General features: G+C 70.3%; 56 protein-coding genes and 2 tRNA genes (2 of these 58 cut by a window edge). 23 read left to right on the plus strand and 35 right to left on the minus strand.

Translation table 11 applies throughout. From position 1 onward, the window contains the following. The 10 genes from Q8791_RS21050 to Q8791_RS21095 form a co-directional block, all read right to left on the minus strand. On the minus strand, window positions 1–11 hold the 5' portion of the coding sequence (locus Q8791_RS21050; protein WP_330093479.1) for a glycoside hydrolase family 9 protein. The gene continues 2248 nt to the left of window position 1, outside the view; 11 of the gene's 2259 nt are visible here — the first part of the coding sequence; its start codon is at window positions 9–11; its stop codon lies beyond the left edge, outside the window. 202 nt (window positions 12–213) lie between these two features. Next, the gene (locus Q8791_RS21055) at window positions 214–1194 is read right to left on the minus strand and encodes a protein kinase family protein (protein WP_330093480.1); all 981 of its coding nucleotides are present in this window, start codon (window positions 1192–1194) and stop codon (window positions 214–216) included. Window positions 1195–1341: 147 nt separating this feature from the next. After that, the gene (locus tag Q8791_RS21060) at window positions 1342–2094 is read right to left on the minus strand and encodes a hypothetical protein (protein ID WP_330093481.1); all 753 of its coding nucleotides are present in this window, start codon (window positions 2092–2094) and stop codon (window positions 1342–1344) included. A 315-nt stretch (window positions 2095–2409) separates the two neighbouring features. Then, a complete protein-coding gene (locus tag Q8791_RS21065; RefSeq protein ID WP_330093482.1) occupies window positions 2410–3147 on the minus strand; it encodes an SDR family NAD(P)-dependent oxidoreductase in 738 nt (245 codons plus the stop codon). A 236-nt stretch (window positions 3148–3383) separates the two neighbouring features. After that, window positions 3384–5087 carry a dihydroxyacetone kinase family protein gene (locus tag Q8791_RS21070; RefSeq protein ID WP_330093483.1) on the minus strand — a complete coding sequence of 568 codons (1704 nt, stop codon included), beginning with the start codon at window positions 5085–5087 and terminating at the stop codon, window positions 3384–3386. Between the two features lie 112 nt (window positions 5088–5199). Then, a complete protein-coding gene (locus Q8791_RS21075) occupies window positions 5200–6069 on the minus strand; it encodes a dihydrodipicolinate synthase family protein (protein WP_330093484.1) in 870 nt (289 codons plus the stop codon). 49 nt (window positions 6070–6118) lie between these two features. After that, the gene (locus tag Q8791_RS21080) at window positions 6119–7630 is read right to left on the minus strand and encodes a tripartite tricarboxylate transporter permease (RefSeq protein WP_330093485.1); all 1512 of its coding nucleotides are present in this window, start codon (window positions 7628–7630) and stop codon (window positions 6119–6121) included. Further along, window positions 7627–8130, minus strand: coding sequence for a tripartite tricarboxylate transporter TctB family protein (locus Q8791_RS21085; RefSeq protein WP_330093486.1), 504 nt, complete (start codon window positions 8128–8130; stop codon window positions 7627–7629). Before Q8791_RS21085 ends, Q8791_RS21080 begins: the two co-directional genes overlap by 4 nt. Before the next feature lie 5 nt (window positions 8131–8135). Next, entirely contained in the window at window positions 8136–9107 is a 972-nt protein-coding gene (locus Q8791_RS21090) for a tripartite tricarboxylate transporter substrate binding protein (protein WP_330093487.1), read from the minus strand. 92 nt (window positions 9108–9199) lie between these two features. Further along, window positions 9200–9868: a GntR family transcriptional regulator gene (locus Q8791_RS21095; protein ID WP_330093488.1), complete on the minus strand. Its 669-nt coding sequence runs from the start codon at window positions 9866–9868 to the stop codon at window positions 9200–9202. A gap of 418 nt (window positions 9869–10286) precedes the next feature. On the opposite strand from Q8791_RS21095, the gene Q8791_RS21100 reads away from it, so the two are divergent. Then, a complete protein-coding gene (locus Q8791_RS21100) occupies window positions 10287–10922 on the plus strand; it encodes a DNA-3-methyladenine glycosylase I (RefSeq protein ID WP_330093489.1) in 636 nt (211 codons plus the stop codon). 13 nt (window positions 10923–10935) lie between these two features. On the opposite strand, the gene Q8791_RS21105 is transcribed toward Q8791_RS21100, so the two are convergent. The 6 genes from Q8791_RS21105 to Q8791_RS21130 all read right to left on the minus strand — a co-directional run bounded on the left by Q8791_RS21105 (window position 10936) and on the right by Q8791_RS21130 (window position 16449). Then, window positions 10936–11541: a TetR/AcrR family transcriptional regulator gene (locus tag Q8791_RS21105; RefSeq protein ID WP_330093490.1), complete on the minus strand. Its 606-nt coding sequence runs from the start codon at window positions 11539–11541 to the stop codon at window positions 10936–10938. A gap of 99 nt (window positions 11542–11640) precedes the next feature. Further along, window positions 11641–12339, minus strand: coding sequence for a hypothetical protein (locus tag Q8791_RS21110; protein ID WP_330093491.1), 699 nt, complete (start codon window positions 12337–12339; stop codon window positions 11641–11643). After that, complete coding sequence (locus Q8791_RS21115; RefSeq protein WP_330093492.1) at window positions 12336–13007, minus strand: hypothetical protein; 672 nt, start codon at window positions 13005–13007, stop codon at window positions 12336–12338. Before Q8791_RS21115 ends, Q8791_RS21110 begins: the two co-directional genes overlap by 4 nt. Window positions 13008–13397: 390 nt before the next feature. Further along, on the minus strand, window positions 13398–15989 hold the full coding sequence (gene lanL / locus Q8791_RS21120) for a class IV lanthionine synthetase LanL (RefSeq protein WP_330093493.1): 2592 nt from the start codon (window positions 15987–15989) through the stop codon (window positions 13398–13400). 66 nt (window positions 15990–16055) lie between these two features. Continuing rightward, a complete protein-coding gene (locus Q8791_RS21125; protein ID WP_330093494.1) occupies window positions 16056–16220 on the minus strand; it encodes a hypothetical protein in 165 nt (54 codons plus the stop codon). 67 nt (window positions 16221–16287) lie between these two features. Continuing rightward, window positions 16288–16449, minus strand: coding sequence for a cinnamycin family lantibiotic (locus tag Q8791_RS21130; RefSeq protein WP_330093495.1), 162 nt, complete (start codon window positions 16447–16449; stop codon window positions 16288–16290). Between the two features lie 159 nt (window positions 16450–16608). Here Q8791_RS21130 and Q8791_RS21135 point away from each other — a divergent pair, with 159 nt between their 5' ends. Further along, on the plus strand, window positions 16609–17631 hold the full coding sequence (locus Q8791_RS21135; RefSeq protein WP_330093496.1) for an ABC transporter ATP-binding protein: 1023 nt from the start codon (window positions 16609–16611) through the stop codon (window positions 17629–17631). After that, window positions 17628–18470 carry an ABC transporter permease gene (locus tag Q8791_RS21140; RefSeq protein WP_330093497.1) on the plus strand — a complete coding sequence of 281 codons (843 nt, stop codon included), beginning with the start codon at window positions 17628–17630 and terminating at the stop codon, window positions 18468–18470. The genes Q8791_RS21135 and Q8791_RS21140 overlap by 4 nt, the downstream gene beginning before the upstream one ends. 457 nt (window positions 18471–18927) lie before the next feature. On the opposite strand, the gene Q8791_RS21145 is transcribed toward Q8791_RS21140, so the two are convergent. Next, window positions 18928–19134, minus strand: coding sequence for a hypothetical protein (locus Q8791_RS21145; RefSeq protein ID WP_330093498.1), 207 nt, complete (start codon window positions 19132–19134; stop codon window positions 18928–18930). 449 nt (window positions 19135–19583) lie between these two features. On the opposite strand from Q8791_RS21145, the gene Q8791_RS21150 reads away from it, so the two are divergent. Both Q8791_RS21150 and Q8791_RS21155 read left to right on the plus strand, forming a co-directional pair. After that, window positions 19584–20807 carry a hypothetical protein gene (locus Q8791_RS21150; RefSeq protein ID WP_330093499.1) on the plus strand — a complete coding sequence of 408 codons (1224 nt, stop codon included), beginning with the start codon at window positions 19584–19586 and terminating at the stop codon, window positions 20805–20807. Next, window positions 20807–22573, plus strand: a complete 1767-nt coding sequence (locus tag Q8791_RS21155; protein ID WP_330093500.1) for an ATP-binding protein — start codon at window positions 20807–20809, stop codon at window positions 22571–22573. Before Q8791_RS21150 ends, Q8791_RS21155 begins: the two co-directional genes overlap by 1 nt. A 164-nt stretch (window positions 22574–22737) precedes the next feature. On the opposite strand, the gene Q8791_RS21160 is transcribed toward Q8791_RS21155, so the two are convergent. The 3 genes from Q8791_RS21160 to Q8791_RS21170 are packed head-to-tail and all read right to left on the minus strand — an operon-like array spanning window position 22738 to window position 25190. Next, complete coding sequence (locus tag Q8791_RS21160; RefSeq protein WP_330093501.1) at window positions 22738–23193, minus strand: NUDIX hydrolase; 456 nt, start codon at window positions 23191–23193, stop codon at window positions 22738–22740. Window positions 23194–23236: 43 nt separating this feature from the next. After that, window positions 23237–23773, minus strand: a complete 537-nt coding sequence (locus tag Q8791_RS21165) for a flavoprotein (RefSeq protein ID WP_330093502.1) — start codon at window positions 23771–23773, stop codon at window positions 23237–23239. A 4-nt stretch (window positions 23774–23777) separates the two neighbouring features. After that, on the minus strand, window positions 23778–25190 hold the full coding sequence (locus Q8791_RS21170; RefSeq protein ID WP_330093503.1) for a helix-turn-helix domain-containing protein: 1413 nt from the start codon (window positions 25188–25190) through the stop codon (window positions 23778–23780). Between the two features lie 378 nt (window positions 25191–25568). Here Q8791_RS21170 and Q8791_RS21175 point away from each other — a divergent pair, with 378 nt between their 5' ends. Both Q8791_RS21175 and Q8791_RS21180 read left to right on the plus strand, forming a co-directional pair. Beyond that, window positions 25569–25925, plus strand: coding sequence for a hypothetical protein (locus Q8791_RS21175; protein ID WP_330093504.1), 357 nt, complete (start codon window positions 25569–25571; stop codon window positions 25923–25925). Then, entirely contained in the window at window positions 25922–26353 is a 432-nt protein-coding gene (locus Q8791_RS21180; protein WP_330093505.1) for a hypothetical protein, read from the plus strand. The genes Q8791_RS21175 and Q8791_RS21180 overlap by 4 nt, the downstream gene beginning before the upstream one ends. A gap of 209 nt (window positions 26354–26562) precedes the next feature. Here Q8791_RS21180 and Q8791_RS21185 read toward each other — a convergent pair. Next, a tRNA-Ser gene (locus Q8791_RS21185) sits at window positions 26563–26651 on the minus strand. A gap of 150 nt (window positions 26652–26801) precedes the next feature. Here Q8791_RS21185 and Q8791_RS21190 point away from each other — a divergent pair. Both Q8791_RS21190 and dnaN read left to right on the plus strand, forming a co-directional pair. Then, window positions 26802–27260, plus strand: coding sequence for a DUF4442 domain-containing protein (locus tag Q8791_RS21190; RefSeq protein ID WP_330093546.1), 459 nt, complete (start codon window positions 26802–26804; stop codon window positions 27258–27260). A gap of 253 nt (window positions 27261–27513) precedes the next feature. After that, window positions 27514–28650, plus strand: a complete 1137-nt coding sequence (gene dnaN / locus Q8791_RS21195; RefSeq protein WP_330093547.1) for a DNA polymerase III subunit beta — start codon at window positions 27514–27516, stop codon at window positions 28648–28650. Between the two features lie 211 nt (window positions 28651–28861). Here dnaN and Q8791_RS21200 read toward each other — a convergent pair whose 3' ends face one another. From Q8791_RS21200 to Q8791_RS21210, 3 genes are all read right to left on the minus strand, one after another. Beyond that, a complete protein-coding gene (locus Q8791_RS21200; protein WP_330093548.1) occupies window positions 28862–29677 on the minus strand; it encodes a DUF2786 domain-containing protein in 816 nt (271 codons plus the stop codon). 87 nt (window positions 29678–29764) lie between these two features. Beyond that, window positions 29765–30199: a hypothetical protein gene (locus tag Q8791_RS21205; RefSeq protein WP_330093506.1), complete on the minus strand. Its 435-nt coding sequence runs from the start codon at window positions 30197–30199 to the stop codon at window positions 29765–29767. Between the two features lie 185 nt (window positions 30200–30384). After that, window positions 30385–30897: an NUDIX hydrolase gene (locus Q8791_RS21210; RefSeq protein ID WP_330093549.1), complete on the minus strand. Its 513-nt coding sequence runs from the start codon at window positions 30895–30897 to the stop codon at window positions 30385–30387. Window positions 30898–31773: 876 nt separating this feature from the next. Between Q8791_RS21210 and Q8791_RS21215 the strand changes: the two genes are divergently transcribed. Beyond that, window positions 31774–31944 carry a hypothetical protein gene (locus Q8791_RS21215; protein ID WP_330093507.1) on the plus strand — a complete coding sequence of 57 codons (171 nt, stop codon included), beginning with the start codon at window positions 31774–31776 and terminating at the stop codon, window positions 31942–31944. A 117-nt stretch (window positions 31945–32061) separates the two neighbouring features. After that, window positions 32062–35061, plus strand: a complete 3000-nt coding sequence (locus Q8791_RS21220; RefSeq protein ID WP_330093550.1) for an AfsR/SARP family transcriptional regulator — start codon at window positions 32062–32064, stop codon at window positions 35059–35061. Here the strand turns inward: Q8791_RS21220 and Q8791_RS21225 are convergent. Together Q8791_RS21225 and Q8791_RS21230 are read right to left on the minus strand one after the other, a co-directional pair. Continuing rightward, window positions 35054–35869 carry an oxygenase MpaB family protein gene (locus tag Q8791_RS21225; RefSeq protein WP_330093508.1) on the minus strand — a complete coding sequence of 272 codons (816 nt, stop codon included), beginning with the start codon at window positions 35867–35869 and terminating at the stop codon, window positions 35054–35056. The genes Q8791_RS21220 and Q8791_RS21225 overlap by 8 nt on opposite strands. A gap of 128 nt (window positions 35870–35997) precedes the next feature. Then, entirely contained in the window at window positions 35998–37053 is a 1056-nt protein-coding gene (locus Q8791_RS21230) for a DUF4037 domain-containing protein (RefSeq protein ID WP_330093509.1), read from the minus strand. A gap of 552 nt (window positions 37054–37605) precedes the next feature. Here Q8791_RS21230 and Q8791_RS21235 point away from each other — a divergent pair. Continuing rightward, the gene (locus tag Q8791_RS21235) at window positions 37606–38127 is read left to right on the plus strand and encodes a lytic polysaccharide monooxygenase auxiliary activity family 9 protein (RefSeq protein WP_330093510.1); all 522 of its coding nucleotides are present in this window, start codon (window positions 37606–37608) and stop codon (window positions 38125–38127) included. 127 nt (window positions 38128–38254) lie between these two features. On the opposite strand, the gene Q8791_RS21240 is transcribed toward Q8791_RS21235, so the two are convergent. Continuing rightward, on the minus strand, window positions 38255–38947 hold the full coding sequence (locus Q8791_RS21240; protein WP_330093551.1) for a haloacid dehalogenase type II: 693 nt from the start codon (window positions 38945–38947) through the stop codon (window positions 38255–38257). An 82-nt stretch (window positions 38948–39029) separates the two neighbouring features. On the opposite strand from Q8791_RS21240, the gene Q8791_RS21245 reads away from it, so the two are divergent. Further along, window positions 39030–39602, plus strand: coding sequence for a CGNR zinc finger domain-containing protein (locus Q8791_RS21245; protein WP_330093511.1), 573 nt, complete (start codon window positions 39030–39032; stop codon window positions 39600–39602). Between the two features lie 166 nt (window positions 39603–39768). On the opposite strand, the gene Q8791_RS21250 is transcribed toward Q8791_RS21245, so the two are convergent. Further along, window positions 39769–39845 (minus strand) — tRNA-Pro (locus Q8791_RS21250). An 82-nt stretch (window positions 39846–39927) separates the two neighbouring features. Next, complete coding sequence (locus tag Q8791_RS21255; protein WP_330093512.1) at window positions 39928–40848, minus strand: metallophosphoesterase; 921 nt, start codon at window positions 40846–40848, stop codon at window positions 39928–39930. A gap of 98 nt (window positions 40849–40946) precedes the next feature. Between Q8791_RS21255 and Q8791_RS21260 the strand changes: the two genes are divergently transcribed. Continuing rightward, entirely contained in the window at window positions 40947–41402 is a 456-nt protein-coding gene (locus Q8791_RS21260) for a GatB/YqeY domain-containing protein (protein ID WP_330093513.1), read from the plus strand. 141 nt (window positions 41403–41543) lie between these two features. Here Q8791_RS21260 and Q8791_RS21265 read toward each other — a convergent pair whose 3' ends face one another. Beyond that, window positions 41544–43934 (minus strand): penicillin-binding protein, encoded by a 2391-nt coding sequence (locus Q8791_RS21265; RefSeq protein WP_330093552.1) that lies wholly within the window; start codon window positions 43932–43934, stop codon window positions 41544–41546. 449 nt (window positions 43935–44383) lie between these two features. On the opposite strand from Q8791_RS21265, the gene Q8791_RS21270 reads away from it, so the two are divergent. Continuing rightward, complete coding sequence (locus tag Q8791_RS21270; RefSeq protein WP_330093514.1) at window positions 44384–44713, plus strand: WhiB family transcriptional regulator; 330 nt, start codon at window positions 44384–44386, stop codon at window positions 44711–44713. Between the two features lie 166 nt (window positions 44714–44879). Here Q8791_RS21270 and Q8791_RS21275 read toward each other — a convergent pair whose 3' ends face one another. Both Q8791_RS21275 and Q8791_RS21280 read right to left on the minus strand, forming a co-directional pair. After that, complete coding sequence (locus tag Q8791_RS21275; RefSeq protein ID WP_330093515.1) at window positions 44880–46073, minus strand: ArsA family ATPase; 1194 nt, start codon at window positions 46071–46073, stop codon at window positions 44880–44882. Further along, on the minus strand, window positions 46070–47116 hold the full coding sequence (locus Q8791_RS21280; RefSeq protein ID WP_330093516.1) for an ArsA-related P-loop ATPase: 1047 nt from the start codon (window positions 47114–47116) through the stop codon (window positions 46070–46072). Before Q8791_RS21280 ends, Q8791_RS21275 begins: the two co-directional genes overlap by 4 nt. 146 nt (window positions 47117–47262) lie before the next feature. Between Q8791_RS21280 and Q8791_RS21285 the strand changes: the two genes are divergently transcribed. The 4 genes from Q8791_RS21285 (at window position 47263) to Q8791_RS21300 (ending at window position 49750) form a co-directional block, all read left to right on the plus strand. Next, window positions 47263–47436, plus strand: a complete 174-nt coding sequence (locus tag Q8791_RS21285) for a DUF4177 domain-containing protein (RefSeq protein ID WP_267947456.1) — start codon at window positions 47263–47265, stop codon at window positions 47434–47436. Further along, complete coding sequence (locus tag Q8791_RS21290; protein WP_330093517.1) at window positions 47436–47897, plus strand: RidA family protein; 462 nt, start codon at window positions 47436–47438, stop codon at window positions 47895–47897. Before Q8791_RS21285 ends, Q8791_RS21290 begins: the two co-directional genes overlap by 1 nt. Window positions 47898–47974: 77 nt before the next feature. Next, on the plus strand, window positions 47975–48835 hold the full coding sequence (locus tag Q8791_RS21295) for an NUDIX hydrolase (RefSeq protein ID WP_330093518.1): 861 nt from the start codon (window positions 47975–47977) through the stop codon (window positions 48833–48835). Between the two features lie 108 nt (window positions 48836–48943). Then, window positions 48944–49750: an MBL fold metallo-hydrolase gene (locus tag Q8791_RS21300; RefSeq protein WP_330093519.1), complete on the plus strand. Its 807-nt coding sequence runs from the start codon at window positions 48944–48946 to the stop codon at window positions 49748–49750. Between the two features lie 161 nt (window positions 49751–49911). Here Q8791_RS21300 and Q8791_RS21305 read toward each other — a convergent pair whose 3' ends face one another. After that, a complete protein-coding gene (locus tag Q8791_RS21305) occupies window positions 49912–50598 on the minus strand; it encodes a Crp/Fnr family transcriptional regulator (RefSeq protein WP_267947460.1) in 687 nt (228 codons plus the stop codon). Between the two features lie 291 nt (window positions 50599–50889). Here Q8791_RS21305 and nth point away from each other — a divergent pair, with 291 nt between their 5' ends. From nth to Q8791_RS21320, 3 genes are all read left to right on the plus strand, one after another. After that, a complete protein-coding gene (gene nth, locus Q8791_RS21310) occupies window positions 50890–51642 on the plus strand; it encodes an endonuclease III (protein WP_330093520.1) in 753 nt (250 codons plus the stop codon). 438 nt (window positions 51643–52080) lie between these two features. Next, the gene (locus Q8791_RS21315; RefSeq protein ID WP_330093521.1) at window positions 52081–52734 is read left to right on the plus strand and encodes an NUDIX hydrolase; all 654 of its coding nucleotides are present in this window, start codon (window positions 52081–52083) and stop codon (window positions 52732–52734) included. Window positions 52735–52755: 21 nt separating this feature from the next. Beyond that, window positions 52756–53934: a MarP family serine protease gene (locus tag Q8791_RS21320; protein ID WP_330093554.1), complete on the plus strand. Its 1179-nt coding sequence runs from the start codon at window positions 52756–52758 to the stop codon at window positions 53932–53934. Window positions 53935–54695: 761 nt separating this feature from the next. Here Q8791_RS21320 and Q8791_RS21325 read toward each other — a convergent pair. Both Q8791_RS21325 and Q8791_RS21330 read right to left on the minus strand, forming a co-directional pair. Continuing rightward, window positions 54696–55244 (minus strand): ATP-binding protein, encoded by a 549-nt coding sequence (locus Q8791_RS21325; RefSeq protein WP_330093522.1) that lies wholly within the window; start codon window positions 55242–55244, stop codon window positions 54696–54698. A gap of 13 nt (window positions 55245–55257) precedes the next feature. Continuing rightward, window positions 55258–55605: an STAS domain-containing protein gene (locus Q8791_RS21330; RefSeq protein WP_159944311.1), complete on the minus strand. Its 348-nt coding sequence runs from the start codon at window positions 55603–55605 to the stop codon at window positions 55258–55260. 234 nt (window positions 55606–55839) lie between these two features. On the opposite strand from Q8791_RS21330, the gene Q8791_RS21335 reads away from it, so the two are divergent. Continuing rightward, window positions 55840–56135, plus strand: the 5' portion of a protein-coding gene (locus Q8791_RS21335; protein ID WP_330093523.1) for a DEAD/DEAH box helicase. The gene runs 2029 nt beyond the window's last position; 296 of the gene's 2325 nt are visible here — the first part of the coding sequence; its start codon is at window positions 55840–55842; its stop codon lies beyond the right edge, outside the window.

The following is a 56135-nucleotide window of genomic DNA, read 5'->3' on the forward strand; positions in this document are numbered from 1 at the left end:
ACCGTTCTCACTTGGGGGTCCTTCCGCTGGGGGGTGAGCGGTCGAAGGGATTGGGAGCGCTCCCAATCGTGCGATCATTGTTGTGTCGAGGATCACTCCTGTCAATGGGGGCAAGGGGTTCCGGAAGGCGGCGGCCGACGACGGGGCCCCGCGGGTTCGCCGGAGCGTCCGAAGCGTCCGAAGCGTCCGATCCCCGCGGCGGCGCCGCCCGGGTCAGGCCCCGGCCGTGGGCTCCTCCGGCCCCTCCAGTTCCGCGCCGACGGCGGAGCCGCCGGTCTCCGGGGGCCCGCCGTCACGGCCGACGGCCCACAGGGTCAGGGCCGCGCCGAGCAGCACCGCCAGCACCGCGGCCCCGAGGGCGACGAGCAGTCCCGTCGAGGGCCGCTTCGGAGCGGGAGGCGGCGGAGGTGTGACAGAACCGGACAGGGCGCGGGCCAGCCCCGCCGCGTCCGGGCGGTCGTCGGCCAGCGGCGCCAGTGCCGCCGCGACCGGCCCGGCCAGGTCCCGGGGCACCCCGAACAGGTCCGGGCGGCCGTTCTCGTGCCGGTGCGCCACCGTGTCGGGGTCGTCGGTGCCGAACGGCGCCCTGCCGGTCGCGGCGAAGGCCACCACCGACCCCCAGGAGAACATGTCGATCCTGGAGGACAGGCGGCCGACGAAGCACTCCGGGTCGACCCAGCCCACCGAGTCGGCGGCGGCCACGTGCGCCTCGAAACCCGCCAGCACGGGGCCGTCCGGGCCCAGGACCACCCCGGCCGGGGTCAGGTTCGGGTAGACCGCCCCGGCCGCGTGGACGTCGGCCAGCGTCGACGCGATCCGGGCGGCGAGGTCGCGGACCTGGCCGCCCGGCATCGGCCCGTGCGTGGCGACCATGTCGCGCACGGTCGGCCCGGGGACGTACGCGGTCGCGAACCAGGGGAGCGGGGCGGACTGGTCGGCGGCGATCAGCGGCGCCAGGCCGGGCGAGCGCACCTTCCGGACTAGGCCCACGTGGTGGGCGAACCGGGACCGGAAGCCGGGGACGGCGACGTGCTCCCGGCGGACCACGGTGAGCGCGACCCAGCCGCCGTGCCCGTCCGGGGCGGCGTAGGTGACGCCGGAGCCCCCGGTGTTCATGCGGCCGTGCAGAAGGTACGGGCCGACCTGCGGGGGGTCGCCGGCCACGAGCGGGGTCGTCGGGGGAGTCTCGTTCACGGGTCCTCCGGCGGGGTCCCCGGGCTCAGGGCCGTCCGGGTCCGCCTGTCGTCCGGATGTGTCCCGGGACAGTATGGCGCGAACGGGACGAAGGCCGTGACCGGGCCTCCCCGGGCCGACGACCGGTCCCGGGGAGGAGGGCGGGCGTCACTCCTCGGAGGGGAGCAGGCCCCGCGCGAAGACGGCGCCGGTCAGGGCGCGCCGGATCTCCTCGGCGTCCCCGGTGTGGCCCCTGTGCCCGGTGGCGGCGAGCACCTGGTCGCGGATCGCCGCGACCACGGCGTCCCCGCGCAGGACCTCGGCCAGCGGCGCAGCCTCGACGGCTTCCTTCCACTGGCGCAGTGCGTCGAGCCGACCGTGGTCGACGGACTCACGGGTGATGTGGAACAGGGCGTCGACGTTGTGGTGGTAGGCGTCCGTGTCCAGCAGGTCGATGTCGATGACCTCGACCGGCTGGTTGCCGCCCTCACCGTCGGGGCGCAGGTGGTAGACCCGCCAGAGGCGTCCGTTGGTGAGGATGATCCACTCGGCGCCCTCCTCCACGGCCAGGCGCCGCGACATCTGGATGTTGCGCTGGTCGAGCTCCTGGCCGATCCGCCGCACCTCGACGGGGGCGAACAGCTTGCCTTCCAGCATGATCGCGTAGTCGATCGAGTCGCCGCTCGTGCGGTACTCGGTCGTCATGTCCTGGTACTTGCTGAAGTTCAGGCCGACACTGAAGAAGTCGGCGACGAGCAGGCGGGTGTCGCCGTCGTTGGCGTCGCGCTCCAGCAGGTCGGCCAGGGGGCCGGAGAGGCGGTCCACCGCCGCGGCCACGCGACCGCGGACAGGGGTCTCCCAGCTCACCGTGGTGGTGAACTCGCCGGTCCTCGTCATGACCTGGGTGTCGTCAGCGTCCATGAACGTCCGTTTCCGTCTGTGGTGAAAGCCCTGTCACACGGCTTTCTCCGCAACCGGGGGAGCACGCGGACGAGGGGGAGAATCCGGCCACGATGCTACAGCTCACGGGGGTGTCCGCGAGCGCCGGGTTCGCCTTGCTGGCGCCGGAAGCCGCCCCCGGCCCACGGTTCGCCCGGCAGCGGTTCGCCGGGACCTCGCTGCGGGCCGTCGCCACGGAGGCGGGGGTCTCCCACGCCCCGGTGCGCCACCGCTTCGGCCCGTTCCGGGGCCCTTTCCGCCCTTTCCGATTCCGGTCCTGGCGGCCCCGGCAGGGGTTCAGAGACCCCCGGAGACGCGCAGCACCGTTCCCGTCGCGTAGGACGCGTCGGGGGACAGGAGCCAGGCGACCGCGCCGGCGATCTCGACGTCCTTCCCGGCTCTGCCCAGCGGGATGCGCGACGCGGCCTTGGCCGGGCGGTCGGGGTCGCCCATCGCCGCGTGCATGTCGGTCTCGATCAGACCGGGGGCCACGGCGTTGACACGGACCCCGTCCGGGCCGAGCTCCTTCGACAGTCCCACGGTGAGGGCGTCCACGGCGGCCTTGGTCGCGGCGTAGTGCACGTACTCGTGCGGGCTGCCGAGGGTCGCGGCGGCCGAGGACACGTTGACGATGGAGCCCGAGCCCTGCGCGGCCATGTCGCGGGCGGCCCGCCGGCAGCACAGCAGGTAGCCGAGCAGGTTCACGTCGACCACCCTCCGCAGGACGTCGGTCCGCGCGTCCGCGAGCCTGCCCAGCGGGCCGGTCACCCCGGCGTTGTTCACCAGACCCGTCACAGGTCCCAGCGGGGCGGCCGCGTCGAACAGCCGCTCGACGTCCTCCTCCGAGGAGGTGTCCGCGCGCACGGTGACGCAGCGCGCCCCGGCCGCCCGCACGGCGGCGGCGGTCCGCTCGGCCGCGCCCTCGTCGCTCACGTAGCCGAGCACCAGGTCGTGGCCGTCGGCGGCCAGCCTGACGCAGGTCGCGGCGCCGATGCCCCGGCTTCCTCCGGTGACGACGGTGAGCGGACGAGACACGGTGTACCCCCTGTGAACTGCTTCCACGGACGTCCAGGTTCTATCGTGGCGCCCCCGGGGGCACCGCCGCCGCCCCCGGCGGGGACGGGTACACGTCCGGACGACCGCGGCCGGGAGCCGGAACCCCCGGCCCCCGGTCACGCGATACCGCGGCGCTCGGGCCGCGCCGGACCCGGCGTCCCCGTCCGCGGGCGTCCCCGTGGTGCGACCCCCACAGAGGCACCACGGGGACGCGCTCAGGAGAGGACGTCGCGCAACTCCTCCAGGAACCGCAGGAGGGCGACCGACCCGGGGTCCCGCTCTCCGGCCCCGCGCTCGCCCACCCAGGCCGCGCGGCCCTTCGCCGACGTCAGCCCGCTGGTCTCCTCGACGGCGCGTCCGGCCGCGGACGCGGCGGCCCGTGCGGCTGCCGCGGGGTCGTCCGCCCCTGCCAGGGCCTCCTCCACCAGAAGGAGCCCGTCCACGAACGTCTTGTCGCCGGGCTCGGCCCCGCCCCGCTCCCGCACCTTGCGGGAGACCGCGGCGGTGAGGCGCGCGGCGTCGCGGACCGAGACGGACGGGAGCTCCTCCGACTCGGCGGCGGCGGCGAGCACGCCCGCGCCTGTCAGCGCGGCGAACGTCGAGGGGTTGGCCGACGCGAACGCCGTCGCCGCGGCGCGCAGGACGTCGGCGTGGTGGGCGTCCTCGGGCAGTGCGAGAAGCGCGTCGCGGACGGCCGCGGCCCCGGAGGAGACCGTGATCCCCAGGTCGCCGTCACCGAGCCGCGAGTCCAGCAGCCGCAGCTCCTCCGCGTGCGACGGCATGCGCTCCATGGCCTCGACCAGCGTGCCGCGCAGCGCGCCGGCGGTACCGGTGCGGCGGACGGCGGGGGCCGAACCGTGACCGGGGCCGGTGTCGGAGGCCCCGTCCACGCGCGCCCCCGGCGCCTCCGTGTTCCCCTGGCCGAAGAACGGGGACGCGGCAGGGGCGTCGAGCAGCGCGGCCAGATCGTCGTCGAGCAGCAGCACGGAGACCGAGGCCCCCGCCATCTCCAGGCTCGTCGCGAACTCGCCGACGTAACGCCGGTGGATGGCCACGCCGCGCTCCTCCAGCACCTGGTGGACCCGGCGGTACACCAGGTACAGCTCCTCCAGGGGGGTGGCGCCCAGGCCGTTCACCAGTACCGCGACGCGGTCCCCGGGTGCGGGCTCCAGCTCCCCGAGGATCTCGGCGAGGAAGCGGTCGGTGATCTCGTCGGCCGTCTCCAGCGCGCCCCGGTGGCTCCCCGGTTCGCCGTGGATGCCGATGCCGACCTCCATCTCCCCCTCGTCGAGAGTGAACGTGGGCTCGCCGGCGGCGGGGAGGATGGTGGGGGACAGCCCGACACCCATCGTGCGCGTGGCGTCCGACGTGCGCTGGGCCACCGACCGCACCGTCTCCAGGTCGTCGCCGCGCTCGGCGGAGGCCCCGGCCGTCTTGTAGGCGAAGAACAGCCCCGCCACGCCGCGCCGTGTGTGCTCCCTGCCCCGGGGGGCGGACATCACGTCGTCGGTGCCCAGCACCGTCGCCGTCCGGATGCCCTCCGCCGCCACGACGTCCGCGGCCAGGTCGAAGTTGTAGACGTCCCCGCCGTAGTTGCCGTACAGGTACAGGACGCCGGCGCCCCCGTGGCTGGCGCGCGTCGCCGCGGCGATCTGCTCGGCGGAGGGGGAGGAGAACACGTTCCCCACGGCCACCCCCGTGGCCAGGCCCTGCCCCACGTAGCCGAGGAACAGCGGCAGGTGGCCGGAGCCGCCCCCGGTCACGATGCCGACGCGGCCCTCGACGGGCGCGTCGGCGCGCACCAGCGCCCTGCGGTCGCCGGTCGCGGCGCGCAACCGGTCGGGGTGCGCCATGAGCAGCGACTCGGTGACCTCGTCGACGAAGTCCTCCGGCCGGTTGATGATCTTCTTCAGCGCCATCCGCGCTCACTCACCTCTCGGTCCGTCGCCCCTGGGGCGGGTTCTGCGGACGCCGCGGGGGCGTCCGGTGGCCGTGTGCGCACCCGGGGAGGGAGCCCCCGGGCCGCCGGAATCAGGCCAGTGCCTCCGCCGTCTCCCTGAGCACGTCCAGGTCGGCCTCGGAGACCGCGTCGCCGCAGACCCTCGCGGGCCCCGCGGCGATCCCCTGGACCTCCAGCCCCGCCTTGAGGTGCGGGATGCTGCCGCTGCGCACCGCCGCCACCGCGCGTGCCACGAGTGGCTGCGCGGCACGCACCCCGTCGGTGTCACCGCTGTTCAGGGCGTCGCGCAGTGCCACGAACGGCCGGGGGAAGACGGAGGACACACCCGAGACCACGCCGAGGCCGCCCGCGCGCACGAACTCCTCGAAGGCGATGTCGTTACCGGACAGGACGTCGAACCCGGAGGGGGCCTCCGCCAGGTAGGCCGACACCGAGGCGTCGCTCTCACCGCTGATCTTCACCCCGCGGACGCCGGCGTCGCGGAGGCGGCGGAGCACCGAGGGCGCGGCCGGGGTGGTGGAACGCGCCTGGAACAGGTAGGCGTGCACCTCGGCGCCGTCGGCCGCCGCCACCAGGCGCTCGTAGTAGCGCACCAGCGCGTCCTCGGGCGCGGGCAGGAAGTAGGGCGTGACGGCGGCGAGACGGGTCGCCCCGGCGCCGACGGCGGCGCGGACCAGGGACTCGGCCTGGCGGGGCGCGGACGCACCCACGTGGGCGTAGACCCGCTCCGGGCCGAAGACGTCCAGGGCCAGACCGATGACCCTGGTCCGCTCGTCGTCGTCGAGGGCGGTGAACTCGCCGGTGGTCCCGGCGACGAACACGCCGTCGACGCCCTGTTCGCGGACCGCCGTGAACAGCGCGGTGGCGCCGTCGGGGTCGAGGGACTCGTCCCGGGTGAACGGGGTCGGGAGGGCGGTGATCACCTTCGCGTGGGCGGACATGCGTGGTTCTCCTCGGGTGGGGACGGGGCGGCTGCCGGGCTGGCCCGGGTCAGGACGCCGGGGTGGTGGTGCTCTCGGCCGCGCGGGCGCGGCGTGCGCGCCACGCGGTGCGCAGCGGCGGCACGACGAGAGCGAGTGTGCTCACCGCCAGCAGGCCGAGTGCGATGGGGCTGGTCAGGATGTTCTCCGGGCCGCCGATCTCCAGGGCGCGGCGGAGGTTGCCCTCGGCCAGGGTGCCCAGGATCAGGCCGAGGACGACGGGGCCGGGCGGGATGCCGAAGCGCTTCAGGAACAGGCCGACGAGGCCGAACACGATCATCACGGCGACGTCGAAGACGCTGTTGTTCACGGCGTAGGTGCCGACCATGCAGAACACGAGGATGACCGCCCACAGGAAGTGCTGCGGGAGTTCCAGGAGCTTGGCGACGCCGCGCATGCGCAGGACGCTGATCACGAGGGCGACCACCGTCGCGATCAGCATGATCCCGGCGATGCTGTAGACCAGTTCGGGCTGGTTGGCGAACAGGGACGGGCCCGGCTGGATGCCCCAGACGACCATGGAGCCGATCATCACGGCCATCACGGAGTCGCCGGGCAGGCCCAGGGCCAGCGTCGTCGTCACGGATCCGCCGAGGGTGGCGTTGGACGAGGTGTCCGCGGCGGTGATCCCCTCCAGCGAGCCCTTGCCGAACTCCTCGGGCCGCTTGGAGGCCCTGCGGGCCTGGTCCCAGCCGAGGATGCCGGCGATGTCCCCGCCGGTGGCGGGCACGACGCCGACCACGGCGCCGACTCCGCTGCCGACGGCCATCGGCTTGAGCATGGTGCGCCAGTCCGAGCGCCTGGGGAACCAGCGGCCGAAGTCCTTGATCGGTTCCACGCCGCGGCCCCGGCGGTGCACGAGGATCTGGTTCATCACCTCGGCGATGCCGAAGAGGCCGATGATCGCGGCGATGAACGGGATGCCGTCGGACAGCTCGGGCACGCCGAACGTGAACCGCGGTGTGCCCGTGATGGGGTCGCGGCCGACGGCTCCCAGGAGCAGGCCGAGCCCACCCGCCATGAGCCCCTTGACGATCCGGCCGCCGGACACCCCGATCATCATCGTCAGGCCGAACACGACCAGCGCGAACATCTCGGCGGGACCGAAGTTCAGGGCCAGCCGGGACAGCGGGATCGCGGCGACCATGAGCAGGACGACGCCGACGAGCGTCCCCCACGCCGAGGCGAAGGCCGACGAGGTCAGGGCCAGCCCCGCCTTGCCCTGGCGGGCCATGGCGTAGCCGTCGAAGGTCGTGGCGATGGACGCGGGCGTCCCCGGGGTGTTGATGAGGATCGCCGGGACGCGGTCGCCGAAGTTCGCCGCGACGTAGATCGTGAGCAGGACCGCCAGACCGGGAAGCGGTTCGAGCGAGAGCGTGAAACCGCTGGCCAGAGCGACGGCCATGGTGGCGGTCACGCCGGGGAAGGCGCCGACGAGCATGCCCAGCAGGGCGCCCGCGGCGATGCACAGCAGGACCGTGGGGTCCAGGAGGGCGCTGAAGCCCTCGACGATCGGACTCATAGTGGCACTCTCAGGAGGACGCCGAACAGAAGGTAGAGGATCGCGGTCACGCCGATCGGGAAGAGGATGAGCGCCTTCCACCCGCGGCCGCCGCCCAGCCAGGTCAGGGCCACGAACAGGATCGCCGTGGAGACCCGGAAGTCGACGAAGTACCAGAGGACCCCGTAGCCCGCGATCGACGCGAGCATCGCGGCGAGCCGCCACGCCCCCTGGCGGGTCGCGGCCTCGGGCTCGTCCTCCTCCACCGTCACGGACGGCCGGCGGAGGGTTCCCGCGGCCAGGCAGACGCTCAGCAGCAGGAGGAGGACGGCCAGGAGCTCCGGCCACCACCTCGGGCTGAACTGGGTGAGGCGGGCCCCTTCGGGGATCTGCGTGGCCAGGGCGAAGGCGGCCGCGGCGAGCGCGGCTCCCGCGGCGGCGGGGACCAGGTCCCTCAGTCTGCGTCCCGGACGCGCCCCGCCCGAGGCGGGCGCGTCCGGGGTCGTGGTCGTGTCGGCCACGGTGCTCAGTCCTGGCCCTCGAGCAGGGTGCCGAAGCGGGTGTACTCCTGGTCGACGAACTCGGCGAACTCGTCGGAGGGCACGTTGACCGGGACGTTCCCCGAGTCGGCGATGATCGTCCTGAACTCGTCGGAGTCGGCCGCCTCGGAGAAGGCCTCCTCCAGCTTCGTGCGGACCTCGTCGGGGAGGCCGGTCGGCGCGCCGATGCCGCCCCAGCCGCCGATCACGACGTCCACGCCCTGCTCGGTGGCGGTCTCCACCCCGGGCAGCGACTCGGAGGGCTGGGAGTCGAAGAGGGCGAGGACGCGGAGCTGGCCGTCCGCGTGGGCGGGCGCGGTCTCGGAGATGCCCGCGATCACGGCGTCCACCTGGCCGCCGACGGCGGCCGTGACGGCGGGGGCGCCGCCGTCGAAGGGCACCGGCTGGAACTCGGTCTCGGTGGCCTGGCCCAGCTCGGTGGTGGCGGCCTCCCAGATGGAGCCCGCACCGGAGTTGGACACGGAGATCGAGCCGGGCTCGGCGCGGGCGGCCTCGACGAGGTCGTCGAGGGTCTCGTAGGGGCTGTCGTCGGGGACGGCGATGGTGGCGGGGACCGACACCATCTGCCCGATGAGGTCGTAGGCGGCCGGGTCGACGTCGTAGCCCTGGTAGCCGAGCATGACGGTCTCGACCGGCAGGTAGCCGATGCTGTAGCCGTCGGGCGCCCGCCCGGCGAGGTTCTCCAGCCCCACGGATCCGGCGCCGCCGCTGCGGTTCTCCACGATGATGCTCTGCCCCAGGGAGTCCTCCATCTGGGAGGCCAGGGTGCGGGCCGCGAGGTCGGACGCGCCTCCGGCGTCGTAGGGCACCACGAGGGTGATGTCCTGGCTGGGGTAGTCCGCGGCGTCCTCGCTGACGCCGCCCCGGTCGGCGCAACCGGCCGTGAGGGCGGTGATCGCCAGTGCGGCCGCGGTCAGGCGGAAGGTGGTGGAACGCATGGTGCTCTCCGGTGATTCGGTGGAATCGGCTCCGTGGGTCGGTCGCGGGACTTGAGCCGAGGGACGGCGGGGCGCGGTCGCGTGCCGCCGGGTCAGTGGGACGTGGTCTGCGTGTAGGGAGCCCGGAGCCTGAGCCTGGCGTTGTCCAGGTGGCCGCGGAGCTCGTCGAGGACGGCTTCGGGTTCGCCGGACTCGACCAGGCCGGCGAGGACCTCGTGTGCGCGGACGGAGGGACCGAGGTCCTCGTAGCGCTCGTTGGAGGCCAGGAGGAGCACCTCGATGGTGGGCCGGTACTGCGCCCACACGTCGGCGAGGCGGCGGTGCCCGGCCACGTCGTAGAAAACCGAGTGGAAGCGCACGTCGGCGGCGGTGAAGGCGTCGGGATCGCGCTCCTCGCGGGCCCTCCGCATCTGCTCCAGAGGAGCCCGGAGGCCTTCGGTGAGCCTGGCCCGGTCGCGGCCCAGACCGATCTCCAGCGCGAGCTGTTCGAGGGAGCCCCGCAGCGAGAAGAGCTCGTCGATGTCGTCCCCGCCCAGGCCCACGACGGTGGCGCTGCGGCGGTTGGTGTCGATGAGTCCCTCGGAGGCGAGGATCTTGAGCGCGTCGCGGATGGGACCGCGGCTCAGGTCGAACTGCTCGGCCAGATGCCCCTCGACCAGCGACGTGCCGGGCGCGTAGCGCCCGGTGATGATCAGGCGCCGGAGTTCTCCGGCGACCTTCTCGCCGAGTGCCCGCTGCTTGATGGGCAGGATCTCCGACATGTCTTCCCTTCGGTTAACTGTTAACTGTTAACCAGATTGAATCACGGTGTGACCTATGTCAATCCCTGGTGTTGTTGGTGTCTCTTGGGGTTTTTGTCTGGTTGCGCGGATCCCTTGCCCGGCAGCGGTTCCGGCGTTCCGGGCGGTCGAAAAAATCCGGACCCGGCCGACATCTCACCATGGCGGAGGGGAGTTGTCCGCACACCCTCGGTGCTCATGGTGTGTCCGGGAGGTGACTGTGCGGTGTCCCCGGGAGGTCCTCGGGCTCCGGGGCGGCCGCCGGTGTTCGGCGTTCCCGTGGATTCACGCGGTGGGGGCCGCGTACCTTCGAGGGCGTAGGGCCGCGCCGCGGCGCCGCGGGGGCGCCCGGCGGACGGGCGGGTCCGCGCCGCCGCCACGTACGGAGAGGTCACCCGAGATGCCGGAGAAACCCGGACAGGCGCCGTTCGCCGCCACGGCGAGCGGCGCGCTGGTGTGCGAGGACGGGCTGGTCCGTCCCCCCTGGGCAGCCAGGGACCCGCTGCTGCGCGCCTACTACGACACCGAGTGGGGCATGCCCGTCCGCGACGAGCGCGGGGTCTTCGAGCGGATCAGCCTGGAGGCGTTCCAGGCGGGGCTCTCCTGGGCCACCATCCTGCGCAAGAGGCCGGCCTTCCGCGCCGCCTTCGCCGGCTTCGACCCCGACACGGTGGCCGGGTACGGCGAGAACGACGTCGAGAGGCTGCTGGGCGACGCCTCCATCGTGCGCAACGGGAGGAAGATCCGCGCCACCGTCCGGAACGCGCGGGCCACGGTGGCGCTGCGCGACGCGGGAGGGCTGGCCGACCTGGTGTGGTCCTTCCGGCCCGAGCGGACCCCGGCCCCCGCGCGGATCGAAGACGTCCCCACCGCGTCACCCGAGTCGGCGGCCCTCGCCGGCGCCCTGCGCCGTGCGGGGTTCACCTTCACCGGGCCCACGACCATGTTCGCCCTCATGGAGGCGATCGGCATCGTCGACACCCACCTGGTGGACAGCCACCGCCGGGGGACGTCGGGGGTCTGGGCGCGTTCCTGAGCCGGACCCGCCGCTACCGGCGCCCCTGCCGCGGCGGGACAGGACGCCCCCGGCCGAGGAGCCGGGAGACCGAGCCCCGCGCCCGGTCGAGCGGGCTCCGGCTGCGCGTCGCACGGGACAGCAGCAGCGCCCCCTCCACGAGGGAGAGCGCCGACCAGGCGTCCGCGTCCGCGTCCTCGGCCCCGCGGCCCTCGGCCACCAGGCGGTTCGCGAGCGTTGCCTGCCAGGACGAGTACACCCTCCGGCACACGGTGTGCACCAGTTCGTTGGTGGCCGAGACGTCCAGCGCCGTGGCGGCCAGCGGGCAGCCCCCGGCGAACCCCGACTCCTCCATCCTGGCGGCGAAGAGGTCGATCATCCCCTGGACGAGCGCGACCGCGTCGGGAGCCTCCTCGGACAGCTCCCGTATCCGGGCCCCGGTCTCGGCTCCGGCGGCCTCCAGGGCCGCCGCGACGAGCTCGTCCTTCCCTCCCGGGAAGTGGAAGTAGAGGGAGCCCCGGGGCGCCCCGCTGGCCGCCAGGACCTGGTCGAGGTCGGTTCCGGCGTAGCCGTGGGCTTCGAGCTGTTCGCGTGCGCCGTCGACGAGCCGTGTCCGCGTGACCGTTCCCCTGGTGCCCATGACAGCGACAGTAGGCCGAACCGTACAGTGCGTACAGCGGAACCGTCGGGACACGCGGACCGGCGGTCCCTGACCGCCGGCCCCCGGTGCCCGTTCAGGTCACGGACCCCCGCCGACCAGGTGGTCGACGAAGGAGCGGTAGTCGCGCAGGGCCAGCCGCAAGGACTCGGTGTCCGATCCGTCGCCGTCGCTCCACGCGGAGCGGAGCGCGGATCTGCGCGCCCCGAGCTCGGCGACCACGGCGTCGGCGACCTCCTCCGCCAGCGCGTCGGCGTCGCGCACGGCTCCCCGGGGGTCGTCGACGAATCCGCCCTGCGCCTCCTTCCAGCGGTCCCGTACCTCGCCCGGCTCCAAGCCGCGCGGCCCGAGACGCCACGCCCCGGGGGCACTGCCGGGAGCGGCGCGGTCCTGCCCGGCGGGTGCGGGTTCGGGTTCGGGCGCGGTCACGGGGGAGACCGAGGGGGTGGGGGAGGGCTCCGGGTCGGTCACCTGTGCGTCGACCGTCACGACCCGTGCGGTCTCCGGATCCGCCTGGCCGCCCGGGCCCGCGTCCACCGGACGGGGCTCCTCGCGCACCGCCTCCGCGCCGGGACCCGCCACGTGTGCGGTTCCCGCGTGCGCGCCGCTCCGCCGCCTCTGCTCGGGGGCCTTGCCGCCCGCGGGACGCGGTTCCCCGGCCGTCCCGGGCTCCTGCCGCCCGCGGGGTCCGCTGCGGCCCTGTGCCCGCGGGGTCCGACGGACCCCGCGCTTGTCCTGGTCCTGCTCCGTCCGTCCGGCGGTGTCGTCGTGATCGCTCACCGGTCCGCCTCCGTTTCGGTCTCACTGCGCGTTCGTTCCATCACGGTCCTGTCCGACCTCGCGGCCCTGTCCGACCTCGCGGTCGGCGCCGTGCCGGGGGTCTCGGGCAGCCCGCCCAACAGTGCCTCCACCAGGCCGCGGTGGGCCACGAGCTCCTCGCGCAGACCCTCGGTGTCGCCCGGGTCCGTGGCGGGGCGGTCGGCGCCGCGCACGCGGTGGAACTCGGCCACCGCGGCCGGGTGGTCCACCGACAGGTCCGCGGCGCTCCGCTCGAAGCCGCCGTCGTCGGAGGACGTGCGGCCGGCGTAGCCGAGATCGGCCATGATCCCCTCCACCAGCCCGCGGGCGTTCCGCACGGCGGTGACGGGATCGTCCACGAATTCCTGCTGCACCGCGGCCCACGTGCCGGCGTGCGCCTCGCGCTCGCGGTCGGTGAGCCTGCGGAGCCTCATGCCCTCGCGGCGGCTGAGCCGCTCGGACAGGTCCCGCTCTGCGGCAGCCCTGTCGCCGTGGGCCTCCACGGCGCGCTCGTACTCGGCGCCGAAGCGCTTTCTGAGCCGGGCGGTGCGCCGAGCCGGTAGAAGGGAGGAGCGCGCGACGAGCGCGACTCCTGCGGCGACGATGACGACCGCCGCGATGACGATGATGACAACGGTTCCGGTCTCCACGGGGGGTACCTCCTGTCGTCTGGTCGTGTTGCCCTGCCCGGATGATTCACCCCAAAACGCGCGCCGGGGCCGGTCGGTCACTCGCCGCAGGTGAGAGCTCCGCAAGCGCCGGAAACGGCTGTGGACCGGCGCTCCGTGACGTCCGGAGAACCGGACACAGGCCTCCTGCACCCCGTGCGGCACACACGCCCACCCATGGCGCGGGAGGCCCGAGGACGACGAACGCCACCCGGTCCCGGGCCGCTGCCCGCATCCCGTGTCGGGACGGGGGCGACACCCGCCCGTCCAGGCGTGCGTGGGGACCGCGCCGTCGCGGGCCCCCGCCTCGACGGAGGCCCGCACCGGTCGGGGGAGCCCCGGCCCCCGACCGGGCGAACCGCCCGTCACCGGTCAGGGCCGGGCGTCCAGGAGTTCGTCACCGAGCCAGTCCCGCGGTCCGCCCCGGTCGAGGCGCCGCAGGAAGGACAGGACGCCGGAGGCCCCCGTCGCCCAGCCGCCGCCCGGCTCGCGGGTGTGGTCCAGGAGGACCGGGGCCTCCGGCGTCCCGGCCGAGCGCACCAGGACCAGCCCCGCGACGTCGAGGGCCGCGTCCCGGGGGGCCGACCCGCCCGTGAGGTCGGCGGTGTCGAGCAGGAACTCCCCGACCCCCGCGAGCCCGCAGCACTGGCAGGCGACCTGCATCTTCGGGGCGTGGGCGCGGCAGCGCGCCGCGGCGGTCGCCGCCAGTTCGGTGTAGCGCGGCTCGTCCCACACCGCGCCGGCCCGGAGCAGGACGCCGCCGATCCCGGTGAGCCCCTGACAGAAGGAGGCGACCATGGGCCGGGCCTCGGGCGCGGCGGCCGCCGCGACCAGTCCGGGCACGAGCCCGGCCAGCACGTCCAGGCAGGCCGCGGCCTCCGCCCCCGCGTCCGTGTCCCCGGCGGCGGCCTCCAGGCACAGGAGGAAGTGGGCGACGCCCGCCACGCCGTGCGAGAACCCCAGACGCGTCGTCACCTCGTCGTGGTCGCGGGGGTCGGGCGGGGACGAGCGCAGCCCCTCCGCGGGGGACGGGGCGACGAGCCGCTCCGCGCAGCTTCGGGCCAGAGCGAGGCGGGAGTCGTCCCCGCAGAGCCTCCACAACTGCAGTTGGGCGAGCCCGATCCCCGCGAGCCCGGAGGAGTGGTCGGTCCCGGTGACCGACTCCGGAGCGGTACGCGCCAGACCCCGCACCGCCTCGAACAGGACCGGCTCGTCCAGCTCCCGGGCGGCCGTGGCCAGGAACAGGGCGGTGCCCGCCTCCCCGTCCTGGAGACCGGGCAGCTGCCGGCGCAGCGCGAGGAAACCCGTGGTCCAGTGCGCGAGGGCGCGTGCCAGGCCCAGGGACTCGGGGTCCCCCTGGCGCAGCAGCTCCATGCCCACACCGGCCGATCCCCGGTACAGGTTGGTGGGGCTGGGCCGTCCTCCGGGCGATCCGCCGCGCCCGGCCAGCAGGTCGCGGGCCACTCCCCGGGTCTGCTCCAGGGCGTTCGCGACCAGGGAGGGCAGGGAGGCGCGGGTGACCGTGTAGCGCGGATCGGCGCGGAGCGGCGGGTGGTCCGCGCCCGAGCGGAGCAGGTCGGCCGCCGCCCTGCGCTCGGCGGGGTCGGGGGACATCAGGCCCGGCACCGCGCGGGCGCAGGGAGGGACGCCGCCCTCCAGGGCGGCCAGCGCGGTGCGTGCGCGCCCGTCGTCGGGGACGGCCGCCGTGGAGCGGGCGGCCGGGTCGATGCCGGTGACCGCGTACAGCAGCGTGGCCCCCAGCGAGTAGAGGTCGTCCTCCGCGCAGGCGGGTTCGCCGAGCTCCTGGGCGGGCGAGGAGTAGCCCGGGGTCCAGCCGTGGACCTGGTCCCCTTCGAGGTGGCTGATCTCGAAGTCCACCAGGAAGGGGGTGCCGTCGGCGGCGAGGACGATGTTCTTGGGCGCCAGGTCGCGGACGAGCACGCCGCGCCCGTGGACGGCGTCGAGCAGCCCGAGCAGGTCGCGGCCCAGGCGTGCGAGGTCGCGTCCGGCCGTGGTGTACGTGCCGTTCTCCGCGACGTCGGTGCGCAGGTCGCGGGGGCCCACGTCCGTGGTCACGAGGAACTCGTCGGCGCCGTGCCGGAAGTGGTCCACCACGCGGGGGACGCCGGCGACGTCCTCCAGGCGGCGCAGCACGGCGGCCTCGCCGCGCAGCCGGTGGCGCGCGTCGCGGGAACCGTCGGCTTCCTCGCCCGTGTACGCGCGGCGCTCCTTGACGACCACCCCCGTCCCCGACTCCCGGTCGGTGCCGCGGTAGACGCCGCCGACGGCGGTGTGGGCGATCGCCCCCGGCACCAGGAAACGCCCGCCGAGCAGGACCGGCCCCGGGTCGCCCCCGGCGGGGGCGGGCGGCCGTCCCGTGAACGGGTCGGGCAGCCAGTCCGGTGCCTGGTAGCGCCCGTCCGCGGCGCCGGGGCGCTCGCGCCCCTCGCCGTCGTGGAGGACCAGCTGGAAGTCGCCGTTGCCGTCGATGCCGTAGGCCCCGGCGAACGGCGCGTAGCGGTAGTGGACCGGTGAGTCCGGGCGCAGCCTGCGGTCGCTGGGGATGTTCGGCCCCTCCATGCCGACCAGCTCGGCGGCGAGCTTCTCCGCCAGGTCCGCGAAGTCGTCCGGGCGGGTGTAGACGGTGACGCCCTTGCCGACCGCGCCGGGGCGGTTGTGATGGGAGTTGAGCTCGCGCATGACCTCCGTGGTGCGCGCGAACTTGAAGCGGCACGGCGTGCGCAGCAGCAGGGGGAGCACGCGGTCGACCGTGGCCAGGAGGGTGACCGGGCGGGCGGACACGTGGATCTTCCACCCCTGGGGCGGCAGGTCGAGGCCGGGGAGCGCCACGTCCGTCCAGGGGCCGTAGTCGGAGACCACGCGCCCCGCGGCCACGGCCCGATCCCTCATCCCGACCGTGCACGTGCGCGTGCCGGCGTACTCCCGCACCCTGGTCTCCCTCATGTCGTCGGTGGCGAAGACGGGGCGGCCGGCCGAGCGGCCGACCGCCCCGTCGCTGAAGCGGTCAGGTCACGGGGTGACCTCGCCGCCCAGCAGGGTGAAGGGACCCCGAACCCGGGTCTGCTGACAAGCGGTGCCGTCCACCCCGGGCGGCAGCGCTCCCTCGTGGCGCAGGTGGAGGAGGGCGATCGTTCCGTGGCGGCCCGTGTCGGAGGGGCCGGCGCTCGTGCTCATGGCTCCTCGAAGGGGTCGTCGCGGTCGATTCGGGCTGTCGGCAGTGCCCGTGCGGGCCCTGATCGGGCTAGAGCGAGTAGCCGTCGCAACGGATGGTGAAGCCGGAGACGCAGGTGTTCCTGCACTCCAGGTTGAGGCGCTCGGAGGCGAGCTCGGTCTCGGCCCCGAGGGAGATCAGAGCGGTCGTGTCAAGCGATCCGGCGTCGCGGGGGAATTCCTGTGCGGACATGTGTCCTCCAGATCTAGAAACTCTTTGTTAATGGCCGACTACCTTGGGTAGTCTTGCCAGGAGTATTGATCCCCCTCCCCCCATTGCGAAAACGCCGGGGAGTCGGGACAACCCGACCTGGCCCCCAGGGCGGATGGTTTTGCCCCCATGAGGAGCGAATTGGAACCAGGAACACAGGCCGAAGTTCCGATCGAAGTGCCATCCCCAAAAACAGCGGAAGTTCGGCCCGAATCCCCTTCACCGGCGGCGATCAGGACCGAGGCGCTGGTCAAGACCTACCCGGGCGTCGAAGCCGTCCGCGGCCTGGATCTGCTCGTGCACCCCGGGGAGATCTTCGGTTTCCTGGGGCCCAACGGGGCGGGCAAGTCCACCACCATCTCGATGCTCTGCGCCCTCACCCGGCCCACCAGCGGAGAGCTGTGGGTGGCCGGCCACGACGTCCGCACCTCCCCGGCCGCCGTGCGGCGGTCCATCGGCGTGGTCTTCCAGGGCTCCACCCTGGACGACAAGCTGACGGTCGAGGAGAACCTGGCCATCCACGCCGCCCTCTACGGCGTTCCCCGGCGCCAGGTGCACGAGCGCGTCGTGTCGATGCTGAGCCTGGCCGACCTGCTCGACCGGCGGCGCAGCCTGGTCCGCACGCTCTCCGGCGGGATGAAGCGCCGACTGGAGATCGCCCGCGGCCTGCTGCACCGGCCCCACGTGCTCTTCCTGGACGAGCCCACGGTCGGCCTCGACCCGCACAGCCGGGCCGAGGTCTGGCGGCACGTGCACCGGATGAGGCACGAGTCGGGGGCCACCGTCCTGCTCACCACCCACCAGCTGTCCGAGGCGGACAACTGCGACCGGCTGGCCATCCTGGACCACGGGCGGGTCGTGGCCCTCGGCACCCCGGGCGAACTGCGCTCGCGGATCGGCCGCGACCGCATCAGGCTGGTCACCTCCGATCCCGAGGAGTGCTCCCGGCGACTCGCCGAGTCCCTGGGGCTGAGCCCTTCGGCGGAGGACGGAGCCGTGGTGGTGAGGGTCGAGGACGGCGCGGCCGTGCTCCCGGCGGTCATGGCCGCCCTCGGCGGGTCCGTCACCTCGGTGTCCCTGGTCCGGCCGACCCTCGACGACGTGTTCCTGCACTACACGGGCCGCAGCATCGGCTCGGAGCCCGAAGGGGGGACCGCCGCGTGAGCGTCGCACCGACCACTCCGCCGGCCGCACGGCTGGGCGCCGAGGGGCGCGCGGTGGCCGCGGTGTGGAAGCGCGAGATGATCACGTTCCGGCGTGAGCGCCTGCACCTGGTGGTCAGCCTGCTCCAACCCCTGCTGATCCTCGTCGCCCTGGGGGTGGGGCTGGGGACGGTGGTCCCCGAGGACGGCTCCGGCCTCGGCTACGTGACGTTCCTCTTCCCCGGCGTCCTGGTGATGGCGATCCAGCCGCCGGCGTTCGCCACCGGCGCCTCCATCCTGTGGGACCGCGAGTTCGGCTTCCTGCGGGAGATGCTGGTCGCGCCCGTGCGCCGGGAGTCACTGCTGCTGGGCAAGGTACTGGCGGGCACCACCATCGCCACGTGCCACGGCGGGATCCTGCTCGTCTTCGCCGGGGCCGCGGGAGTGCCCTACGACGCGGCCCTCTTCGCCGGGTTCGTCGCGGTGCTCGCGCTGGCCTCGTTCGCGATGACCGGCCTCGGGGCGCTGCTCGCGGTCTGGGTGCCCAGCCCCAAGAGCTTCCAGGCCGCCACCGGCCTGCTCCTGGGGCCCCTGGTGTTCCTGTCGGGGGCGTTCTTCCCGCTCAGCGGGTTGCCGTCCTGGCTCGCCGCGCTCACCGCCCTCAACCCCCTGACGTACGCGGTCGACGCGGCCAGGCGCACCCTCGTCGCCCGCCTGCCCGCCGACTCCGCCGGCGGCATGTTCCAGGGGCTGGAGCTGTGGGGGGTGCCGTTGCCGGTGTCCGTGGAGCTGACGGTGCTGACGGTCTTCGGCACGGTGTTCCTGCTGGCGGCGGCACGGCGCTTCGCCCGCCCCGACTAGGGCGGCGCCGGAAGGGCGCGGCCCGCGCCACACCGGGTCCGGTCCCGTCGGGGTACAGAGGGTCCGCCGTGCCCGGCGGCCCGCCGAGGGGCCCACCGGAAGGGCCGAGCGCGTCGCGCACCCGCCCGACCGGACCGCGGCCGGGGGACGCGTTCGACGCCGGGGAAGCCGGGGCGGGGGGTGGCACGTGTGGGGCACGTAGCGGGCACGCGGCCCGTACAGACCCCTGGAAACGCGAGAGGCCAGGTCACCGGAAATCCGGTCTGACCTGGCCTCTTGCTGTGTGGAGCGGATGACGGGAATCGAACCCGCGCTATCAGCTTGGGAAGCCGAGAACCCTGCTGGTGGCTGACCTCGCACTTCATCTACCTGCGCGGATGCGTCCCGTCTCCCCGTGACTCCCCGTGGTTCCCCGGTGTTGCCCGCCCCGTGTGGCACGTGTGTGGCACGGCAACGACTACGAGTAGAAGTGGTCCCAGTAGCCATCCAGGCTCACGTTGAAGCTCTCCGGATGGTTCAGGCGCAGGTGTTCGAAGCGTTCGCCGAGGGCCACGATGGTCTCGTGGATGGTGAGGGGGCCGAAGTCCTCCCGGAGGGCGTGTGCTGCTTGGATGCGGCGGCCGTCGAAGAGCAGTTGGTCGACACGGTCCCACTCTTCGGGCACGGTCACTCCCTGGTGTTCGGTCAGTACGGGGTATCTCCTCGGGCGGGTGTCCGGTGCGCTCACCCTGGACACCACCACAGCGCCATCCGGGGTGGGGCACCACGGTTATGGTCCCGCGCGGGTTCTGGCGCGATCGGCCGGTACTCCCGCACGTCCTGTGTCGCGCCAGGTTCCGTGTGGGTTCGGGGGGTCCAGGGGGCGCGAGCCCCTTGGTACCACCAGTCCCTGAACAGCACTAATACAACGCGGTCAATGGTGCTGTCGATTGATTACGGGGAAATCGCAACCGTTCGTCGTGGGAGCACGTCAAGCTAGCAACAGAACGACCGGTGGTCGCGCTCGGGACCGGGCGGCAGCCCGCAGCCCGAGCGCAAGCCACTCGGCCGCCGCGACGGCGCTCGCGCCGTCGCCTTGATCCCATACAGCCCAACTCGGCAGAGATTATGGACATGGCAGAAGATACCAACAGGTCGGCTAGCTCGACAATTGCAGGCTATAGGTACCAATTCGATCTCACGATCTTGGAAATCCTGTCAGCTGATTCTTCTGAGATTCTGACAATAGAAGGCGTGGAAGATGTAGATAAGTCTGGATTCGGTGGTTCGTCTCTCGTTCAATGTAAGTATCTTTCCTCTCAGAAGTACTCTTTGGCAGGTCTTCGGTCTTCATTAATTCCAATGTTGGATTCGTTTGAACGGGGCCTGCGGTCGAATTATATCGTGCATGCGCATTTTGGTAAAGAGACTTCCCAAGTCCCGAGATCTCTGACAGTTGATGAGCTGAAGACTAGCTTGACGGAGCATCAAAAAAAGACTGGGAATACAATCCTTCACTTTGGGAAATATAAGAATTCCACTTTGGAGGATTTCGTGAAATTCCTTTCCATAAAAGGGGGGAAAAGTATGGAAGAACAGAAAAAAGAGGTATTGACCGGGCTGACCTCAGCGATGGAGTGCAGTCGAGAGGAGGCTGTTGGTCTCCACTATGGGAACGCACTCACCTTCGTTGCAGAAAAAGCCTGTCAGAAGGATGTTTCTTCTCGCAGGGTCACTAGAGAACAGCTTCTGAATCACCTTAATAGGAAACCTCTTCTCTACACCATCTGGCATAGAGAAGTTACGTCCATAGAAAATTTTGTCAAGGCAACTGCCCGTAGATTGCGTGCTACCAGGCTCCTTCTACCTAAAAAAAATCGCGTTCTGTACCTAGAGGAGCCTTTGACCGCCAGTCAGGATTCTTTTCTTGATACTGCTGGTTTGATTACTTTTCTGGCACTTGATGATTATGGAGAAGGTCAGCTTTATACGGCTCGACCTTGGACGGTTGTTGTCCGATCCTCCAGTCATTGGTACATGAACCTCAAAAGAGATCTACTAGGAAAGGGGGTTGCTTATTATGACGGGTATGAGGATGTTCTTTTCAATCCGCAGCTATTCCATCGAATGCCTGTCCAAGTCAGGTTTAAACGCGGAGATGCTATCGAAAAAACTTCATACGACATTCGCTTGGTGAATGAAGAGAGTTTCGGTAAGTATCTTAAAGAAGGATTTGAAGTCGATACTATTTTGAGTACAGTACAGGCTGTAGATATGGTTCCGAATAGCGACGCAACGATGGTCCATATTCCGGGGCTCGATGCTGAGAAAATCGTAAGTCTGATTGCGAGAGTTTAATGACTAATATAACGTCAGTTGCCAAGGTCGTCAGTGTATCGCCCGATGCTATCAATATCGAGATATATGCCACTCAGGATTACGAAGATCTTCCAGAACAACTGGAAATCGGTAGCTACGTAAAGATCCATGACGACAGCGGGTCTACCTTGATCGCAATCGTTCAAAGTTACCGAGTTAAAGACGATCTTCACATGGGGGGAGAGTATGGCGAAGCTACTCCGAGATTCATTGTAGAGACGCAGCCAGTAGGTCATATGGATGAAGGAAAATTTAGGCGAGGGGGAAAGAAAATAGCCATCCCTCCGCAACATATCGAGATTGCTTCTGCGGAAGTATTGAGCGAAATCTATGCCTCCGTAGAACCAGAAAAGCGATTCAGTTTTGGAAGTCTAGCTCAAAATAACGGTGTTCGAGCTGTGCTGGATGGAGATAAATTTTTTGCAAAACACATAGGAGTGGTTGGATCAACCGGTTCGGGTAAATCTTGCACGGTCGCTCGAATCCTACAAAGCGGTTCAGAATCATCTCCCGATCAAAAGCATCGTGGCGTCCTCAACAATTCACATATCATCATATTTGACCTTCATGGAGAGTACGCTTCTGCATTCCCTGATGCTTCTGTGATCAGTTCGTCGAATTTGCATCTTCCATGCTGGATGATGAACTCGGAAGAACTGGAAGAAATGTTTATTGAGAGCAATGAGCACAATTCTCACAATCAGGTTTCGCAATTCAGAAATGCAGTGATTTCTAATAAAGTTAAGCATGCTCAGGATGGGTCTGGCTCAAAAATTACTTATGACTCCCCGAGCTATTTTAGTATGCGAGAGGTGGTGAATTACCTCGATAACTTGAATCGTGAGGTGATCAGTAAACTTCCGGGTGAAGACCTTCCTAAGCTGGCTGATGATACTCTTGTTTCTGATCGGTCTCAGGTCTATTTTTCTAAGTGGCATGCCTTCGTTGACGCAAGTCAAAAAGTGGACAGAAGGGCTAGCAATGGCCCCTTTTTTGGGGAGTTTAGCAGGTTTCTGATGCGTATAAACTCCAAGATGAGCGATCGAAGGCTTAGTTTTCTTCTCTCTCCCAAAAAGGACGACGGTGGTGAATATCTGACTCATGACATGGCATCAATTTTGGGCCAGTTTATGGGGTATGGAAAAAAGAAATCAAATGTCACCATTTTGGATCTGAGTGGGATCCCGTTCGAAGTCCTCAGTGTTGTAGTGTCTCTGATTAGTCGACTCGTATTCAATTTTAGCTTCCATTTCCGCAAGGTGGGAAGGCTGGCTGTCCGCGAACTTCCATTCTTGCTGGTTTATGAAGAGGCTCATAACTACGTACCACAGGGGTCGAGTGCTAAGTATAATTCAGTCAAAAGGGCTATCGAAAGGATAGCTAAGGAGGGGAGAAAGTATGGTGTTTCGTTGATGATCGTTAGTCAGAGGCCCTCGGAAATTTCTGAGACAGTATTTTCTCAATGTAATAACTTCGTTGCCATGCGTCTGACAAATCCTATTGATCAAAACTATGTCAAGCGACTCATTCCAGATAGCCTTAGTGCAATCACGGACTCCCTGCCATCACTGGAACAGCAGGAAGCTATCGTGATTGGTGACTCTGTGAATCTTCCTACGATATTGAAGGTCGATCAGGTCATCAATAGGCCGGACTCGCAAGATATTAATTTCCATACAGAATGGAAAGAAGACTGGCTGGAGGTGGCCATGGATGATATTGTCAAGCGTTGGCAACAATGGTGAAATCTAAATATTTAGAAATCTGCTGATTTCATCGAAAGATCATGTCCATTGTTGGAATGGTCTAATTTTGCTCTTGTGTCGCTACCGTTCGATGGTCGGTTCTAAATTTTTCCTCTTGTGTGGGGTGTGAAATGGGGTCCTGATTGTTTTCTCCTGGCAACTATCTACTGCGCAGAGGTCAGCCGTACGCCGTCATGACTGCGAACGCGGGGCGCGTTGAAGTCAAGGGCATCAATCAGCCGCGCCGCGTAGACCTCGGACATACGCTCTGGCACTTGGTGATGTGTGATCCACTGCACAGCCACGGATTCGGAGGTTGGGAGTGGCTCGCCTCCGGTCGGTGTGCAGCGGAAGACTAGGGCGACGATTCCGCGGGACATGTTCTTGTAGACGCCCGTGAGCTGGCCCACCTCGACGTGGATGCCGGTCTCCTCCAAGACCTCGCGGGCAACCCCTTCCTGCGGGGTCTCGTCCAACTCCAGGACTCCGCCCGGTGGTTCCCAGTTGCCGTTGTCCCTGCGCTTGATCACCAACATCCGCCCGTCGTCGCGGATGACGGCTCCCGCTACGGACACGGAGTGTAGCGGCGTTGAATGAACTTGGCTTGTGTCGTCGTCCATTGCCTTGTTCCCCAGGTGTTCGGGGTCACGAAAACAGGTGCGTCTAGAGCGCGTCTTTTGCTCTCTCCAAAGCAAGGCCCCATGGGAAGCGGTCAACCACACTCGATCCGGCTCCGGCATCGTGTGGTACGAACGCATTTTGGCCCACCAACACAGGTACCCGTTCAGTTCGCAGCTTCTCGACGCTCATCTTGAACGGTGCGCGACTGGCGTAGGCGGAGTTCACGAAGGGGAGGATCACTGTCGGAACTTCGAGGCCGATGGCTTCGTTCACCACGTCCAAGACATAGTTGTCGGCAATGCCGTTGGCCAACTTGTTGATCGTGTTGAACGTGGCTGGCGCGATGATAATGGCATCGGCCTGGGGAGAACGTGGATCTCCCGGTGCACGGTGCTGGCTTCGCACCGGTCTGCCGGTCTGCTTCTCCAACGCCTCGACGTCGATGAAGCTCATCGCCGCCGGCGTAGCCATGACCTGAACGGTCCAACCCTCCTCTTGGGCCAAGCCCACGAGGGTGCCGACTTCGGAAGCTGGCCCGGCTGCGCACACCACCACATAGAGGGTTTTCTGTTCACTCACTTAGTCAGGCACCGACCCTTTCCGCGAGTTCGCTGACGTTGCCGTACAGATGCCCGCTCGCCCGGGTGCGGATGTCGCTGATCAGCTGGTGGACGACTGGCCGGGCGGTTAGCTCCTCGCTCGCCATGTCCTCCGCGCTGCGGAGTGCCTGGTAGGCGTGCTCGGTCTTGCCCCACTGCTGGTAGGCGCGGGCCGCATCGATGAAGAGCGTGACCTTGCGTTCCATGATGTCGATGTTGTCCAACCGCACCTGGCGTGCGTAGTCGATGGCGCTGCCAGCGTCACCCAGCTCGACGGCCGCGCTCACCCGGTGCAGCAGGACGTTGGTCGGGCCGAAAGCGGTCCACTGGTAGTTGAAATCACCGCCGAGACGTTCGCCTGCCGCTCCGGCTTCGTCAAGCAGACTGAGTGCCTGGCCACGGTTCTCGCGCTTGGCTGCCGAGACCGCACCGCTCAACAGAAGGGCCCCGTACACCGATAGGGATTCCGGGGTGGGCTCGTCCATGGCACTGTCCACCCGCTCGGCAGTGCTCGTTGCCAGTTCCGTCGCAGCTTTGTAGTGGCGCTCCCGCATCAGAGCGCGGGTGAACGCCCTGGCGCTCGCACCCACCACCGCGGGGCTCTCGCTGTCCTCTGCCGCGCGCATACTTCGGTCCGCTGCGAGGTAGGACAACCCACGCTCTTCACACTTGAGCAGCAGGCTCGCCGCCACGTGGTACGCCTCCGCCCTGAGCGCATGCACCTGGATGAGGCAATCGCCCTCCATACCAGTTACCGCGTCGTCCAGGCCGCGCAGCAGTTCGGGCAGTCGCTTGGCGACCGCCGTGTAGTGGCACGCCTGGTATCCGGCCTTGGCCGCGTGTGTCCGCTTGGTGAGCTCACTGAGGCTCGTCGCCGGGGCCGTGGTTGCCCTGCCGCCTCCTGCGTACCGAGTCAGTGCTGCGGCGATCTCGTCCATGTCCAACACTGAACCGGTGGTGGCCTGGAACAGGGCAGTTCCGGCCAGTCCAACGAATTGGCGTCGCCGCACTTTCGCATCCTCCCCGGGACCTGGGCTCCTCGGCGCGGGCAGGCTCGACGCTGCTGAGTGTTCCGCGCTCTCGGGTTCAGTGAACGTGCCCGGGTTCCTCGGTGCAAGGCCGAACTGCATCCGCGAGCGGTCGGGCATGCCCAACCCGTCAGCGATCCGCTCGTACACCTCGAAGGCTGTGACGGTCTTACGGCCGTTCAGAACCTCGCTCACCCGACCTTGTGACAGGCCGGTTGCCGCCGAGATGGCCATCTGACTCGCACCGCCGTACTGGCGCGCGAACTGGAGAAGCGCCTGGACATCGCGCTTTCTCAGGAAGTCCGCTGTGTGCTCCCGTTCCCATGCCCACGACGGGATGGTGATCCGGCTCGCCGGATGTCCAGACATCGTGACTCCTCGGCGCTGCGCGTGCGGGGGACGGCCAGTATCCCTCCTTGCCATCCCGATGAGGAATGGGTTTGGAGAATCCGGATCGCGATTGTTGAACCCATGGACAGCAGCAGCGCAACCACCCGCAGGTCATGTCGCGGACGGGGCTGGAAGTCCGTCCGCCCTCGTCGCCTGGTCGTCGTGCGGACCTCCTCCGACACGGCACCTGCTAGGCGCACCGCGATGTGTCCCTTCTGCAAGGGGACCGGCAGGGACTCCACCATGGCGTCCCTGTCCGCTGGCAGCGGCCTCGCCTGCTGATCCTTGACACGACAGACCCCCGCGACGCGGTGGAAGGCGTCCGGGGGCGCGGCCAACCTGAGAAAGCAGGCTGACGTGAGCGACCTTATCGCCCGGATTCGGGCTCTGGTGACTCTGATAGGACCGAAACGACGCGGCAGGCACCACCGGACCGGTCCCCAGCCGTTCCACCTGCCCAATCCCGCGCAGGTGGAGGTGTGGCCGGCGCCCGAACCCATCGTGATGGACGGCGACGACCCCCGCGCCTACTGCCTCCAGCGCGGCCCTTACCTCGACTGGGAGCGTCGGCGTATCGCTCGTCGGGCTGAACGGGACCAGCGCGGTATCAACCTCCTGGTGCAGATCGCGCGTTCCACTCCCGCGTTCGACGGCATGGACGAGTTGCGCGACCTGGTGCGCACGGCCATCGCCATCGGGGCGGTGCGGACATGAACACCGACGCATCCGGTGCGATAGCGGACCGCGAGACGCTGACCGCGTGGGCCCGTGAACACGGTGTGCGGGTGCGGGTGGCGTGTGAGGACTGGGAGTCCATCACCTACGAAGCCGTCTCCCCCGGCCCGGACGGGACGGCCGTTGTGCAGCGGTACCGGTGCGCTCTGCCCCCGGATGTGGTTCTGCGGCGCCTGCGTCTGACCTACGTCGTCGGCCTGTGCCACGAGACGGGCAGCGGGGAGTGCAACCACGTCCGCCGCGTCGTGCCCCCGGTGCTCTCGGCCGCGGACGAGGCGGCCCGCCATGACGCAGGGCTTGTGGCTGCCGCGCTGGTGGAGGCCGAACGCCGGGCGGTGTGCGGGGCCACGGTGGACAACCTCACCGTCTACACAGTGCAGCACGCCCAGGGCTGGCGGCCCTTCTAACGGCTCTTCTCAGACTCCCGCGTGCCCTGATGTCTTTCGAGACCACGGGGCCCAGGACGCGTGGGACCCTCCGCTGGCTAGACGCTGGCGGTGCGCTACTTCGGGGAACGACGAAGGCCGGTGGCTCGGTCCATGTGCGATAAATGTGCGATGGACCGGGCGACCGGCCTTCTCTGTCTCTCCCGCAAGCTGCTGACCTGGGGAAGCTGCGGAGGGTATGGGATTTGAACCCATGAAGCCCCGTCAAGGACTTGGTGCTTTTCAAGAGCACTGCACTCGGCCGCTATGCGAACCCTCCAGGGAGAAGTGACTCTCCGCCAGACATGGTAGCCCACCGGGGCGCGCAGGCTCGCGGTGAGATCCGGGTACACCCTCCCCGTGCCGTTCCTTCGCGGCGGAGGGTGGCACTTAAGGGTTACTGGCAAGTAACATCGATCTCATGGCAAACATGAACGCCGAAACGGCGGAGATGGTCAAGTCCGGCTTCCTGGCTTCGGTGCCCTTCGCCCGGACCCTCGGCGTCACCTTCACCGACCTGGACTTCGGACGCGCCGTCATGCGCCTCCCCGACAACGCAGACCACCACAACCACGTCGGCGGCCCCCACGCCGGTGCCATGTTCACGCTGGCCGAGTCCGCCTCCGGGGCCATCGTCATCGGTACCTTCGGTGACCAGCTGGAGCGCGCCGTCCCCCTCGCCGTCAGCGCCGAGATCCGCTACCTCAAGCTCGCCATGGGCGACGTGACCGCCGAGGCGACCCTGGGCCGCCCCCGCGAGGAGGTCGTCGCGGAGCTGGACGAGGGGAAGCGCCCCGAGTTCCCCGTGGAGATCGAGCTCCGCACCGACGACGGAACCGTCACCGGACGCATGACCGTGGTCTGGACGCTGCGCCCCCACCGCAAGTAGCGCCTTCCCGGCCGCGCCGACTTCTGCGCCGCCTTCCCCGGCACCGTCCCGCAGCCGCCACGTCCGTCGCCGGAGCGCACGCGCACACGGCCGCCCCGTTCCGGGCCCTGGTCGGGCCATCCCTTCCGTCCGGTCCGACCAGGGTCTTCTCCGTTCGGCCACTCCTCGGAGCTGGGGCCGGTCGCTTGTCGGTGCCCCTGGGTAGGTTGACCTTGTACGACACCTATGAGGGGGCCGACCTGTGAAACTGCGAGTGGATCGCGACGCGTTCGCCGAGGCGGTCGCCTGGACCGCACGGGCACTTCCCACCCGCCCGGCGGTGCCCGTGCTCGCGGGTATCCGGATGGAGGTCTCCGCGGACGGTTCGTCGCTGCACCTGTCCGGGTTCGACTACGAGGTCTCCACGCGCGCGTCCGTGGAGGTGCTCTCCGAGGAGTCCGGGGCCGCCCTGGTCCCGGGCCGGCTCCTCGCCGAGATCGTGCGCAACCTGCCCCCGGGGTCGGTGCACATCGACACCGACGGCGCCAAGCTGCGGGTCGTCGGCGGCGCCGCCCGCTTCACCCTCATCACCATGCCCCTGGAGGACTACCCCTCCCTGCCGGGCATGCCCGGCCTGATCGGCTCCGTGCCCGCCGACGCCTTCGCCACCGCCGTGCGCCAGGTGGCCCCGGCGGCGAGCCGGGACGACACGCTCCCCATGCTCACGGGCGCCTACCTCGACTTCCGGTGCGACTCCCTCAGCGTGGTCGCGACCGACCGCTACCGCATCGCCGTGCGCGACCTGTGGTGGAACCCCGCGGACCAGGGCGTGGCGGTGGCCGCCCTGGTACCGGCGCGCACCCTGTACGACACCGTGCGCGGGCTGATCACCCGCTCCAACGTGGACATCGCCCTGTCCGCGCCCGGCCCGGGCGCCGGCCTGTCGCCGGGCGAGGGCATGATCGGGTTCGAGAACGGCGAGCGCCGCACCACCACCAGGCTGATCGACAGCGAGTTCGTCAAGTACGCGTCGTGGTTCCCGCAGGAGTTCTCGGCCCGTGCCGAGGTGGCCGTCGGCCCCCTGGCGGAGGCGGTCAAGCGGGTGGCCCTGGTCGCGGACCGCAACACCCCGCTGCGGCTGGCGTTCACCGAGGGCGAGGTCGTCCTGGAGGCGGGGTCCGGCGACGACGCCCAGGCGGTGGAGGCGATCGAGGTGTCCTACGAGGGGGAGCCGCTGCGCATGGCCTTCCGGCCCGACTACCTGATGGACGGTCTGACGGGTGTGGAGACCGACACCGCCTACCTCAACTTCACCGAGCAGACGAAACCCGCCGTGTTCACCGACGTTCCCGCGAAGGAGGGCGAGAGCCCGTCCTTCCGCTATCTGGTTCAGCCGTTGCGGGTGTCCTGAACAGGGCTTCGGGTCTTTTCCCGTTCCGTTCGCGCGTTATCCACAGAGTTATCCACAGGAAGGTGGCCTTCCTGTGGATAACCCGGGGTAATTGCCCACAGGGAACACCCGAACCACCCCCGGTGGACTCTCGCATTTCCGCTGCGACATGCGAAAACATCAACGAGGGCGGTTCTGTGCACAGCCTGTGGACAACGTACTGCGGAGGGTTCTATTCGCCCTCTGCCAGCGTGGACGTCCCTCCACTGCTCACCGGAGTGTCCAGACCGAGTTCGGCCTGGCGCCCCCTTCTGTAGCCCGCGCGGTAGCCCGCCGCACTGTGCGTCCGCTCCGGCCGGTGTTTGCGCAACTGGGGGAACTGCTTCTGGAACTCCTCGCGCACGCGGTTCACGTCGTTGAGCAGCACCAGTTCGGCCCCGCGCGCGGCGTCGACGCTCTCCACGGAGCCGTCGGGGCCCTCGGAGCCTTCCGGGCCGGCGGCCATTCTCTGCAACCGGGCCCGGAAGTCGCGAATGCGTTCGGCGACCGCCCGGCCGTAGGCGCGCACGAACGACCGGTAGTAGCGCTTGCGCTCCGTCTCCAGTTCCGACCGCGTGTAGTTGCGCAGTTCGCGGATGTCCGTCACATGCGACGAGCTCATGAATTTCGCCGACGACTCCATCTGCATGGAGATCGACGGCATCAGCATCCGCAGCGCGTCCAGCGCGCTCACCGTCCCGACGAGGATGATGACGCGGTCGGTGTTCTCGGAGTTGTTTCCTCTGACCGCCGATTGGCAGCCGTAGGCGGCGGCGATGTCGGCCAGTGCCCGGACCCGGGCCTTGCCGTGGCCGCCCACTCCCGAAACGGTGTAGTCCATGCGGCTGATCGCGTCCGGTTCCTCGCCCCTCTCGGCGCGGGCCTCGGCCTCCGCGATCGCGTGGCGGGTCATCAGCTCGGCGGCCTTGGCGGTGAACGCCTGGCTCTCGGCATCAGTAACCGAGGGGTCCTCCGCCATGCGGAGGAGCCCTCGGACCCGCTCGACCATTTTCTGACGAGCAGCTTCAGTCATCGGCGCCCGGTTGTCTCCCGTCGGTGAGTGTCCAGTTCCCGCCACCGGCGGGAAACACCGAGCCTAGGCGTTCTTGTTCCCAACCACCATCGCGATGAGCCCGACGGTGACCCAGATCGCGGCCGCGACGAGCAACCCGCCGAACAGTGCCCCGAACAGTCCGGCGATCGGAGCGGCCAGGATCCCGGACGCGTAGCTGACGATCGCGTACCCCGCACCGCCGACGGCAGCGGGCACGGCGGCGTATCGGAACGGGTAGGTGGCCGCGTAGCGCCTGCCCCTGCGGTCGGCCTTCTTGCGCATGACGCCGCCCACGCCGCCGATCAGGGCGAAGAAGATCACTGCGGCGGTCAGCCCGGACGTGAGGGCGCCGGCGCCCAGGTTCAGCAGGAAGAAGAGGGCTCCACCGGCCGCGCCCCCCAGGACCGAGGTGGTCCAGGGCCAGATCATCGTCGCCGAGGCGACGGGAGTGAATGCGTTACCGCGCTCCAGCGTCATGTCCACTGCTCCAGTCGAATCGCGTGACGACCGCTCTTCGACGGGCCGTCCGCTCCAGCATGCAACCTCGGGGCTCCACGCACATCAGGGCCCGTCCCTGACTTACCCCCGAGTCCGCGTTCCGGCACATCGCCGGGGTCGCTGTCACGCGGGTCTCCCACGGGGAGCCCTCTCCGTGACAACGATCAGCCGGTCGCGGAAGTGCCCGGCCCGCCGGAGTTCCCGTTGGAGGACGCGGACAGGTCGGCGGACAGCAGGGGCCAGGCGGTGCGGAACGCGGGCAGCAGGGGAAGCGTCTCCAGGCGGTCCACCGGGACCCAGCGCACCTCCTTGCTCTCGGCGTTCCCCGGCCGGAACGGCGCCATCTCCGCGACCCTGGCCAGGAACGTGTCGTAGCGCCACACCTGGAGGTCCTGCTCGTGGACGCCGAGGAGGGTGTACTCCCCGAGGTCGCCGGCGATCTCCTCGCGGAACTCCCGGACGGCGGCCTCCAGGGGCGTCTCGTCCCTGTTCCTGGCCCCTCCGGGGATGCCCCAGGTCCCGCCCATGTGCGTCCACCCGGCTCGGTGCTGGAGCAGCACGTGGCCGGTTCCGGCCATGTCGAAGGAGTGCAGCAGCAGGCCCGCCGCGCCGTAGACCCCCCACCGTCGGGACCCGTCGGGCAGGTCGACCCAGCCGTTTCCGTCGCCCTCCAGCATCACGTCCTCCAAGTTCGCGCCCTTTCCGGTCCACGGGTCACGTCCATCTTCCCGTTGACAACGATCGAACACGAACGATCATGCCCGCTATCCCCGGAACCTGTGACCCGCCCGACGGCCTCCGCGGCGATCCTGCCGGTGTGTGTCCGACCCGGTGCGTCGCAACGGGCGCACCCGGTTCGCGGGGGCTCAGGGGTTGCGCCGGCTCGGACACGGTGATGGGTGGGGGCGACGACCGACAGTGCCCCCGAAACAGCCGAAAAGGGTGACTGTCGGCGTCGGCATACCGGGGTCATTCGACGCTGTCGGGGCGTGGCATCGCCTTCTGTGTAAGGATTTTCGTGTCGACGCGGTCATTTGTGCGGAGGTGGGGCCGGAGTTGCGTTGTGTGGGTTTTGCGGATGTCCTGTCGGAGGCGTGGAATGTGTGCCGTGGAGGGTTGTCGCCTGTCCGTTCGCGCGAGCGGGAGAGTCTCCACCTGCCGCGATGGCGGGTGCGGAGGCTCCGGCTTTCGCTGACCGTCCGCAATTGGCCAATCACTGGCGATGAAGAGGTGAGGGGGAGTAAGAGTGGACGGCGCGCGAACAACGGCCGACGTCACACCGATTCCGGCGCTGTAAGAAGACTGAAAGCGTGATGGAAGAGGATCTCTCTAGTGTGGAACTCGTTCGACGCGACAGGTTTCCATGAGAGGACGGCTCGTGGTTTCCGATCAGCGCGACGTTCGTTGGACACATGCCACCCGTGGTGTGTTCTGAGGCGGGACTCGCCGCGGGTGGCCGGTCCGCCGGAGGGCGGTGAGTCCGTTTGATGCTTCACAGACGACGTAGGGCCACGTTGCGGCTCTACGCGAGTGCGGTGAGACGAGGAGTGCGTGTGCCGAAGATGTTGACCGTGGACGAGCGGTTCGAGGCGATCATCGCCGACGTGACTCCTCAGGCGAAGATGAATCCGCTCCGCGAGCCGGACCCCGAGAAGGCGGCCCCGGTCGAGCAGAAGCCTGTCGAGACCGCTCCCGAGCAGGAGAAGCCCAGCCAGGACAAGTAACTCCCGGCAGGGTCGTCCAGCGGTCACTCCGAGTACCTGAGTGGAGGGGGGTACTCGGAGCCGTTGGTATGTCCGCATTCCGCCTTTCTGCAATGTTGCTTGCTAGGGTTGCTGCTTGTGGAATTCGGCGTGCTCGGCCCCATCACCGTCTGGTCCGGAGGCCGACCGATATCGGTCGGTGGTCCGCGCCAGCGCTGTGTACTGGGAGCATTGCTGGTCCACCTGGGGCGTGAGGTCACCGTCGACCAGCTGATCGGCTACCTGTGGAGTGACGACCCGCCGCGCACCGCGCGCTCGGTCATCCAGGTCCAGATCTCCCATCTCCGTCGCATCCTCCCCGACAGCATCGCCACCACCTCGGGCGGCTACGCCCTGGACGTGGACCCCGACGCGGTCGACCTGCACCGGTTCCGAGGCCTCCGCGACGCCGCGGCCAGGGCCGAGCCGGAGGCGAGGGCCGACCTGCTCGACCGGGCGCTGGCGTGCTGGCGCGGAGTCCCCTTCTCCGGGGTCGGCTCCGAGTACCTCGACTACTCCGTGGTCGCTCCCCTGCGGGAGGAGCGCTGGTCGGCCGTCGTCGGCTGGGCCACCTGCGTCCTCGGACTGGGCCGCCACGCGGAGGTGGTGTCCCGCCTGACACCCCTGGTCAGCGAGGAACCGTTCCGCGAGCGGCTGCACCACCTGCTCATCACCGCTCTGTGGCGGGACAACGAGCGGGCCAGGGCGCTCGCCGTCTACGAGGAGTTCCGCTCCCGGCTCGCCGACGAGCTGGGGGTCGACCCGGGCACCGAGCTCACCGCCCTCCACGGCAGGATCCTCCAGGAGGACGTCGACCGGGAGGAGGGGGCGAGCGGGACGCCGACGGAATCCGGGTTTCGTTACCTGGTCCGCAACGACCTCCCCCGCGACCTCCCCGACTTCACGGGGCGCCAGGAACCCCTGCGCCAGTTGGAGGACATGGCCGTCTCCGACGACGGGAGGGCCAAGGTCTGCGTCATCACCGGCGCCGGCGGCGAGGGGAAGACCACCACCGCCGTCCGTTTCGGTTACGAGGCCGCGAAACGTTATTCCGACGGCCAGCTGTTCCTCGACCTGTACGGCTACACCTCGAACAAGGAGCCCCTCGACCCCTCCTCGGCCCTCGGCGCCCTTCTGCGCGCCGTCGGTGTCGAACCCGAGGCGGTGCCCGAGTCGCTCGACGAGCGGTCCGCGCTCTGGCGGGCGACCCTCATGGGCCGTAAGGCGCTGCTCATCCTGGACAACGCGGCGAGCTACGCTCAGGTCAGCCCCCTGCTGCTCTCCTCTCCCGGGGCACTCACGCTGATCACGACCCGCAACGAGCTCTCCGGTCTCAGCGGTGCGCGGTTCCTCTCCCTCGGTATGTTCGACGAGGAGTCGTCCCTGGAGCTCTTCGGGCGCATCCTGGGCGAGGACCGTGTCCGGCGCGAGCCCGACCAGGCCCGGGAGATCATCCGCATCTGCGGCGGGCTGCCCCTGGCGCTCAGGGTCATCGCCGGCCGGATGCTCAGCAGGCCGAAGTGGTCCTTCGTGCACGTGGCCAGGCGGCTGGGAGAGCAGAACCGAAAGTTCCGCGAGCTCCAGGTCGAGGGCCAGAGCGTCGAGGCCGCCATCGACCTCTCCTACCAGAGCCTCAACCCGGGGCAGCGCCGCGCCTTCCTCACCCTCGGCCTCATGATCGGGAGCACCATCGACCTGGCCGGGGCGTCCGCGCTCCTGGACATGACGATGGAGGACGCCGACGACACCCTCCAGGAGCTCGTCGGGATGTGCCTGCTCGACGAGCCGCAGGGCGACGTCTACCGGATGCACGACCTGATCAGGGAGTTCGCCCTGGACAGGGCGACCGCGGAATTCGAGGCGGACAGGGCCGACCGGTCGAGGGCCCGCCTCGCGGAGTACTACCTGGTGACCGCGCAGCACGCGGCGGCCCTCCTGGGCCCGCGCGTCCAGGACGCGGCCGAGGACGAGCGCCCCGGCTACCGCACCGACCTCGACGGGAGGGAGGACGCCGAGGGATGGTTCTCCCTCCACCAGGAGAACCTCGCCGACACCATCGAGTACTTCGCCTCCAAGGACAACGAGGACCGCGCCTGGAGGATGGCCGAGGCCGTGTGGCGCTTCTACGCCCTCCACGGCGAGATGGGCCTGCTGGTCAGCTCGCACGAGCGCGCGCTCCAGATCAACAACAAGCAGGGCAACCAGCGCGGTCGCGCCGTGACCCTCATCGGTCTGGGGATCGCCCACTACATCTCCGGCCGCTTCGAGGACGCGTTGGCGTACCTCTCCGAGGCGCACGACCTGCTGGAGTCGGTGGGGGACGGCAGGGGCATCATCCGCGCCCTGGGAAACCTCGGCATGGTCTACGAGCGGATGGGTCGCTTCGCCGACTCGGCGGCGGCCATCCAGGGGGTGCTGGACTACGCCGTGGAGCTCGGCAACAACAGGATCGAGGCCCTGCAGTGGGGGAACCTGGCCGTGCTGCGCCAGACCCTGGGGGAGCACCGGGAAGCGATCCGCTGCGCCGAGCAGGCGATCCTCAAATCGGTGGAGGAGGACCAGGCCGAGACGAAGGTGCTGGCCAAACGCGTGATGGGGGAAGCCCGGGTCGCACTGGGCGAACTGGGCATCGCCTTCCGGGACCTCAACGAGGCGCTCGAACTCTCCCTCCGGCTGCGGCTGGTCGGCCACCAGATCTTCGTCCGCAACTCCCTCGGCCTGGCGTACCGCGCGGCGGAGTGCTGGGACGAGGCGATCGGGGCGCACACGGAGGCGCTGACCCTCGCGGAGAAGTCGGGAGACCACAGCGGCGACGCCGAGATCCTCCACGACCTGGGCGTCACCTACGCGGTCGCGGGACGGTTCGAGGAGGCCGCTGTCGAACTGGAGAAGTCACGGGCCGTCGCCGTCGAGCGGAACGAGAACCACACGCTCGCCCGCGCCGCCCTCGCCCTGGGCGGGCTGGCCGCTCCCGCGGTGCCCGCAGACCGGGCCCACGAGCTCCTCAGGGAGGCCGAGGGGATCTTCACGGAGCTGGGGCTGGACGGGGCCGACCGGGCCAGGGAGGCCCTCGCGGCCCTCCCCGAACCCCTCAGCTGACAGGGCGTCCGGATCCCCGGGTGCGGCGCGGCTTCAGCCACCCGCCGTTGCGGCGCATGGACCACAGGGACAGGGTGACGGGCAGGAACCGCACCGGACGGGGCACCTTCGGATACACCGCACGGGTCACCCGCACGACCCGGTCGAAGCGGCGCTGCCGCGCGTCCGACCACGGGATGCCGAACTGCTCGCGCAGGTCCGGGGGGAGTAGACCGCCCGTCAGCAGGAGCTGCGCCCTCATCAGCGGACGCAGCGGCAGGGAGGCGGGGTGGAAGAGCTCCCGGACGATCCTCCGGGCCTCCTCCCCCACGCGGAGGCCGCGCATGCTCCTCTCCCAGTAGGCGTCGAACTCCTCCGGGGAGGCGGGCCACTCCTCCTCCGGCAGGCCCAGGGCGGTGGCGAACACCGACGCCTCGCGCAGGAAGACGGCGCGCTCCTCCGCGCCGGGCTCGCCGAAGACCATCGCGTTCAGGCGTGCCGACGAGTGGGCGAGGGTCGCGGCCACCCACAGCAGCAGGTCGTGGTCGAGCGCCCGGTAGCCGGGGCCGGTCACCTTCCGGTGCATGGCCCGCACGATGGCGTGCAGGCGCCGCTGCTCCTCCTCGGTCCCGTAGATCGTGCCGTACACGAAGTAGAGGGTGCCGGTCAGGCGGGCGAACGGCCGGGACGCGAAGTCGCTGTGGTCGTGGACCCCCTGGGCGACGCTGGGATGGGCGATCTGGAGCAGGACGGCGTAACCCGCGCCGCCGAGCGCGCACGCCTCGCCTCCGGACCTGCGCAGGGGTGATGCATCGGACGGTCGGCGCATGTCTGGGATGGTACGACAACGGGCCGCCGCCCGCGGAACGGGCGCGCCCTCGCGTGTCCGCGGCGCGCCGGGGACGGGGGAGGGGCCGTGTACTGGCGCACACGACCCCCATCGCATGCTCGCACGGATCAGGGGCTGAGGACGCGGAACACTCCGGGCCTGGTCAGTGCGTCGGTGTTGTCCACGAACTGGTCGATCGCGCCCACCGGCGGCCGAGCGGCCAGCTCCGGGTCCTCGACCCGCGCCATCAGGGCGCGGGTGAACCGCGCGGCGTCCAGCACCGGCCAGGGGCGCTCGTGGAACGGCCGGGGCCGGGTGTCGAGCCGCTCGGCGAGGCCCGTCCGGTTCTGCCGCTCGCCGACCACGGCGCAGGCGTCGGCGAGGGCCCCGGGCTCCGCGTCCAGCGCCCTGGCCAGAAGCGGGGTCAGCGTCCCCGCTTCGGGGAGCCGGGCGAACGCGCTGCCCAGCCACTTCGAGTACGGCGGGTAGATCCGGGACAACAGGAGGGCCAGCCGCATGAGGTCGCGGACCAGGCGTGCGGCGACCACCCGCGCGCCCAGGCCGTCGCCGACCTCGGCGCAGCGCCCGACGAACGCCTCCTCCTGGGAGACGCGCTGCCACTGGCAGGCCAGCACGTACCGCCACACGTCGTCCGGATACCAGCCCAGAGCACGGCGGGACCGTGTGAGGTCGCCGGCGGAGTCGTGGAAGACGGCACCGCCCACCATTCCGGCCAACTGCTGTGTGGGGGTGGCGAGCCAGTCGGCGGTGGCCACCCCCGGACGGGGGTCGAAGCCCAGACGATCGGTGAACCAGGCGCCGAGGTCGGCCACCTCCACGCGGTGGCGGCCGTCGGGGGCGTCGGCGTCCGGACGCCACGTCTCGGGAGGGCCGCTGCCGGCGGCGAACCTGACGGGCCATCCGCGCACCCGCCCGTGCAGGTGTTCGTCGAGCAGTTCGAGAACCCGGGCCCGATCGTCGGAGTCGGCGACGAAGAGCTGGAGGCGCGGACCCCAGCCGTGGTCGGTGGAGCGCTCCGTGTCCAGGCCGAGGACCTCCGATCCGGAGCCGATCAGCGCGGCGGCGTGGGGAAGCCCGGGGTGCGCGGTGCGGAGCAGTGGGGCGACCGCGTCCGTGTACAGGGCGCGGGACAGGTCGAGACCGGGGAGGAACTCTGGCGGCATGCGGGTGAGCCTAGAACGGTGCTCGCGGAGCGGCCACGGGGTTTTCCGCCCGGTCGGGGGGAGTGAACGGGTGGGCGGGTACGGGGTCCCGCAAGGCGGGGTAAGGGAAATATGTCTTCGAGGTTAGGTGCGGTCTCAGTCCTCCCACCTGGGGGATTGGTCTAGCGGTGGAGGGGCAGACCACGGACCAATTCTGTTAAGTGTCTTTCCAGTTCATGGGTCGCGCGATGCGGAAGCGACGGCAGTACCAGTGTGGGAACAGACCAAATGGGCGGTCGTGCCGGTGCGGCTGGAACGCGGTACCCCCTCGCAACAGGAGTCTTGACGTCCAGTTACGGGGTGCTTACCGTCTTCCGCAACGGGTGGAAAGGACATTCCGGGGACGCCCGGAGTCTCCGGGACAGTGCTGTCCGACGTTCGTGGGGGAATATCCGAGCCCTCGCGGACGCCCTCCACCCGCCTGGACCGGAAACGGTCCGGGTCACCCCCGCTACGAGACCCGACCGCGCCGCAGGGCCGGAAGGGCATCGTGACCCGAAGAGAAGGGCCCCCATGAAGACCCGCAACAGAATCCGCTCCGCCTCCGCCGTCGCCGCCGCCACCGCGCTGATCTTCACCCTCATGCCCGCCGGCACCGCCAGCGCGCACGGCTACGTCTCCGCCCCCGCCAGCCGCCAGGCGCAGTGCGCCGCGGGCGTCGTCGAGTGCGGACCCATCCAGTGGGAGCCGCAGAGCGTCGAGGGTCCCAAGGGCCTCACCGACTGTGCGGGCGGCAACAGCCAGTTCTCCGAGCTCAACGACGACAGCCGCGGCTGGAGCGTCACCGAGGTCGGCTCCAACCTGACCTTCACGTGGACCCTCACCGCCATGCACTCCACCGCCACGTGGGAGTACTTCGTCGGCGGCCAGCGCGTCGCCAGCTTCAACGACAACGGCGCCCGCCCGCCGTCGACCGTCCAGCACAACGTGGACCTGTCCGGCTACAACGGACGCCAGAAGGTCCTCGCCGTGTGGAACATCGCCGACACCCCCATGGCCTTCTACTCCTGTGTCGACGTCAACGTCCGCAGCTAGCCCGATCTGCTGCCCCGGGGCCTCGGCCCGGCCTCACGGCCGGACCGGGGCCCCGCCCCGTTCCGGGACGGCGGTGCGGTCGGCGCGGGTGCCGGGTGTCGCCTGCGCGGCGGGCCGAGGGGTCCGGCTACGCGGCCGTCAGGGCGGTGACCAGGTCGCCGAGTGCGTCGAAGCGCCCGTCGAAGGCGTCGGCGCCCGTCGGTGGATCCCCGACCGGCCGCCGGACGTAGGCGGTCCGCATACCCCTCGCGCGGGCGCCGCGGAGGTCCCAGGCGTGGGCGGCCACCATGAGCACGCGCTCGGGCGGGCACCCGGCCGTGTCGACGGCGAGCCGGTAGACCTCCGGGTCCGGCTTGTAGGCCTGGACGGTCTCGGCGGACAGGGCCTGGTGCCAGCGCAGCCCGGCATGTGCGTTGAGCCGCACCAGAGCGGTGCGGCTCGCGTTGGAGAGCCCGAGCACGGGGAACCGTGGAGCGAGCCGCTCCAGCGCGGCGACGGAGTCGTGCCAGGGGGGCAGGCGCCGGCCCGCTGTCGCTAGCCGGGCGACGGCCGCCGGATCGGAGAGCCCGGCCTGGTCGGCCACCCGCCGCGCCGCCTCCGCGTCGATCGTGTCGGTGTTCGCGTAGGCGCGGTGTCCTCGCGCGATGCGCAGCTGCTCGGTCTCGACGTGCCGCTGCCACGAGGCGAGCAGTGCGTCGACGGACGCGTCGTCGGATCCCGGCAGCGCCTCACGGATTCCCGCTCGCAGCCCGCCGGGCTCGTCGACCAGTGTTCCGAGGACGTCGAAGACGACGACCTCGATGTCGCGGATCCAGGACACGCGCTCTCCCGCTCGTCTCGACGTCACCAGTTCAACAGGTGACGATTTTGTCAGCGGAGCCGTTACCGGTCAAGATGGTGACGTGAATTTCGCGTTCGTGAGCGGCGATCCGGCCCTCGACCTGGCGGGAACCGTGGGCTCTCGTCGGGACGGGCCCGTCGACCTCCTGGCCGCTCCCGCCGACCTCGAACGGTGGGTGGCCGCATGTGAGGGTCTCCCCGACCGGGTCGCCGCCGACCCCGCAGGCTTCGCGTCCGCGCTCTCGTTGCGCGAGGCGGTCTACCGGCTCGCCCTCGACCGCGTGCACGGCAGGCCGTTCGACCCGGGCAGTCTCGCGATCGTCAACGGGACCGCCGCCGTGCCGACGCTCTCGGTCGAGCTCGGCGACGCGGGGCTGTGCGTGTCGGGAGACCTCCCCGCGGTGCTCTCCCACCTGGCGAGGAGCGCTGCCGCCGTTCTCGCCGACCCCCACGCCTGTCTCAAGGAGTGCGGTCGCTCCGGCTGTACCCGCGTCTACCTCGACCGTTCGCGCGGCGCCCGGCGCACCTGGTGCGGGATGGACGCGTGCGGCAACCGGGTCAAGGCCGCGGCCTACCGGGCCCGCAGACGGGCGTCGACCGCAGCCGGGAACCGGGTGCCCGGGGGGACCGCCTGACGCCGGTGCTCAGGAGACTCCGCGCGATGCGCTGCGCGGCCAGATCGCGGACGCTCGCCGGCGGGGATCGGCGGGGATCGGGCAGGCGGGGCCGCGGAGATGCGCGGTGGCCCCTCTTTTGCCCATGACATGACGAAGGCCGGTCCCGTAGGACCGGCCTTCGTGCTGGTCGGGGTGGCGGGATTTGAACCCACGACCTCTTCGTCCCGAACGAAGCGCGCTGCCAAGCTGCGCTACACCCCGAAGCAACAAGCCCAAGTCTAGCGGACGTCGGGAGTGGTCGCGAACGGGTTCTTGTCGGGCGGGACACGAGGGCCGCCGAGGGTCAGGGACCGGCCACGATGTCCAGCAGGGAGGCCTCCGGGCGGCAGCAGAACCGCACCGGGGCGTACGGCGAGGTGCCCAGACCCCCGGACACGTGCAGCCACGCGTCCCCGTACTCGTTCAGCCCCCACGCCCGACGCCGGTCGATCCCGCAGTTGGTGACGAGGGTCCCGTAGAACGGCAGGCACAGCTGGCCGCCGTGGGTGTGCCCGGCGAGGAGCAGCTGGTAGCCGTCGGCCTCGAACCGGTCGAGGTTGGACGGCTCGGGCGAGTGGAGCACGCCGACGCGCAGGTGTGCCGCCGGGTCGGCCGGTCCGGCGACCTTCTCGTAGCGGTCGAGCTTGATGTGCGAGTCGTGCACGCCGGCCAGCGCGATGTCGAGTTCGCCCGCCTTCAACGCGCCCTTGTGGTTGTTCAGGTCCAGCCACCCGGACGCGGACATGGCCGCGCCGAGGTCGCGCCAGGGCAGGTCCGGCACGCGGCGCTTGTTGTAGTCGGTCTTGCTGGTCCGCCAGAGGTAGCGGGCGGGGTTCTTCAGCTGCGGGGAGAAGAGGTCGTTGGACCCGTACACGAACGCCCCCGGGCGGTCGAGCAGCGGCCCCAGCGCGTCGATGAACGGCCCCACGGCGTCCGGGTGGGCCAGCGAGTCCCCCGTGTTGACGACCAGGTCCGGCTCGTAGGCCTCCAGCCCCCGGATCCAGTCGATGAGCATCTTCCGGCCCGGCGTCAGGTGCGCGTCGGACAGGTGCAGGATGCGCAGGCGCGGGCTCCCCGGGGGGAGCAGGGGAAGTTCGTAGCGGCGCAGCCGGAACCAGTTGCGCTCGATCACCGAGGCGTAGGTCAAGCCCGCGACCCCCACCGCACCCGTGATCGCGGCCGCGCGCCCCACGGTGCGCAGGAGTTGTCTGTTGTCGGCGCCCATCCGGCCCTCCTTCGTTGTCGAACCGATCGTCGCAGACCCGGGAGGTCCCGTGCGCAAACCGTTGGTGGCCCCGCCGGATACCGCCGTAGGATCGGTCCATGTCCGAACTCAAAGACCGCCTCAAGACCGACCTGACCACTGCCATGAAGGCGCGCGACAAGGTGCGCACCGGCACCCTCCGCATGGTCCTGGCGGCCATCTCCACCGAGGAGGCCGCGGGTTCCACTCAGCGCTCCCTCGGCGACGACGAGATCATCAAGCTGCTCACCCGTGAGGCGAAGAAGCGCCGGGAGGCGGCCGAGGCGTTCGACAAGGGCGACCGGCCCGACCAGGCCGAGGCCGAGCGGGTCGAGAGCGGGGTCATCTCCGAGTACCTGCCCCGCCAGCTGACGGACGACGAGCTGGCCGCGCTGGTCGCGGACGCCGTCGCCGAGACCGGTGCGGACAACCCCCGTGCGATGGGCCAGGTCATGAAGGTCGTCAACCCGAAGATCGCCGGGCGTGCCGAGGGTTCCCGCGTGGCGGCCGAGGTGAAGCGCCAGCTCGCCGGCTGATCCGGCGCGCCGCAGACGGGCGAGCCACTGACGGGCGAGCCGCTGCACCCGCGGCGGGGGGAGCCCGCCCCGTGACATGCGAGGGGGCGGCGGTGTCTCCACCGCCGCCCCCTCGACCGGTTCCTCAGATCAGGCCCCGGGTCAGCCCTCGTCCCTGCCGGGAGGCAGGTGTGCTGGCTGGACGGGGAGCCAGTCGTTGTCCGAGTCGGTACCGCTCGCGGTACCGCCGCCGGCGCTCAGGAACACGTTGACCGTGGCCCCCTCCGGCAACCGCGTGCCCGGGTCGGGGTTGACCGCGGCCACCGTGCCCTCGGACTCGCCGGACCGGACGCGGGTCTGGGACACGTTCACCGAGTAGCCCGCCGACTCGAGGGCGGCCACCGCGTCGTTCTCCGGCTGGCCGACCACGTTGGGCACGCCGCCGTTGTCGCTGGCGGGGCTGGCGTCGTCTTCGGGCTCGTCGGAGTTCGCCGGGGGCCGGGGCCCGGAGGTCGACCCGAACCTGCCCGGGGCCGACGGCAGCTGCTCGACGTCGACGCCCTCGTGGGCGCCCCGCATGGTCTCCTGCCAGATCGGGCCGGGGATCGTCGCCCCGTACACCACGCCGAAGTACCGGTCGCCGATGGTGACGTTGCGCAGCGGGTGCTGCTGCGGGCCGCGCGGGTCGCCGACGAAGACGGCGCTGGCCATCTGCGGTGTGAACCCGGCGAACCAGGCCGCCGCGGAACCGTCGGTGGTGCCGGTCTTGCCCGCCGTCGGACGGCCGATGCCGAGCGAGCTGGCCGTGCCGCCGTTGAAGGTCTGCGACAGCAGGTAGGCCACGCCGTCGGCGACGTCCTCGTCGATCGCCCGCGAGCACTCCGGCTCGATGTCGATCGTCGTGCCCGACTGGCGGTCCTCGATCTGGGTGATGGCCTGCGGCTCGCAGTACATCCCGCCGGAGGCGAAGGTCGCGTACGCGTTGGACACCCGCAGCGGGGAGACCTCCTCGCTGCCCAGCGTGAAGCTGCTGTTGGCGAGCGAGTTCTCGTTCTCCGTGAACTTGGTGCCGTCGGCGCGCTGGAGTCCGAGCGTCTCGGCCATCTCCATCACGTCGCAGATGCCCACCTGCCTCTGGAGCTGCGCGAAGTAGGTGTTGGACGACGCCTTGGTCCCGGACACCATGTTGTGCGTGGTGTTGGACTTGGTGTCACCGGAGTTGCTCGGTGTCCATGTGGCCAGTGTTCCGCCGTTGCAGCTGCGCTGGCCGGAAACGGACACGCTGGTCGGTGAGTTGAAGGAGGTGCCGAAGGGAAGCCCCTCGTCGAGCGCCGCGGCGAGGGTGATCGCCTTGAACGTCGACCCCGCCTGGAAGCCGCTGCTGCCGCCCCGGTTCGCGTCGGTGGCGAAGTTGATCGACGTCTCGCCGAGCTTGCTCTCGTCCGGGCCGTAGTTGCGGCTCTGGACCATGCCGAGGATCTGCCCGGTGCCCGGCTGGATGACCACCTCGGCGGCCACCTTGCGGGACTCGTTCTCGCGGGGGACCCACTTGTCGACGGCGGCCTGCCCGGCCGACTGGGTCTGCGGGTCCAGTGTGGTGTGGATCTCCAGGCCCGCGGTGCGCAGCCAGCGCGCACGCTCGGTCTCGTTGGGGCCGAAGCGCTCGTCCTGCTCGATCTCCTGGACGACGTAGTCGCAGAAGAACGGCTGGTCGCTGGGCACGCACCCGTTGGGCGGGGTGTCCAGGTCCAGTTCCATGTCCTCGGCCTTGGCCTCTTCGGCCTCCGCCTCCGTGATGGCGCCGGTGGCCACCATCCGGTCGAGCACGACGTTGCGGCGCTCGATGGTCTGCTCGGGGAAGAACCGGGGGTTGTACAGGTAGGGGTAGCGGACCAGGCCCGCGATGGTCGCGGCCTGGTGGAGTTCGAGGTCGCTGGCGGGCACCTGGAAGAAGTGCTGCGCGGCGGACTCGACGCCGTACGCGCCGTCGCTGAAGTAGGCGATGTTCAGGTAGCCCTCGAGGATCTCGTCCTTGGACATCCTCTGCTCCAGGGCCACGGCGTAGCGCAGCTCCCGGATCTTGCGGGCGATGGACTCCTCGCGGGCGTGGTCCAGCTCCTCCTGGGAGGTGGCCGCCTCGATCTGCACGTTCTTGACGTACTGCTGTGTGATGGAGGACGCACCCTCGGTGTTGCCGCCCATGGTGCGCATCGCGGCGCGGAGCGTGCCGGACACGTCCAGGCCGCCGTGATCGTAGAAGCGGGCGTCCTCGATGGCGAGGATCGCGTCGACCATGAGCGGGGAGACGTCGTCGATGTCGACGAGCTCCCGGTTCTGGTCGAAGATCTCCGCGATGACGCCGCCCTCGGCGTCGTAGATCGTGGACCGCTGAGGGGGCGGCGGAGTTTCAAGGTTGCTGGGCATGTCCAGGAAGCCGCTGGCGACGTTGCGCGCGGTGATGCCCAGACCACCGACGGCAGGGAGGGCGAGCGCGGCGACAAGAAGGCCCGCGATGACGCCTACGACGACCAGTTGGCTGATTCTTTGTAGCAATGTCCCCTGACCCACCCCATCAGACTAAGTGACCACGGACGCGCACTGTGGTGCGATCTGGACCGGATTGTGCGCGAACGCGCTGAGATGCCCGCTGTCGCGCGAGCGGTGCCCCCATGCCATCTTTTCACGGCTATCGCCGACCACTCGTTGCGCGGTTCGGCACACTGAGGGATCCGACCATCCGACGCGGAGCGCTACCGCGTCCTTACGCAATGGCCCGAGCGGGCCATCTTCAGTGAGATGGAAAGTGGGTCGAGTGGGTTCTGTTGGCGCGGCGCCCAGGTCCGTAATTTCTAGACAGCAGGGGTGGGCGTGGAACCACCGCACCCCACGCGGCAGCGGGAGCGTACCGTGTTCTTCCCACCCAACCAGAGCACGTGAGTGTCTGGGACCCCGGGAGCCCCGCTGACGCACGAATCGGGTGCGCACACAGGGGAGTAGGCCACATGTGGACCAACCAGTGGACGACGATGGCGCGTTGCCGAGAGGTCGACCCGGACGCTCTGTTCGTCCAGGGAGCGGCGCAGCACCGGGCCAAACTCATCTGTCAGGAGTGCCCGGTGCGCACCGAGTGCCTGGCTGACGCCCTCGACAACCGTGTGGAGTTCGGTGTCTGGGGTGGCATGACCGAACGCGAGCGGCGCTCGCTGCTGCGCAAGCACCCCGGCGTCCCCAGCTGGGGGCCGCTGCTGGAGGAGGCACGCAGGGAGGGCACGGGCGACCTCTCCCACTACGCGGACACCCTCGACACGGGTGTCGGCAACCCCTCCGGCTGACCGCCCCGCCCCGGGTCCTGTTCTCCGCGTCCCTCCCGACCCGTGTCCACCGGACATTCCTCGCCGCACCACCGCCCCCGTGGAGCACGACCGCGCCGAACGTCACACGGCGTCCGCCCGATGCTCGCCCGACGGGCCGTTCGCCCGACCCCGAGAACCCTCTGCGTCACGCTCCCCCGCGGCCACTGGCCGCGGCGGCGAGCGCCTCACCGATCCCCCGCAGCCCCGTCAGGTCGTGCACGTCCTCCGGCAGGGCGGCCACCTCGGCGATGCGCACACCCGGGTGCGCGGACAGCAGGGCGTCCCGCAGCCGGGTCTCGCGCCTCCGTACCCGGATCCGCTCGACGTGCAGCCGCAGTGCGGCGGCCGCCAGCGGATGGGCGGCGGACGCCTCCAGTGACGCGGCGGCCGACACGGCGTCCTCCTCGCTCAGGGCCGATCCCGCACCCTCCGCCGGCGGGTGGGTGCGGTTGACCACCACCCCGGCCAGCGGCATGGCGTCGGTGGCCAGCCGTTCCACGAAGTAGGAGGCCTCGCGCATCGCGTCCGTCTCGGGGACGGCCACCACCACGAACGCCGTTCCCGGTGTCCGGAGCAGTTGGTAGGTGCGCTCGGCGCGTTTCTGGAACCCGCCGAACACCGTGTCGAAGGCGGACACGAACGACCGCAGGTCGTCGAGGAACTGCTTGCCCACGATCCTGCCGATGGTCGAGGTCACCAGGTTGAACCCGGCGCCGAGCAGACGGAACGCACCGGTGCCGACCGGGGCGCTCAGGAACCGGATGAGCTTGCCGTCCAGGAACCGCCCCAGGCGCTTGGGCGCGTCGAGGAAGTCCAGCGCCGACCTGCTGGGCGGGGTGTCCACCACGATCAGGTCCCAGTCCCCCGACTGCCTCAGCTGCCCCAGCTTCTCCATGGCCATGTACTCCTGCGTGCCGGAGAAGCTGGTGGAGAGCGTCTGGTAGAAGGGGTTGGCGAGGATCTGCCGGGCCCGCTCCGGGTCCGCGTGCTCCTCCACGACCTCGTCGAACGTCCGCTTCATGTCGAGCATCATCGCGTGCATGCTGCCCCGGACGCCCTCGGGCAGGGGGACGGGGCGCGGGGTGTTGTCCAGCTCGTCCAGCCCCATGGACTGCGCGAGGCGCCGCGCCGGGTCCACGGTGATCACGACGGCGTGGCGTCCGCGCTCGGCGGCGCGCAGCCCCAGCGCCGCGGCTGTGGTGGTCTTGCCGACCCCGCCCGCACCGCAGCACACGATGATCCGTGTGGCGGGGTCGTCCAGGAGCGCGTCGGAGTCGAGCGCCTCCGCGCGGGGGCCCTCCCCGCCCGGGCGGTCGGCGCCCTCCACGACCGGGTTCACCGGCGCACCCCCTGTTCGACCAGGTGACGTGTGAGCCCGTCCAGGGCGGCCCGGTCCACGCCGCCCGTCAGGAGGGGCAGTTCCAGGAGGGGGCGGCCCAGGTCCTCCAGGTCCGCGCGCACCCGGCGCTCCAACCCGACCCGCAGCGCGTGCCCGCGCACCTCGTCCGCGAGGGACACCGCGAGCTCCCGTGGGTGTTCCACCTGTGCCTCCTTCAGCCCTGCGGCGAGTGCCTCGAGGTCCAGGTCCCCGTTGGCGGCGGCGTTCAGGGACGCGTCGTCGAGGAGTGGGGGGCGCACCATGTTCACCAGCACCATGCCCGCCCTGAGCCCCAGCGCGGAGATCTCCGCGATCCCGTCCCGCGTCTCCTGGGCCGGCATCTCCTCCAGGAGCGTCACGAAGTGCACCCGTGTCCGATCGGAGCGGATGACCTCCATGACCTTGTCGGCGTGGTTGCGGATCGGCCCCACCCTCGCGAGCCCGGCCACTTCTGAGTTCACGTTGAGGAACTGGGAGATCCGGCCGGTCGGCGGGGCGTCCATCACCACGGCGTCGTAGTGGAAGGGCGCGGTCGGAGGGGCGTCGGAGGGTCTGCGGCGCGCCCCGTGGCGGCGCCGCACCGCCTCGGTCGCCTTGCCGGTGAGCAGGACGTCGCGCAGCCCGGGGGCGATGGTGGTGGCGAAGTCCACGGCGCCGAGCCTGGTCAGCGCCTGGCCGGCCCGCCGCATCCCGTAGAACATCTCCAGGTACTCCAGGAGCGCCGCCTCGGCGTCGGCCGCCAGGACGAACACCCGTCCGCCGCCGGGAGCGGAGAGCATCTCGCGCTCCTCGTAGGGGAGCGGAGGGCTGCCGAGGAGGGTCGCGACGCCCTGGCGCCCCTCCACCTCGACCAGGAGCACACGCCCCCCGTCCGCGGCCAGCGCCCGGGCCAGTGCCGCGGCGATCGTGGTCTTGCCCGTTCCGCCCTTCCCGGTGACGATGTGCAGTCGCGCTCCCGCGCACGCATCCCCCGGATGCTGTGGTCCGTGCTCACGATCACTCACCCCAGGGAGTCTATGTGGGCGCCCGGTCGCGGGCGGGAGCGGCGTCTCTGTGGGCGGCGGGGAGCGCGGGTGAGTAGTGTGGCGGCGTTGACGTGCGGCGGCCCGCCTCGGTGGCGGGCCGCCTGTGACCGATAGGGGTAGGACGCATGAGCAAGTGGGAGTACCAGACGGTGGCGCTGCTGTCGCACGCCACCAAGCAGATCCTCGACAACTGGGGTTCCGACGGGTGGGAGCTCGTCTCCGTCGTGCCCGCCCCGCTCCCGGAGGGCACCGACCCGCGCAACCAGCAGTACGTCGCGTACATGAAGCGCCAGCTCTGATGGCCACCCCCGAGGAGCGGATCGCGGAGCTGGGGCTGACCCTGCCCGAGGTGGCGGCGCCGGTGGCGTCGTACACCCCGACGGTGCGCAGCGGCGGCCACGTGTACGTGTCCGGTCAGCTGCCGTTCGTGGACGGCAAGCTGCCCGCCACCGGCAAGGTGGGCGCGGATGTCACCGCGGAGACCGCCGAGGAGCTGGCCGCGCTGTGCGCCCTGAACGCCATCGCGGCGGTGCGCGCCGAGATCGGCGAGCTGTCCGACGTGGTCAGGGTGGTCAAGGTGGGCGGCTTCGTGGCGAGCACGCCCGAGTTCACGGGGCAGCCCGGTGTGATCAACGGGGCCAGTGACCTGCTCGCCCAGGTGTTCGGCGAGGCGGGCGTGCACGCGCGCGCGGCGGTCGGTGTGGCGGCCCTGCCGCTCGACTCCCCGGTCGAGGTCGACATGATCGTCGAGGTCCGCTGAGCGGTTGTCCGTGAGGCGGGGGCGGTCGCGCCGGGCTGTGGCGCGGCCGCCGGCCCGAGCCCCAGGAGGGTACGCCGATGCCAGAGCAGGACGCTGCCGCCCGACCCCGGCCGGCCGCCACGGTGATGCTGCTGCGCCCGGCACGGAGCGGCACGGCCGCCGGCGGCCGGGTTGCGTCCGACCGCTCGGACGGGCCCATGGAGGTCCTGCTGATGCGCAGGGTCCGCTCCATGGGCTTCGCGCCGGGCGCGTACGTCTTCCCCGGAGGCGGGGTGGACGGGAGGGACGCCGACGGCGGTCTCCCCTGGACGGGCCCGTCCCCGGAGGAGTGGGCGCGGACGCTCGGCACCGACGTGCGGACGGCGCGTGCGCTGGTGTGCGCCGCGGTCCGCGAGACCTTCGAGGAGACCGGTGTGCTGCTGGCCGGCGAGCCGGAGCGCGCCGGGGAGCCTGCCATCACCCTCGACACGGCGTCGGAGGAGTGGGAGCGGGACCGGCTGGGGCTGATCGACCGCTCCCGCTCCTTCACCGAGGTGCTCTCCGGGCGGGGGCTGGTGCTGCGGTCGGAGTGGCTGCGGGCGTGGTCGCGCTGGATCACCCCCCGGGCCCAGCCGCGCCGTTACGACACCTGGTTCTTCGCCGCCGAGCTTCCGCCGGGGCAGACCTCGCGCGACGTCGGCGGAGAGGCCGACCTCACGGCCTGGACCGACCCGTCCCTGGTGGCCTCGGAGTGGGAGGCGGGGCGTATGCCCATGCTGCCGCCCACGGTGGTCACGTGCGCCGAACTCGCCGGCTGCCGGACCCTGGAAGGAGTGCGGAAAGCGCGGCGGGATATCGTCCCCTTTGAACCGGACATTCGGGAAGTCGACGGTCAGATCCGCGTCGTCGCCCCCGACGGGGTGGACTACCCCCTGCCGAAGCCCGGCGCGGCCCCGTGAGGGTCCTCACGTCATGGTGTGGATCGCGTGGCCGCGGATAGGTTTCGGGGCGTGCCCTTCCGGCCGTCCCCCAGGCCGGTCCGGGTTCGGCGATCGAAGCGAGGTGCGATGAGGATCGACGGTTCCGGGACGCTGCGCGCCAGTTGTGTGCTGTGCCCCAACCCTGGCCCGATGACGTTGGAGGGGACCAACACCTGGATCCTGCGTGAGCCCGGTGCCCGCGGGGTCGTGGTCGTCGACCCCGGCCCCCACGACGAGCGCCACCTGGAGAGGGTGGCGCGGACCGTGCAGGAGCAGGGGGCGCAGGTCCAGATGACGGTGGTCACCCACCGGCACCCCGACCACTCGGAGGGCGCCCGCTACTTCGCGGAGCTGACCGGGGCCCCTGTGCACGCGGTCGATCCGGAGGTGCGGGTCGGCGGCCACGGGCTGTCCGACGGCGACACGCTGGAGGCCGACGGCCTGGCGGTGACGGTCGTCGCCACCCCGGGGCACACCGACGACTCCGTGTGCCTGCTGGTGGGCTCCGACAACGCGATCCTCACCGGGGACACGATCCTCGGCCACGGCACGACCGTGATCGACGGCGACGACGGTCTGGGCTCCTACATGGAGTCGCTGTACCGCTTGCAGGACCTCGTGCGGGACCGCGGCGTGCGCACCCTCCTGCCGGGGCACGGTCCGATCCTCACCTCGCCCGCCGAGGCGCTGTCCACCTACATCGCCCACCGGGAGGCGCGCCTGGCGCAGGTCCTGGACGCCGTGAACACCGGCGCGACCGGGGTCGAGGAGGTCGTGGACCGCGTCTACCCCGACGTCGACGAGCAGATCCGGTTCGCCGCGGCGTCGTCGGTGCGCGCCCAGCTGCGCTACCTGGCCTCGCGCGGTGAGCTTCCGGGGGAAGTCGAGGCGTAACCGCCGTCCGTGGCTTCGGGAGCGGGCCGCACGGGCCCGTCCGGTCGGAGGGGTCCGTCCGCTCCGGCCGCAGGCGCGGCTCCGGGACCACGGGACCCGGGAAGCGCTGTGGCCGCCCACCCCGGAGGGAGAGCGGCCACACAGCGGTGCCTGCCCGGGCGCTAGCGGGCCCGGCGGCGCATCCGCTCGACGTCGAGCAGGACGACGGCCTTGGCCTCGATGCGCAGCCAACCGCGCAGCGCGAACTCGGCGAGGGCCTTGTTGACCGTCTCGCGAGAGGCGCCGACCAGCTGGGCGAGCTCCTCCTGGGTGAGGTCGTGGTGGACGTGCAGGCCGTCCTCCCCCTCCTTGCCGAACTTGTCGGCGAGCTCCAGCAGGGCCTTGGCCACACGGCCGGGCACGTCGGTGAAGACGAGGTCCGCCATCACGTCGTTGGTCCGCCGCAGCCTGGCCGCCAGCGCCTTGAGCAGCTGGAGCGAGACGTGCGGGCGGCTCGAAAGGAACGGGCGCAGGTCGTCGTGGCCCAGCCCGGCGAGAACCGAGTCGGTCACGGCGACGGCGCTCGCGGTCCGCGGGCGGGGGTCGAACAGCGACAGTTCGCCGAACATCTCGCTGGGGCCGAGCACCCCGAGCAGGTTCTCGCGACCGTCCACCGCCGTGCGGGTCAGCTTGACCTTCCCGCTGAGGATCACGTAAAGGCGGTCGCCCTCGTCACCCTCGCTGAACAGGGTCTGTCCACGGCCCAGGCGCACCTCGCTCACCGAAGAGCGGAGCGCGGCCGTGTCCTCCTCGTCGAGCGCCTCGAACAGAGGGGCCTTCCGCAGCACCTCGTTGATCTCGTCCACCACACGTCCTCCTCAGAACCTGACCGTCAACAGTGTGACGTATATCGCACCCGGGTGTGAAACCCGGCCGTCGCCTCGGCTTGCCCGCCGGGAGGCAACGCGCCCACAACTGCCGACGTCAGCCCATGCGATCCTAGTCGTAATCAGCCTGTATCAAGGGCTGTCCGCGCCGCGTCACCGGACATTGGTTACATAATCCCGGCCATCGGCCGAAACGACGGCCGATTCCCGTAAGCATGACGAACTTACGGTGAACACGGAGGCCCGCCCTGTCGGGGCGCCTACCCTGTGACGATGCCCCGTGACACGCCTGACGCGCCATCCGCGCCCGCGGAGACCCACACCCCCACCGGTGAGAGCCGGCTCGCGCTGGTCCGCCGCGCGCGCAGGATGTACCGGGAACTGGTCGAGCTGTACCCGGACGCCCACTGCGAACTGAACTTCACGACCCCGCTGGAGCTGCTGGTCGCGACGATCCTGTCCGCGCAGTGCACGGACAAGCGGGTCAACCAGGTCACTCCGGCGCTCTTCGACCGCTACCCCGACGCCGAGGCCTATGCCGCGGCCCGGCGCGAGGAGATGGAGGAGGTCATCCGTCCGCTCGGCTTCTTCCGCGCCAAGACGAACAGTCTCATCGGGCTCGGTCAGGCACTGTGCGAACAGCATGGCGGAGAGGTTCCAGGGAACCTCTCCGACCTGGTCAAACTACCCGGTGTGGGGCGAAAAACCGCAAATGTACTGCTAGGTAATGCCTTCGATGTGCCCGGGATCACCGTGGACACCCATTTCGGGCGGCTGGTCCGGCGTTTCGGGTGGACCGACGAGGACGATCCGGTGAAGGTCGAGCACGCGGTGGGCGAACTGTTCCCGTCGAAGGACTGGACGATGCTGTCCCACCGGGTGGTCTGGCACGGGCGCCGGGTCTGCCACGCCCGCAAGCCCGCCTGCGGCGCGTGCGGCCTGGCCCGCTGGTGCCCCTCCTTCGGGGAGGGGCCGACGGATCCCGAGACGGCCGCCGGCCTGCTGCGGATGCGCTCCTTCGCCTGACCCCGGTCCTCCGAGGCGGACGTGCCGGGGACGCGGACCGGCGGGGAGCGCCGGCCACGCTTTGTACTCTGATGGTGTGATCGTTGACACCGGCGTCCCGAGACGGCCGTCCCGTGCGCGCGGACGCCTCCGCGGCCCCGTCTCGCGTCCCCCGCCGCGCGGTCGGAGACCGTCCGACGGTCGGCGGGCACTCGGACGGGCGCGTCCGTGTCCGGAGAACCCGTGTCCGGAGAACGGGGGCCGGGCCACGGCGCTCGGCACGGGATCCCCCGGGCCGGACCGCTGGATATGGTCCCACCACATGACGACCCACGGGAGCGGGGCGGGCGGCACGGAACCGGCCGCTCCGGGAACACCCCGGAACATCCCGGTGCGGCCCGCGACCGCGGCAGCACCGATCCACCACCGGCGCGACAACCCCCGGAACAGGCTCCACGTATGAACTCGACCCCGCTCTGGCTGGCCTCGCTCGCGGACGCCGCCAAGACGATGACCGTGCCCGGGCCCATGCGGCCGCCGGTGAACGGCGGCCGCGAGTCGGCCGTCCTCATCCTCTTCGGCGTCGGACACAAGGGGCCCGACCTCCTCCTCATCCAGCGCAACGCCGGCCTGCGCCGCCACCCCGGGCAGCCGGCCTTCCCCGGCGGTCGGATCGAGCCGACGGACGCCTCCGTCGAGGCCGCGGCCCTGCGGGAGGCGGAGGAGGAGACCGGGGTCGTCCCCGCCGGCGTCGACGTCGTCGGACGCCTCCCCGAGCTGTACCTGAGCTTCAGCGACTTCAGAGTGGCCCCCGTCCTCGGCTGGTGGCGAGAGCCCTCCGAGGTGCGCCCCACCGACCTGGGCGAGGTCGCCGCCGTCTCCCGGGTGCCGATCGCGGACCTCGCCGACCCGGCCAACCGGGTCGTGGTGCGCTACGGGGGCGGGGTCCGGTGGGGGCCCGGTTTCCGGGTCGACGGCATGCTCGTGTGGGGTTTCACCGGTGCGATCATCGACAGCCTTCTCGCCATGGGCGGCTGGGAACTTCCGTGGCGCGACGAGGGTCTCACCGACGTGTTCGAAGCCACCCCCCAGGGCCTGCGGCCGGTCGGGTAGCGCTGACTCTTGGAGGGCATTGTGCTCGACGTGGTCCTGATCGTCCTGTTGCTGCTGTTCGCGGTGACCGGTTACCGGCAGGGTTTCATCGTCGGTGTCTTCAGTTTCGCGGGTTTCATCGGAGGGGGCGTGCTGGCGGCCCTGGCCGCCCCGGACCTGATCCAGACCTGGGTGGAGGACCCCGGGCGGCAGGCGCTCCTGGCGATCGCCGTGGTGTTCCTGGCCGCCGCGCTCGGCCAGTTCCTCTGCTCCTACCTGGGCACCCTCGTCCGCAACAGGGTCACGTGGGACTCCGCCCGGGTCGTGGACGCGGTGGGCGGCGCCGTGGTCAGCGGGCTCTCGGTGCTACTGGTCGCCTGGTTCATCGGCAGCACGGTCGCGAACTCGGCTCTGCCGTTCGTGGCGGGCCAGGTCAAGGACTCGCGCATCCTCCAGGCGGTGGACACGCTGATGCCCGAGTCCGCCCACAACGGCTTCTCCACGTTCCGCCGGGTCGTGGACCAGAGCGCGTTCCCGCAGGTGTTCAGCGGTCTCGGCACCGGTGAGCTGGCCGAGGTGGAGCCGCCGGACCCGGACGTGCTCACCACCCCGGAGCTGATCGAGGCGAGCCGCAGCGTGGTGAAGGTGCTGGGGACCGCCCCGTCCTGCCAGCGCCGGGTGGAGGGGACCGGCTTCGCCTTCGGGGACGACCGGATCATGACCAACGCGCACGTGGTCGCCGGGGTCACCGACGACATGCGGGTCGTCACCCGGGACGGCTACCAGCTGGACGCCACCCTGGTGCTGTTCGACGCCCAGCAGGACCTGGCGGTCCTGCACGTCCCGGGCCTGGACCTGGAGCCGCTGGAGTTCACCCACGAGGCCCCGCAGGGGGGCGACGCGGTCGTGGCCGGGTTCCCGCGCAACAGCGGCTTCACGGCCGTCCCGGCGCGCGTGCGGGCCCGTCAGACGGCGCAGGGGCCGGACTTCTACCACTCGCAGCAGGTGAGCCGGGAGATCTACCAGGTGCGCGCGGTGGTGCGCCCCGGCAACTCCGGCGGGCCGCTCCTCGCCCCGGACGGCACGGTCTACGGGGTCGTGTTCGCCGCGGCCACCAACGAGCCGGAGACGGGCTACGTGCTCACCGCGGACGAGGTCGCGGAGAACACCGCGGAGGGGCTGCGGTCCACGGCGGAGGTCTCCTCCCAGACCTGCGACTGACCCGCCGTCCGGGTGGGCCCGCGTCTGCCCCGTCGGACGCCGGGCCCGCCCACGGAGGTGCGGCCCGGCGCCCCCGTCGGCGGGGTCAGGTGGGGCATGTGAGTCCTGCGCAGGTTCCGTACGCGCACCGGCGAAGCGGATGGGGTCTGAGAGCCCCCGTGCGCGGCCCTGGCCGCCCACCGCGCGGCCGGGCGGGACGTGTGCCGGGTCCCGTCCCCGCGTTCGGTGAGGGCCGTCAGAGGCGGGTCCCGCCGTGGCCGGGACCGGTGTCCCCGAGGGGTCGGTGGTGCGGTCCTCGTCGCGACCGGGCCCTGTGGGCGCGCGGTGCGTGCCCGGACCGCCGCCGCACCGGGGCGGGCCCGTGAGTGGAGACCGCTCCGTCCACAGGCGGACACCGGGTCTTCCGCCGATCAGCCCGCACCGGTTCACTGGATGTACAGGGGGACCGCTGTCGCGGTCGGCACGGTGCTGCCCGCACTCCGCCGGCCCCGAACCGGCGTCGGGGCCGGAACCGCGTCGGGCCCCGCATCCAGTCGGGCCGCACCTGCCGGGCCGCACCTGTCGGGCCCGGGTGCTCGCCCCTGGGGAGGCCCGATCCCGAGGATCCCGACCCCGTGGGCCCGTCCCGGTAAAGCCCACACCCTGTCGGCCCGCGCCCCCCGTGGGGCCCGCGCCCCGGCCCCGCCGACACCGCGCACGCGAACGGGCGCCCTCCCCGAGGGGAGGACGCCCGTACCGACGTCTGTTGACCGCGTCCGGACCTAGTTGGAGCTGGGGTCCGGCGCGTGCTCGTTCGTCAACGGCCAGCTCATGCGCACGACGGTGCCCTTGTCGCTGGGGTCGATCTTCACCTCGTCGGCGAGACCGGTGATGACCGCCAGGCCGAGGCCGGGGGAGAACCCGGAGATTCCGCCGGGAGGAGTGTCCTCACCGTCGAGGAAGAGCCCGTCCAGCATGGCCGTGTTGACCGTCTCCACCGTGTCCTTCGCTGGGGCACGGTCGGAGACGACGACCTCGAAACGTTGTGCCGCGCTCCCGTTGGCGCGCAGGGTGAGGCTCGTGGGGTCGGTGCGGGAGTCCGACCCCGGATCAGGCCCGTTGCCATCGATCAGCTGGAGCAGGATCGGCTGTGTGGGGCAGTGCAGCTTGTGTGCGGCCACCGCCCGGGAACACGCCTCACCGACCGCCAGTCTGATCTCGTCGATCGCTGAGGCGGCGATGCCCGCCCGCCGTGCCACGGTCGCGGCCATGAGCCGTGCCGTGCGCACGTGGGCGGGAAGCGCGCTGATCGTGAGCGTGATGGTTGCCATCGCTCGCTCGGGGCTACTTCGCGGAACGCTTGTCGATGGCTTCCTGTACCGAGCCGTGAATACCGAAGACCTTGGTCAGACCGGTGATCCGGAAGATCTTCAGGATGCGCTCCTGGGTACAGACCAGGTCGAGCGTCCCGTCGTGCGCCCGGACGCGCTTGAGCCCGCCCACAAGCACACCGAGGCCCGTCGAGTCCAGGAACTCCACCTTCTCCATGTTGACCACGAGGTGGAAGTTACCCTTGTTGACCAGGTCGATCAGCAGCTCGCGGAGCCGGGGCGCGGTATAGACATCGATCTCACCCTCAACGACGACGATCTCGGTGTCGCCCTCGGTGTAATGATCAAGCTTCAAGTCCACTAGTCCTCCAGCGCCGAACCGCGAAAAAATCGCGAATGATCTCTGCCGGGCGTTACCCCACCAGCACGCATTCAACCACGGGTGTCGAGTGCGTCTTCCTGTGATGAACAGAAAAACCGTGACACCGCGCCACTCTTCCCCCGGATGTCACACTGAAACCGATGTCCCGGTGCGGCACCCTTCGTCGGAGGCCGTGGTGACTACCGAACACGCACCTGTGAGGAGGGGTCTCGGATGAGGCGATCGGAGCCCGTGCTCCCCGGTGTGTGGCGTGACGATACCCGGTACCCGCAGGTGACCCACATCGAGCAGGTGGCCCGTAACGAGGGCGTGAGCGGGGAGTGGCCGGGGTGGACCGCGCCCCACCTGGTCGAACGGCTCGCCGAGAGGGGGATCACACGTCCGTGGTCCCACCAGGCTGAAGCCGCCGACCTCGCACGCTCGGGCCGTGATGTGATCATAGCCACCGGTACCGCCTCGGGAAAGTCACTTGCCTTCCTCATGCCCGCTGTGGACGCGGTTGACGCCGG

The organism is Nocardiopsis codii, assembly GCF_036327455.1.
Classification (GTDB): Bacteria; Actinomycetota; Actinomycetes; order Streptosporangiales; family Streptosporangiaceae; genus Nocardiopsis; species Nocardiopsis codii.

Coding starts and splice junctions, on each gene's coding strand:
- lanL (WP_330093493.1), bottom strand. CDS start 15,989: ATGAGGGAGACCAGGGTGCGGGAGTACGCCGGCACGCGCACGTGCACG.
- Q8791_RS21205 (WP_330093506.1), bottom strand. CDS start 30,199: ATGACGCTGGAGCGCGGTAACGCATTCACTCCCGTCGCCTCGGCGACG.
- Q8791_RS21130 (WP_330093495.1), bottom strand. CDS start 16,449: ATGTCCGCACAGGAATTCCCCCGCGACGCCGGATCGCTTGACACGACC.
- Q8791_RS21225 (WP_330093508.1), bottom strand. CDS start 35,869: ATGCGCCGACCGTCCGATGCATCACCCCTGCGCAGGTCCGGAGGCGAG.
- nth (WP_330093520.1), top strand. CDS start 50,890: ATGCCCCGTGACACGCCTGACGCGCCATCCGCGCCCGCGGAGACCCAC.
- Q8791_RS21075 (WP_330093484.1), bottom strand. CDS start 6,069: ATGTCCGCCCACGCGAAGGTGATCACCGCCCTCCCGACCCCGTTCACC.
- Q8791_RS21160 (WP_330093501.1), bottom strand. CDS start 23,193: ATGGACGACGACACAAGCCAAGTTCATTCAACGCCGCTACACTCCGTG.
- Q8791_RS21210 (WP_330093549.1), bottom strand. CDS start 30,897: ATGCTGGAGGGCGACGGAAACGGCTGGGTCGACCTGCCCGACGGGTCC.
- Q8791_RS21295 (WP_330093518.1), top strand. CDS start 47,975: ATGCCAGAGCAGGACGCTGCCGCCCGACCCCGGCCGGCCGCCACGGTG.
- Q8791_RS21070 (WP_330093483.1), bottom strand. CDS start 5,087: ATGGCGCTGAAGAAGATCATCAACCGGCCGGAGGACTTCGTCGACGAG.
- Q8791_RS21180 (WP_330093505.1), top strand. CDS start 25,922: ATGAACACCGACGCATCCGGTGCGATAGCGGACCGCGAGACGCTGACC.
- Q8791_RS21125 (WP_330093494.1), bottom strand. CDS start 16,220: ATGAGCACGAGCGCCGGCCCCTCCGACACGGGCCGCCACGGAACGATC.
- Q8791_RS21150 (WP_330093499.1), top strand. CDS start 19,584: ATGGCAGAAGATACCAACAGGTCGGCTAGCTCGACAATTGCAGGCTAT.
- Q8791_RS21235 (WP_330093510.1), top strand. CDS start 37,606: ATGAAGACCCGCAACAGAATCCGCTCCGCCTCCGCCGTCGCCGCCGCC.
- Q8791_RS21190 (WP_330093546.1), top strand. CDS start 26,802: ATGAACGCCGAAACGGCGGAGATGGTCAAGTCCGGCTTCCTGGCTTCG.
- Q8791_RS21170 (WP_330093503.1), bottom strand. CDS start 25,190: ATGTCTGGACATCCGGCGAGCCGGATCACCATCCCGTCGTGGGCATGG.
- Q8791_RS21290 (WP_330093517.1), top strand. CDS start 47,436: ATGGCCACCCCCGAGGAGCGGATCGCGGAGCTGGGGCTGACCCTGCCC.
- Q8791_RS21315 (WP_330093521.1), top strand. CDS start 52,081: ATGAACTCGACCCCGCTCTGGCTGGCCTCGCTCGCGGACGCCGCCAAG.
- Q8791_RS21200 (WP_330093548.1), bottom strand. CDS start 29,677: ATGGTCGAGCGGGTCCGAGGGCTCCTCCGCATGGCGGAGGACCCCTCG.
- Q8791_RS21285 (WP_267947456.1), top strand. CDS start 47,263: ATGAGCAAGTGGGAGTACCAGACGGTGGCGCTGCTGTCGCACGCCACC.
- Q8791_RS21105 (WP_330093490.1), bottom strand. CDS start 11,541: ATGGGCACCAGGGGAACGGTCACGCGGACACGGCTCGTCGACGGCGCA.
- Q8791_RS21080 (WP_330093485.1), bottom strand. CDS start 7,630: ATGAGTCCGATCGTCGAGGGCTTCAGCGCCCTCCTGGACCCCACGGTC.
- Q8791_RS21155 (WP_330093500.1), top strand. CDS start 20,807: ATGACTAATATAACGTCAGTTGCCAAGGTCGTCAGTGTATCGCCCGAT.
- Q8791_RS21060 (WP_330093481.1), bottom strand. CDS start 2,094: ATGGACGCTGACGACACCCAGGTCATGACGAGGACCGGCGAGTTCACC.
- Q8791_RS21230 (WP_330093509.1), bottom strand. CDS start 37,053: ATGCCGCCAGAGTTCCTCCCCGGTCTCGACCTGTCCCGCGCCCTGTAC.
- Q8791_RS21260 (WP_330093513.1), top strand. CDS start 40,947: ATGTCCGAACTCAAAGACCGCCTCAAGACCGACCTGACCACTGCCATG.
- Q8791_RS21090 (WP_330093487.1), bottom strand. CDS start 9,107: ATGCGTTCCACCACCTTCCGCCTGACCGCGGCCGCACTGGCGATCACC.
- Q8791_RS21255 (WP_330093512.1), bottom strand. CDS start 40,848: ATGGGCGCCGACAACAGACAACTCCTGCGCACCGTGGGGCGCGCGGCC.
- Q8791_RS21300 (WP_330093519.1), top strand. CDS start 48,944: ATGAGGATCGACGGTTCCGGGACGCTGCGCGCCAGTTGTGTGCTGTGC.
- Q8791_RS21100 (WP_330093489.1), top strand. CDS start 10,287: ATGCCGGAGAAACCCGGACAGGCGCCGTTCGCCGCCACGGCGAGCGGC.
- Q8791_RS21270 (WP_330093514.1), top strand. CDS start 44,384: ATGTGGACCAACCAGTGGACGACGATGGCGCGTTGCCGAGAGGTCGAC.
- Q8791_RS21095 (WP_330093488.1), bottom strand. CDS start 9,868: ATGTCGGAGATCCTGCCCATCAAGCAGCGGGCACTCGGCGAGAAGGTC.
- Q8791_RS21325 (WP_330093522.1), bottom strand. CDS start 55,244: ATGGCAACCATCACGCTCACGATCAGCGCGCTTCCCGCCCACGTGCGC.